Source organism: Streptomyces sp. NPDC107546 (genome assembly GCF_055639175.1).
This window is the reverse complement of sequence record NZ_JBVKBA010000011.1, coordinates 169,196-225,187: the sequence shown is the minus strand read 5'-3', so window position 1 is coordinate 225,187 and position 55,992 is coordinate 169,196. Positions and strand designations below refer to the sequence as shown.

The window sequence follows — 55,992 nt, the reverse complement described above, 5'->3', positions numbered from 1 at the left end:
GCCGGTGTGGCCCGCCGCGCCCCGGCCCGCCAGCTCCCCCATGAACCACGGCTGGTCCACCGCGAAGCCCAGCCCCGGCGGGGTCAGCATCAGCTCGACGAAGTCGGGACCCAGGATGCGCGCCGTCCCGTACGAGCCGCCGGCCAGCAGTGCGCGGCAGAAGACCGCCAGGTCCCGGCCCGTCGAGAAAAGACCCGCGTGCCCGGCCACCCCGCCGAGCGCCCACGCGTTCTCGTCGTGGACGCGGCCCCGCACCATCCCCCGGTCCGCCTTGGCCCACGGCCGCCGCTGGTCCTCCGTCGCCGCCGCGTGAGGGCACGGGCCGAAGCCCGTCGCGCTCATCCCCAGCGGCCGGGTGATCCCGTCGCAGACGAGCGCGTCGAGGCCGCGGCCGGTGACGCGCTCCAGGACGTACTGCAGAAGCAGCGGGTTCAGGTCCGAGTAGCAGTACGACGTGCCGGGCTCGCCCACCGGCGCCTCCGCCCGCAGCAGCGCGAGCCGCTCCTCGTGTGACGCGCAGTCGTACAGCGGGAGTTCGGGCCGCAGCCCGGAGGTGTGGGTGAGCAGCTGCCGTACGGTGATCCCCGCGTGCGCCACCGCCAGGAAATCCGGCAGATACGCCCCCACGCGCGCGTCGATGCCGAGCGTGCCCCGCTCCAGCTGCTGCACCGCGGCGACCGCCGTGAACAGTTTGGTCAGCGAGGCCAGGTCGAAGGGCGTGTGCACGGTCATCGGCACCCGCTCCCGCGGCGGCAGTTCCACACCCCGGCCGGCCCGCTCGTCGTAGGCGGTGTAGCGGACCGCCCAGCCCGCCGCCTCCTCCACGGCGATCACCGGTCCGCGCCCGGCGACCACCACGGCGCCGGCCGCCCAGGGGCGCTCCCCCTCGACGGCGGCGTGGACCTCGCGTACGAGAAGACGCAGTTGCTCCGCGTCGAGCCCGGCTCTCTCCGGGGTGTCGACGCGCAGTCTCGGTGCGCTCAGTTCTCCTCCCCCAGGCTCTCGGCTGCGCTCGAGCCGGGGGTACCCCCGCCCTCCGCGCCCGCGCGTGCGGTCCAGGGACGGCACAGTGCCACGAAGCAGGCGACCGCCACCAGTGCGGCCGCCAGTTGGACGACGGCCATCGGGACGGCGGTGTCCTCGCCGGCGATCCCGACGAGAGGCGAGGCGACCGCGCCGATGAGGAACGAGGTGGTGCCGAGGAGCGCGGACGCGGAACCGGCGTGGTGGCGGGTGCGCATCAGGGCGAGCGCCTGCGTGTTGGGCAGGGTGATGCCCATCGCGGACATCAGCACGAACAGGGCGGCGGCGACCGGTGCGAGGCCGACCTCGCCGAGGGCACCCGTCGCCATCAGCAGCAGCGCGGTCGCGGCGAGGGTGACGACCGCCAGGCCGACCGCCAGGACCCTGTCGAGGCTGACCCGGCCGACCAGGATCTTGCCGTTGACCTGCCCGGCGACGACCAGGCCGACGGAGTTGAGGCCGAACAGCAGGCTGAAGGTCTGCGGGGAGGCGCCGTAGATCTCCTGGATCACGAACGGGGAGGCGGAGACGTACGCGAACAGCGCCGCGAAGGCGAAACCGCCCGCGACGGTGTAGCCGGTGAAGACGCGGTCGGCCAGGAGCGTCCGCATGGAGCGCAGGGCGGCGCCCACTCCCCCGCCGTGCCGGTCGGCCGGTTCGAGCGTCTCGGGCAGCCGCACCCACACGAGCGCGGTGAGCGCGATCCCGACGAGCGTGAGGACCACGAACACGCCCCGCCAGTCCGTGACGCGCAGGATCTGGCCGCCGATCAGCGGCGCGACGATCGGAGCCACCCCGGAGATCAGCATGAGCGTGGAGAAGAACCGGGCCATGGCGACACCGTCGTACAGGTCCCGGACGACGGCCCGGGCGATCACGATCCCGGCCGCGCCGGCGAGCCCCTGCACCAGCCGGAAGGCGACCAGGGCCTCCACCGAGGGGGCCAGGGCGCACAGTGCGGTGGCGAGGACGTAGACGACGAGGCCCGTGAGCAGCGGGCGGCGGCGCCCCCACTTGTCGCTCATCGGGCCGACCAGCAGCTGGCCGAGCGCCATGCCGGCGAGGCAGCCGGTGAGAGTGAGCTGCACGGTCGCGGCGGGCGCGTGCAGGGACCTGGTGACCTCCGGCAGGGACGGGAGGTACATGTCCATGGCGAGCGGGGGCGTGGCGGTGAGGGCGCCGAGGAGGAAGGTGACCAGCAGACCGGTACGGCGCTGGACGGCGCCCCGGATGTGCGGTGGGGTGCCGGACGGTGCCGTCTCCGGCTCGGTTATGTGGCTTTCCGGCTGCTTCCTGTCGCGCGTGGTACGGCCACGCTCGAGCATGCGTTCCTCCTCGTCCTACGGTCCGCCCCTTATGTTCTCAGCTCCCACCGGTCGGACGGGATGGTGTACCGAGGGGCGGACACGCCTACGCTGCGGGCCCATGACCAACAGGGAGACGAGGATCGCCGTGGTGACCGGCGCCGGTTCGGGGATCGGGCGCGCGGTCGCCGTGGAGTTGCTGGGCGCGGGCTGGTCGGTGGTGCTCGCGGGGCGGCGTGTGGAGACGCTCGAGGAGACGGCCGCACTCGCGCCCGGGGGCGACACGCTCGCCGTACGGACCGACGTCTCGCAGCCGGCGGAGGTCGAGGCCCTGTTCGCTGCCGTGCGTGGCCGGTTCGGGCGGCTGGACCTGCTGTTCAACAACGCGGGCACGTTCGGCCCCGGTGGCGTCCCGGTCGAGGAGCTGTCGTACGACGCCTGGCGGCATGTGGTGGACACCAACCTCAACGGCGCGTTCCTGTGCGCGCAGGCGGCGTACCGGCAGATGAAGGAGCAGGATCCGCAGGGCGGCCGGATCATCAACAACGGCTCCATCTCCGCGCACACGCCCCGCCCGCACTCGGTGGCCTACACGGCGACCAAGCACGCCCTGACCGGACTGACCAAGTCGCTGTCCCTGGACGGACGTCCGTACCGAATCGCGGTGGGCCAGATCGACATCGGCAACGCGGCGACCGACATGACCGCCCGCATGAGGCGCGGAGTCCTCCAGGCGAACGGGGAGGTGGCGGTCGAGCCCGTGATGGACGTGGCCGATGTGGCGCGCACCGTGCGGCACATGGCGGAGCTGCCGCTGGAGGCGAACGTGCAGTTCGCGACGGTGCTGGCGACGACGATGCCGTACGTGGGCCGCGGCTGACGGGCCCGGTGCCCGGGACGGCGTTTTGTCGACAACTCAACTTCCACAAACGGAATGTAAAACTCCGCACCATCTGGGCCCGTGACGGGCTTACGCTGAGCACATCTACACGGGAGCTTCACACTTGGAGCACCTGGATCCGTAGGCCACACCAAGGGGGGTGGCAGCCGTTCCGTGGTCCGGCAGGGGGTGGACCTCGCGGGGAACCGCGGGGTACGCGCCGGACCACGGAACGGCTGCCCATGCTCCGTCCCGCTCAACGCCGTCGACGGCCGTCCTCCGCGGCTCTGCGCCGTCCGCGTCCACGCCCGCGCAGCGCGTAGACCCCGCCGGCCAGCAGCGCCGCCACTCCCCCGGCCCCGCCGATCAGCCCCCACGACGAGCCACCGTGCCCCTCGGCGGCCGCCCCGTGAGCCGACGCCTGCCGCCCCGGCGCGAGCGTCCCCCGCGCCCCGCCCTCGCTGAGCGGCTCCGCCAGTGCGCCCACGGGCTCGATCTTCCCGGCGTGCGCGAAGCCCCAGTCGAGCAGTGACGCCGTCTCCTCGTAGACGCCGTTGCCACCGGGCTCGGGGTGCATGACGGTCACGATGAGGGTGCGCCCGCCGCGCGTGGCGGCGCCGGTGAAGGTGTTGCCCGCGTTGCTGGTGTACCCGTTCTTGACGCCGATGAGGCCCTTGTAGGTGCCAAGACCCCAGGCGCCGGTGAGCAGGCGGTCGGTGTTCTGGATCTGGAAGGTCCTCTTCCCGCCTGCCGGGAAGTTCGCGACGCGGGTCGAGCAGTAGCCGCGGAAGTCGCCGCTCCTGAGGCCGTGGCGGGCGAACAGCGTCAGGTCGTACGCGGAGGACAGCTGCCCGGGGTGGTCGAAGCCGTCGGGGCTCACCACATGGGTGTCCAGGGCCTGCATGTCCTCGGCCTTGGCCTGCATCTCGGCGACGGTCTTCGCGATCCCGCCGTTCATATGACTGAGGACGTGGACCGCGTCGTTGCCGGAGCGCAGGAAGACACCGAGCCACAACTGCTCGACGGTGTACGTGATTCCGGGCTTGACACCGACGAGGCTGGACCCGTCGGGGATGTCCGCGAGGTCGGCGTCGGTCACCGTGTGGGTCTTGTTCCGTTCGAACTTCCCCAGCACGGTGTCCGCGAACAGCATCTTCAGCGTGGAGGCGGGGGCGAGCCGCAGGTGCGCGTCGCACGCGGCGAGCACCTGACCGCTGTCGTGGTCGGCGACGAGCCAGGCGCGGGCGGTGAGCTTCTTCGGCAGCGGGGTGCCCCCCTGTACCTGGACGCCGGCCAGTCCCAGCCGTTCGCCACCGATGGCCGGGGCCTCGGACGCGGACGCGGGCGCGGCCAGGGCCAGCGGTGCGGCGGCGACGAGCCCGAGCACGGCGCGCCGGGACAGCCGCGCGTCACCCGGGGAAAGCGAAGAGGAAAAACGCACCCCGGGACCGTACAAAGCGAATCCCCGGCGACACGCACCGGGGGGTTAAAGGCACGGCAAAGCCCGGGTCATGTCCGGGAAACATCCATGGCTCAGAACACACCACTCACCAGGAGTTTCCCGGCAGCACACCGTCAACGGCCGAAGAACGCGCTCTCTTGCAAAAACCTGGTCCCGGGCGTCTTTCTCAGCCCTCACGCATTTCTTACTCGGGACCGCTCCACCGCTTCTCCCCGTCCTGTGCCGCGCCCACGACGGGCGACCGTCAGAGTGCGCTCATCGCCCCAGGATCCGGTCCACCTCGGCCAGTTGCCCGGCGGTGAGCGGCCCCTTCGCGAGCGCGCCGGCGTTTTCCTCGGCCTGGACGACCGAGCGGAAGCCCGGGATGGGGACGGTGAGCGGGCTGCGGGCCCAGATCCAGGCGAGGGCGCCCTGGGCGAGCGTACGGCCGCCGCTGGTGAGGATGTCCCGGAGCGCTTCGACGCGCCGCAGCCACTCGGCGTCGGCGCCCCCGCCCTCGGTGAAGCCCGGCAGCCATGCGGGCGGCGCGTTGCGGATGTCGCCGGCCTCCAGGGCGCGTCCGGGGGTGTGCTTGCCGGTGAGCAACCCCATGGCGAGGGGGCTGCGGTTGATGCTCGCGAGGGTCGACCCCTCGCACAGGGCGAGGAGTTCGGGCGCGTCCTGGAGGATGTTCAGGCGATGCTGGACGGCCGTGCAGTGCTCCCCCTCGGCGAACACGGCGGCGCGGGCCGGGTCGTCGGTGCTCCACGCGTACGCACGGATGAGCCCCTCCCGCACGAACTCCTCACAGGTGTCGCGGAGTTCGGCCGCGCGCTCCGGGTCCGCGTCGGACAGGTGCAGCTGGTAGAGGTCGATGTAATCGGTGTCGAGGCGGCGCAGGGAGGCGGTCAGCGCGCGGCGGGCGTACGCCGGTGAGTCGTCGCTGCCGGTGAGCAGCCGGCGTTCCTCGTCGATGAGGTTGCCCCACTTGGTGGCGAGGACCACGTCGGCGCGCCGTTTGCCGAGGGCGCGCGCGAGGACGCGCTCGCTGTGGCCGGTGCCGTAGGCGTCGGCCGTGTCGAAGAAGGTGACACCGAGGTCGAGGGCGCGCCGTACCGCCCGGACGGACTCCTCGTCGTCGACCTTCCCCCAGCCCAGGGGCTGTCCGTCGAGGGACGCCCACTCGCCCCCGATGGCCCAGCAGCCGAAGCCGAGGGCGCTGACCCGGATACCGCTTCTCCCCAGTGTCCTGACGTGCTCGATGCTCTCCATGCCGGTGACCGTAGGAGTTGGAGTGCACGCGAGGGCAAGCCCTTTCACGGATGCGGTCGCGGCTCGCGCCGAGACGCCGCCCCTGCGCCACCCGAACGGCGTCGTGAACAGGTCGGCCGGTGTGACGGGTGGGACGGTGGGAACGCGAAGGGGACTGTTCCTGTTGCCTGCCAGGGAGTGACCGTGACCTGTTTCGACCGACGTGACGTGGGGTTGCTGCTGCTCAGGCTGGGCACCGGCGCGGTACTGGCGGCGCACGGTGCGCAGAAGCTGTTCGGCTGGTTCGGCGGGGGTGGGCTGGAGGGCACCGGGCAGTGGATGGAGTCCGTGGGTTATCGACCCGGGAAGCAGAACGCGCTGGTCTCCGGCCTGGTGGAGGCGGGCGGCGGCACCCTGCTGGCGCTGGGCCTGGCTACACCGGCGGCGGGCGCCGCGGTGGCCGGCGGGATGGCGGGGGCGGCTGCCGTGCACGCCCCTCAGGGCTTCTTCGCCCAGAGCGGCGGCCTCGAATACCCGGTGTCCCTCGGTCTGACGGCGGCGAGCCTGGCGGTCACGGGACCGGGCCGGCTCTCCCTGGACGCTCTGTCCGGTCACGCCTTCAACCGCGGCTGGATGGTCCCGGCGGCGTTCGCGGCGACGGCGGCGGGGACGGCGCTGGTGGTCGGGGCACGGGCCAAGCGGCTGCGGCAGAAGACGGAGGGCGAGCAGGAGGCGCTGTTCGAGGAGTGACCGTTTCCATGGCAGTCTGCGGGGATGACCGAACAGGTGACGTCCGCGGACCTCTGGGAGTCGATCGACCGGCTGCACGCGTGGCTGGACGCCAACCGTGCGCACGACGGCGCCGACGAGCTGCTGCTGCGCGTGCTGAAGCTGTCGGAGGAGGTCGGCGAGGTCGCGCAGGCGGTGATCGGCGCGACGGGCCACAACCCGCGCAAGGGCACGTCACACAGCTGGGAGGACGTGCGGGCGGAGCTGTGCGACGTGGTGATCACCGCGCTGGTGGCGCTGCGCACCCTGACGCCCGAGGCGCGCGAGGTGTTCACGGCGCATCTGGCGGGGGTCAGGGCACGCTCGCTCGGCCCCTCGTCCTGAGTTGCTCCGCGAACACCCGAAGGACTGAAAGTGTGTCACGAATGACACGGCCTCGTACTGTATCCGCGTGACCACCCCGGCCCTGCGCCCCCAGTCCCTCCTGCTCAGCTTCCTCGGTGACGAGGTGCTGGGCCGGGGGGTGTGCGTGTACACCGGGAGCGTCATCGAGGTGTTCCGGCGCGCCGGGGTCGGCGAGCAGGCCACCCGGTCCACGCTCACCCGCATGGTCGCCCGCGGCCTGCTGTCCCGCCGCCGCGAGGGCCGCCGCACGTACGTCGGCCTCACCGACCGCTCGGAGGCGATCCTGCGCGACGGGGAGCGGCGCATCTGGAAGACGGGCGCGGTCAACCGGGACTGGGACGGCACCTGGACCCTCCTCGGCTTCTCACTCCCGGAGTCCTGGCAGCGCCAGCGGCACGACCTGCGGTCGCAGCTGGCCTGGGCGGGGTTCGGAGCGCTGTTCAGCGGGCTGTGGATCGCGCCGGGTGAGGTCGATGTCTCCGGAATCGTGGCCGAGCTGGGACTCGCGGCCCATGTGAAGGTCTTCCGGGCCCGGGCGGACACCGGCACGGACATCGCCGGAATGATCGACGAGACCTGGGACCTGGCGGAACTGGCCGCCCGCTACCGGGAGTTCGAGGCGGCCTGGCGGCCGTTCGCGACGGGTGGCGCGGACATCACCGCGGAGGACGCCCTCGCGCTGCGGCTGCGGCTGACCTCCGAGTGGCTGCAGGTGATCCGCAGCGATCCCCGGCTGCCCGTACGACATCTGCCGGCCGACTGGCCTGCGGTCGGCGCGGAGGAGACGTTCCGGGCGGTCCACGGCCTGCTGGACGCGCCGGCCAGGGACGCGGCGCGGCGGCTGATCGAGACGGTTGCGGCCCAGTAGCGGACCTTCGGGCAGGTGACCCGCGCCGCGGCGCCGCGAAGTGATGTTGTGCACTCCATTGACGCCCGCAAGAAATCAGCCCTACATTCCCTGACGTTCAGTGCACTGAGCAATCGAGCAATCGAGCAATCGCACGGTCCCCGGTCCCGAGCCGCCAGACAGGAGCCGACGCATGCGCGCCGCCCGCACTCGTCCCCGTACCCGACTCCGCATCGCCCTCGCCGCCCTGGCCACGGTGGCGTCCGCGGCCCTGACCACGCTCCCCGCACCGGCCGCGCAGGCTGACTCGGGAGCCACCCGCCTCACCGGCACCCTCGCCGACGGCGCCACCTGGATCGCGGACGTCCCCGCCCGCTGGAACGGCACCCTGCTCCTGTTCAGCCACGGCTTCGGCCCCACCGTCGCCCAGGACGCCCCCTCCGACGCCGTACGCACCGAGCTGCTCGCCGAGGGCTATGCGATGGCCGGGTCGTCGTACGACCCCCATGGCTCGATGTGGGCCCTGACCAGCGCCGAACGCGACCAGGTCGCCACGCTCGACGCGGTCACCGCGAAGATCGGCACACCGCGGCGCACGCTGTCCGTCGGCCAGTCCATGGGCGGGCTCGTCAACGCGCAGATCGCCCGTGACGGCGCCGGCCGCGTCGACGGCGCACTCGGCCTGTGCGGCCTGGTCGCGGGCGGCACCGACCTGGACAACTACCAGCTCGACGCCGAGTACACGATCGCCCGGCTGCTCCTGTCCGGGCAGGACGTCGGTCTGGTCCGCTTCGGGTCGGCCGCGGACGCGGCCGCCACCGCGAAGAAGCTCACCGACGCCGTCACGGCCGCACAGGCCACCCCACAGGGCCGCGCCCGGATCGCGCTGGCGGCCGCCTTCCTGAACCTGCCCGCGTGGGCACCCGGCGAGACGGCCCCCGCGCCGACCGACTGGGCGGAGCAGGAGAAGCAGCAGTACGCGTGGTTCGCGCAAGGCATCCTCTCCTTCGTCGAGGGCGGCCGGTACGCGATCGAACAGTCCGCCGGCGGCAACAACTCCTGGAACAAGGGTGTCAACTACGCCCGCCTGCTCGCCGGTTCCGTGCACTCCCCGCAGGTCCGGGCGCTGTACCAGGCAGCCGGCCTGGACCTGCGCGCCGACCTGGGGGCCCTGACGGCGGGCGCCGCGATCACCGCAGACCCGGCCGCCGTACGCTCCGCCCAGCGCACGTCCTCCGCGGGCCAGGGCCTCGGCGTGCCGCTGCTGGACGTGCACACCGTGGCCGACAACCTGGTCCCGGTCGAACAGGAGCGGCAATTCGGCGACCGGGTGCGGGCCTCCGGCGACGGGGCGCTGTTGCGGCAGGCCTACGTCCAGCGGCAGGGCCACTGCACGTTCACCACCGCCGAGACGGTGGCCGCCCTGCACGCCCTGGAACACCGCGTCACCACCGGCCACTGGGACGACGCTGCGACGCCGGGGGCGCTCCAGCAGTCGGCGACCGGGCTGGGGCTGGACGGGGCGGCATACGTCACGTACCGGCCGGCACGGCTGACGGTCGGCCGGGACCGACCGGCGTACCCCAGCCACCAGTGAGGTACGGCGCCCGCCACTGACGTACGGCACCGCCGCCCGACCCCCACGCCCCGCACCCCGCACCCCGGCACCACACCCACCACTGACGTTGGGACCCGCTCATGTCCGACACATCCGCTCCTGCGACCTCTTCACCCGCTCCCCCGCGTGCGTCGCTCCCGATCGGCACGCTCGTCGCCGGCTGTCTGGCCGTCTGCCTCGCCCAGATCGGCCTCGCGATGCCGGCCACGCTCAACGGCCTGTTCCAGGAGCACCTGCACCCCGTCGGCTCCCAGCTCACCTGGATCTCCGACGCGTTCCTCCTCCCCGTAGCCGTCCTCGAACTCTCCTTCGGCGTCCTCGGTGACCTCTTCGGCCGCAAACGGCTGCTGGTCGGTGGCGCGGCGCTCCTGTGCGCGGGTGAGGTCGTCGCCGCGAGCGCCTCCGGCATCCACCAACTGTGGGTGGGCCAGGCGCTGGCCGGTCTGGGCGCCGCCGCGCTCTTCCCGACCTCGCTCGCCATGATCGCGGCCGGCACGCACACCGGCCCCCAGCGGGCCCGAGCCATCGCCGTCTGGGCGTCCAGCCTGTCCGCGGGCGGCTTCCTCGCCCCGCTGCTCGGCGGTATCACCGGCACGTACGGCTCCTGGCGCTCGGCGTTCGTGGTGGTCGCGGTACTGGCCGCGATCAGCGCGCTGGTGAGCCTGTGGCTGGCCACCGACTCCCGCGCCCCGGAGGGCCGTTCACTCGACGTCGGCGGCCAGATCACCATCGGCGTCGGCCTGTTCGCGCTGCTGTACGCGGTCATCCAAGGACCGACGGACGGCTGGGGGTCGACCCCGGTGGTCGTGGCGTTCGTGATCGCGGCGGTGTTCATCGGCCTGTTCGTCTACGCCGAGAGCCGCGCCCGCTCCCCGCTCCTGCGCCTGGACCTGTTCCGCAACCGCTCCTTCGCGATCGCGTCGATCGTGGCGGTCGTGGGCATGTTCAGCTTCCTGGGCACGGCGTACGCGGCGAGCATCCGGCTGGGCCCGATCCAGCACCAGAGCCCGATGCGCACGGCCTTCGCGTTCCTGCTGCTCAATGCCATCACTCCGGTCCTCACCCCGCTGACCTCGCGGCTGCTGCACCGGCTGCCGGCCCGGGCGCTGCTCACCGCCGGTCTGGCGCTGATCGCGGCGGGCGACTTCCTGGCGGCTGGGCTGGACGTCGGCGACGAGAACCTGACCTCCCTGATCCTGCCGCTGGGGCTGGTCGGCATCGGCTTCGCCTTCACGGTGTCGTCGATCACTGCGACCGCCGTGAACACGGTCCCGGTGCCGCTCGCGGGCATGGCGAGCGCGGCCACCAACCTGCTGCGCGACTTCGGCTTCACGCTGGGCCCCGCGGTGATCGGCGCCGTGGCGCTGAGCCAGGCCGCGGCCCAGGTGACCTCCTCGCTGGCGGGCGCGTCCTCGCTGAGCGCGGAGTCGAAGGCGGCGGCGCACGAGGTACTGAAGGAGGGCGGCCCGCTCGCCCTCAACTCGGTACCGCCCGCTTCCCCGCCCGGCGCGGCCCGCTCCTACGCCCTGGACGCCCTCGGCCACGGCTACTCGATCGGCTTCGTGGTGTGCGGCTCGGCGGCCCTGTTCTCGGCACTGCTGGTGGTGACGGCACTGCGGGGACGCACGGCGCAGGAGAGCGCGGTGGACGCGGAGGGCGAGGACAAGGAGCGGACCGTGCTCGCCACGGGGTGAGGCGGGCGACGCACCTCGTCGCGGCCCTGGGGATGCTCGGCGCCCCGGGGCCGCGCGCTTTGAACGTCGCGGCCCGTGTGGAAGCGGTTGAGCGGGGCACACGATGGGCATGGTCGGCGATACGGACGACGACAGGTCGATGCGTCGGCAGGGCTCGAGCGGCCACCGGACGGTGCCGCACACCGCCGATGTGCGGATCGAGGCATGGGGTGTGAGCCGGGAGAGCTGCCTGGCGGAGGCGGCGACCGGCCTCGTGGACTGCTTCGCGGACCTGTCCACGGCGCGTCCCACCGCCGTGGAGCGCGTACGACTGGCCGAGAACGACGACGACGATCTGCTGGCCGCGCTCCTGGAGGAGGTCGTCTACCGGCTGGAGGTCCACGGCCAGGTGCCCGTGGACGTGGAGGCCGAGGCCGACGACGAGGGGCTCGAGGTGCGGCTGACGGTCACCGGGCTGTCGAACGTGGAGATCACCGGTGCGGTACCGAAGGGCGTGTCGTGGCACGGCCTGCACATGGGCCCGGACCCGTACGGCTGGTCGTGCACGGCGATCGTGGACGTTTGAGCAGCCGTCGACGGTTCACGGGTCGTGGATCAGCCCTTGACCACACCGAGCGGCACCAGGCGGGCGACGATACGGCACAGCCCGGCACTCTCGCTCGCCGCCACGACCTCGCCGACGTCCTTGTACGCCTCCGGGGCTTCCTCGGTCAGGCCGCGCCAGGAGAGCGGACGCGCGGCGATGCCGTCCCGCTCCAGCCTTGCCCGCAGCTCCCTGCCTGTGATCGAGCGGGCGGCCTGGTGACGGCTCATCCGGCGCCCCGCACCGTGGCAGGTGGAGAAGAAGGCACCTCCCCCGGCCACCCCCGCCAGGACGTACGAGGCCGTGCCCATGGTCCCGGGAATCAACACGGGCTGCCCCTGCTCCCGCAGGTCTTCGGGAAGCTCGGGGTGCCCGGGCGGAAACGCCCGAGTGGCGCCCTTGCGGTGCACGCACAGCCGACGCCGCCGCCCGGCCACGTCATGGGTCTCGAGCTTGGCGAGGTTGTGCGACACGTCGTACACCAGGGACAGCCGGACGCTCGCGGCGCGACGGAAGACCCGACGGGCGGCTTCGGTGAGCAGCTGACGGTTGGCGCGTCCGTAGTTTGCAGCGGCGGCCATCGCCCCGAGGTACGCCTGCCCCTCCGGTGAGGTGACCGGGGTGCAGGCCAGCTGCCGATCGGGCACGGCGATGCCGTACCGGGCCATGGCCCGACCCATTGCCCGCACATGATCGGTACAGATCTGGTGACCGAGCCCGCGCGACCCGCAGTGGATCATCACGGTCACCTGACCACGCGCGATCCCGAAGGCGTCGGCGGCCGCCTGGTCGTACACCTCGGCGACCTGCTGCACCTCAAGGAAGTGGTTGGCCGACCCCAGGCTGCCCACCTGCCCGAGCCCACGCTCACGGGCCCGCCCGCCCACCTGCCGGACATCGGCGTCACCCACCGCTCCACGGTCCTCACACCGGGCAAGATCCCGTTCCTCACCATGCCCCTGCTCCACGGCATAACCGGCTCCACCCTCCAGGACGCGCTCCAGCTCCCCGGGCCCACTCGGCCGCCACACGCCACCGGGCCCCGCGCCACGGGGGATGGCCCGGTCAAGCCCGTCCATGACCGCGTCCAGGGCGGGTCGGAGCGCGTCACGATCACAGTCCGCGGCCAGCAACCGCACCCCGCAGGAGATGTCGAACCCCACCCCTCCCGGCGACACCACCCCGCCGTCCTCGACGTCGGTCGCGGCGACGCCCCCGATGGGAAAGCCATAGCCCCAGTGGATGTCGGGCATGGCGTACGAGGCGCCGACGATGCCGGGCAGCGTGGCCACGTTGACGACCTGCCCCAGCGCCTGCTGCGCGTCGCTCAGCAGGGCTCGGGAGGCGAAGACGACGCCCGGGACGCGCATGTCGCCGTGTCGTTCGATGCGGAAGCGGTGGGGGGCTTCTTCGAGGAGTTCCATGGTGGTCTCCTGCGGTGCGTGCGGCGCGGGTCGCCTCGGGGAGACCACCCGCTGCCTTCCGAGTTCCGCGCGGTGGCGGGGTGACTTCCCCGGTCGGCAGTGTCGGTCATCCCTTCGCCCAGGCCCTCGGGGCTCGCCTCAGCCGACTCTAGTCAGCGTAGTGATAGCGAGCCTTGAGGATCTTGACTTCTTTGTCATCGACTCGGTAGACGAGGCGGTGTTCGTCGTCGATGCGTCGCGACCAGTAGCCGGAGAGGTCTCCTTTGAGCGGCTCGGGCTTGCCGATGCCGTTGAAGGGATCGCGTTGGATCTCGCCGATGAGACGAACGATGCGACGCACCATTTTTCGGTCGGTCTCCAGCCAGTACTGGAAGTCGTCCCAGGCACCTGGGTCGAAGTTGACGTCCCTCACTCCTCACCAGCCAGCTCTTGGAGGTCGTCAAGGCTCTTGGTGATTCCCGTCTGGCCCGCACGGTCGCGGGCGACAGCCTCCATGAGACGGCGTGCGTTGGCCGGCGATCGCAGGAGGTAGATGGTCTCCTGCCAGGCGTCGTAGTCCTCGGCAGACATGAGTATGGCGTCGCCGTGCTTGGAGTGGATGCGTACGGGCGCGTGGTCGTCGTTGACCTTCTTGATCAGGGGAAAGAGCTCCTTGCGCGCCTCGCTGGCAGTGAAGGCCATGGCAACCTCCCTCTCTTAGACCGGTACGGAAAATCGTACCTGACTGGTACGGAAGTACGTACCACTTTCACATGGTGAGGGGAGGCCGCGAAGCGCGAACCGCCTCCGCATCCGGACAACACACGCCTGCGCTGCGGCAACGCCCCGCACCCGCCCTCCGGGAAGACCGTCCGGACATGTCTCCACTTTCCTGACGGCAATGCGCTCTTCGAATATCTGCAGGTGCAGACACCGCTCAGCGGCCTTCGGAGGAGTCTGGACTATTTGTGGCCAGGATCGTGAGGTGTCTGCCCTGGCGACCAGGAAGGCCCCTGGACTTGTCCAGGGGCCTTCGACCGATAGCGTCTGCCGCATAACGGTGTGTTGGGCAAGGTGATCTCTGCACCTCAGCCCGTCGCCGTTCGTTCCTTTGACGAGGCCGGGCTGGCTGAAGGACCTGGCCGACGCGGCCCGGGACATGGCCAAGGCACTGGACTCCTACGCGGATGCGGTGCACGGCGCGAAGAAGTCCTAAAGGAGCTGGCCTGGGCCGAGGACGCCACCTCGGCACACGGATGGTGGTGGAACCGCCGTCCGGATCCCCTGCCCTGGTGACAGGTCGGTCACCACAGCGAGTTCTGCCATCTCACGCGCGCGCCCCCGCGAGCGGGCCACTCCAGCACCCCTGGAACAGCTCGGCGCCTCCAGCCGCTTCCGAGGCGGGTTTCAAGGCCGCTCAGCGTGGCTGGATCTGATACACGTCGAATGTGGTGGGGCCGTGGCGCGCCCACTGTGGGGAAGGCCGGCTCTTCTCGATGTTCACCCCGTCAGCCGCGCACCGGTGAATCCTGACGCCCTGCCGCAGGAAGGCGTCCAGCGCCTGCTCCGCCGCGCCCGGGACCGGACGGGGGGGCGGGCGCTGGATCGCCGCACCTCAGAGCAGGGATCAGCACAGCCCGTACTGCTCGGCACCGCTTCGGGAAGCGACTCTTCCCGGGGACGCATGCTTCTTTTTCATGCTCCGGTCGGGTGGGGATTCAGGGTGGGTTTGTGATCATGTGGTGCCGACCGGCTCCTGCCCCCGGCGAATGATTATGGAACGATAGGGTTCCTGCCGCATGAACGCAAGCACAACCTGCACAGCGGATCGCGTGTCTCGCACTGAGACGCACGCCCGGCCTTTCCCCTGGTCGCGCCCAGGAACAGGCTGAGATCCCGAAAGCCGTACGAGAGGTGGCCGTGTCGATAGTTACCCCGCAGTCAGGCGTCGAATCGGATGACGCGCCCGACATCAGTGTCGTGGTGATCGTCTACAACGATGCCCAGCGCCTGCCTACCGCCGTGCGGTCGGCTCTCGACCAGACGCTGGGGAACGTGGAGGTTGTCATTGCCGACGACTGCTCCACCGACGACTCCTACGAGGTCGCGTGCTCGCTTGCCGCCGCTCATCCCGGCCGTGTCCGGGCCATCCGGCTGGAGGAGAACAGCGGCGGCTGCGGTGAGCCCCGCAACCGAGGCATCGCCGTCGCCCGCGGGCGCTACGTGATGTTCCTCGACAGCGACGACACTCTGGATCCCAACGCCTGCCGCAACATGCTGGAGGCCGCCGACCGCACCGACGCCGACCTGGTCTCCGGCCTGTGCGTCCGCGTCCACACCGACAGCCGGCACGACAAGCGCGTCCCCTGGTACCCGTGGCTGTACCGGGAGACCCGCACCCTTGAGTCGGTGGCGGAGCTGCCGGATCTGATGGTCTTCGACACCCTTTCGACCAACAAGTGCTACCGGCGCTCCTTCCTTCTCGAGGGCGGCCTGGCCTTCCCCCGCGGCATCCACTACGAGGACCTGCTGTTCTCCGCGCAGGCCTACCTGGCGGCGCGGCGCATCACGCTGATCCCGCAGACCATCTACTACTGGAACGTCGTAGAGAAGACGCAGGCGAAGTCGATCAGCAACCGGCGCCACGAGATCAACAACTTCGCCGACCGGGTCGAGATCCACCGCCGGATCGACGCGATCCTGGACCGGCTCGGACACGACGAGCTGAAGCTGCGCAAGGACATCAAGTTCCTCAAGCACGACCTGGTGCTGTACCTGCGCGACCTGCCGTTCCTCGACGACGACTACCGTCACCGCTTCGCCGAGCTGGCGCGCGGCTACGTCCAGGACTTCCCGCAGGCCGCCTACGACGAGTTGGACCGGGTCCACGCCATCTGCGCCTACCTGCTGCTGCGGGAGGACTGGCCCAACCTCATGCCGGCGATCGACACCCTGATCAACCGGAACAAGATCTCCACCCCGCTCGTCGTGCGCGACGGCCGGGTCTACTGGTGCGACGAGCACCTCGACGATCCGCAGGGCCGGGCCGTGATGGATGTCACCTCGCTGGGTCTGCACGCCAAGCCGCTGGACGCCATGGTCCTGCGCAATCTGCTGACCGGTTACGAAGTACACGGCGGCGACGTCACACTGTCGGGCGGCATCGTCAACCCGTTGCACACCATCGCCCCCGAGGCACGGCTCACCGCCCAGCTGGAGTTCCGGGCCCGTCGCCGCAGCCTCCAGACCTTCCACTTCCCCGTGCAGGACGTACGGCACGAGGGCGACGTCATCACCTGGCGCGCGGACGTCCCGCTGGAGCGCCGGCTGCGCCCGCTGGGCATCGTGGACGAGGTCTGGGACGTCCGGCTGCACCTCACCGCGGACGGCACGCGCACGACCAGCCGACTCACCGTCGGCACCGTCGACCTGGAGAACGCCGGCCTGGTACCGGTCCGTCCGCGGCTGACCCGCTTCACGGCCGACCGCATGCAGGCGCATGCCTCCGCCAAGGGCCACCTCGCCCTGAAGCTCACCCAGGAGAGCAAGGCCGCCCGCGACGGACGTGCCCTGGTCGACCGCCACATGCACGGCCGACCCGCCCGCGCCGCGAAGGGCGCCTACCGCTCCCTGCGGGCCGTGCACCGCGATCTCAACTCCGGCGAGCGCAAGATTCAGGTCTACCGCCGGATGCTGCGCCTCCTGCCGGTCCGCAAGGGCACGGTCGTCTTCGAGAGCCACCTGGGCCGGCAGTACAGCGACAGCCCGCGCGCGATCTACGAGGAGCTGCGCCGGCGCGGCGCACCCATCACGCCGATCTGGTCGCACGCCGGTGAGAAGCCCAAGGGCTTCCCCGACGACGTCCATCTGGTGCGCCGGTGGTCGTGGCCGTATCTCAGGGCGCTCGCCCAGGCGGAGTTCTGGATCGACAACCAGGGCTTCCCGCTGCGGCTGCCCAAGCGGCCGGAGACGACGTACATCCAGACCTGGCACGGCTCGGCACTGAAGCGGATGGGCTTCGACGAGCCCTCCCTGCGCGTGACGTCCGAGCAGGAACAGCGCGTCTACCAGGAGGCGCTGAACCGCTTCGACCACTTCGTGGTGCGCGGCGAGCATGACGTGCGCACCCTGGCCCGCGCCTATCGCATCCCGGACGAGAAGCTGCTGCGCACCGGCTACCCGCGCAACGACGCCCTGGTGCGGGCGGCTCAGACCCCGGAGACCCGGGATCCCGCCGTACGAGAGCTGGCCCAGCGGCTCGGTATCGCACCGGGCAAGCGGGTGGTCCTGTACGCGCCCACGTTCCGCGCCAACCGGGAAGGCCGCCTACGGGAGTTCGAGTTCCCGTTCGACGTGGAGCGCTTCGCCGACCGCTTCGGCGAGGACTGCGTCCTGCTGGTGCGGGCCCACTACCTGAACCGGATCGCCCTGCCGCCATCCGTGGCCGGACGGGTGATCGACGTCACCGACGAGCCGGACGTCACCCCGCTGATGCTGCTCGCCGACGCACTGATCACCGACTACTCGTCCGTCATGTTCGACTACGCGCTGCTGCAACGCCCGATCCTCTTCTATGCCTACGACTGGGACGAGTACGCGGGCGACGTCCGCGGCACGTACTTCAACCTGCTCGACGAGGCACCGGGTCCGGTGGCCCGAAACGAGGAGGACCTGTTCACGGCCGTGGCAGAGCTGGACGAGGCCCCGTCCCGGTACGGTGCGCAGCTGAAGGAATTCGTGGACAAGTACGGTGAGTACGACCGAGGCGACGCGGCGGCACAGATCGTGGACCGCTTCTTCGGTGACGCGAGGGAGGCCCGATGACCCGGCGTGACATCTTCTTCGTCGGCAACGAGGTCAACGAGCTCGGCGGTGTGGGCCGGTGGCAGATCCAGATGGCCCGCCTGCTGGCCGAGCGCGGCCACCGGGTGACGGTCGTCGGCATCGCGCCGCCGCACGCGCCCATGGAGTTGAACGACCCGCCGTTCGAGACGGCGACCCTGTACGCCCGTCGACCGCCGGGCCGCCCCAGGCCCCGGCTCAAGCTCGGCCGGCTGGATCCGGCCGTCCGCCGCGCCGAGGGACACATGCAGGCGGCCGCCGACAAGCTCACCCGGATGTTCCGGGCCGCCGGGCCGGGCGCGGTGATCATCGTCACCCAGGTGTGGGCGATGGAGTGGGTGGCCCTCGCCGACACCGCCGGGCACACCGTCATCGGCATGAGCCACGAGGCCTTCGAGACGTCCAAGAAGTCCTCCCGGTTCGAGCGGGTCAAGACGTATTACAAGGACGTCGACCGGCTGCTGGTACTCACCCAGGAAGACGCCGACCGCTGGGCCGTCGAGGGCATGAACAACGTGGGCTTCATGCCGAACCCGCTGCCGCTGGCCCCGACGGAGGAGACGTCCGAACGCACCGAGAAGGTGGTCCTGAGCGTCGGCCGGCTCTCCCACGAGAAGGGCGTCGACATGCTGCTCGACGCCTGGGCCGAGGCCTCGCGACAACAGCCGGGGTGGGTGCTGCGCCTGTACGGCAGCGGCGACCAGGAGGCCGCCCTGAAGCAGCGGTGCGCCGAACTCGGCCTGGACGACTCGGTGGACTTCGCCGGGCAGACCGACGACGTGCCCGCGGCGCTCAGGCAGGCCTCGGTGTTCGCGCTCTCCTCCCGCGGTGAGGGCTTCCCGCTCGCCCTGCTCGAGGCGATGGCCTTCGGCCTGCCGTGTGCCGCGTTCGACTGCGCGCCCGGCGTCCACGAGATCATCACCGACGGCGAGGACGGACTGCTGGCCCGACCCGGCAACACCACCGAACTCGCCGAGCGGTTGGTGCGGTTGATGTCCGACGAGGAGCTGCGGGAGACGATGGGCGAAAAGGCCCGCCGATCGGTGCAGCGCTACTCCCCCGAGCACATCACCGACCGCTGGGAAGAGCTCTTCGCCTTCCTGGAGAGGTAGGCCCTGCCGGGCCGTCTCAGGCAGCGCCGTCGCGCAGCAAGCCCCTGAAAAACACGGAAAAGGGCCTCCGACAAGGTCGGAGGCCCTTTTCCCGATCAAAGCCGCAGACAGCGGCAGACGAGTCGGGCTGTACGCCGGGTTCTGTCCCGAAAGGCCCTCGCGAGCCTCCCGGTGACGGCCATCCATCTAGGACCGGCGTTGCCGCCGGCCTCGTGCGGTCTACCCGCGGACTCGGGCGGGCCGCCCTCGATCGTCCGCGCAGGAGCACCTTCCCTAGTCGAAGGCGCTCCCTTTTGACCTTGCTCCGGGTGGGGTTTACCTAGCTGCCCAGGTCACCCTGGGCACTGGTGGTCTCTTACACCGCCGTTTCACCCTTACCCAACGCCTGAGCGCCGGGCGGTCTGCTTTCTGTGGCACTGTCCCGCGGGTCACCCCGGGTGGCCGTTAGCCACCACCCTGCCCTGTGGAGCCCGGACGTTCCTCGGGGAGCTCCCCGTCAGGGGGACTCCACGCGGCCGTCCGCCCGGCTCGTCTGCCGTGTGGACCATGGTACCGGGCGCGACGCCCGCTTCGGTGCCGTGGCCACGGCCGGGCCCGCCGTCGCGAGCACCGAGCCTGCCAGGATCAACGCGAAGGCGATCATGATGCCTGCAGTCAGGGGCTCGTCCAGCAGGGCCGCGCCCGCCGCGACCGCGACGGCCGGGTTGACGTACGTGATCACCGTCGCACGGGTCGGACCCGCCTCCTTGATCAGTTCCAGGAAGGCGACGAAGGCCACGGCCGTGCAGATGACTCCCAGCCCGGCCAGGGCGGCCAGGACCTGGGCGGAGGGGACGGTGGTCGGCCAGGTGGCCGCGGCCGCGGGGGCGTAGACCAGGGCCGCCAGCGTCAGGCAGGGTGCGATGAGCTGGAGCGTGGGGACGTCCTTGAGGTGGCGGGCGGCTATCAGCGGTGCGGTTGCGTAGCCGACGACCGTCAGTAGTACCTCCACCAGGGAACGCGCGTCGCCGCCGGTCAGGTGCGGGGCCGTGAGAACGCCGACGCCGGCCAGGCCCAGCGCCAGCCCCGTCAGCCGTCGCACGCCCAGGCGCTCCGCGTCACCGACGAGCCGGGCCGCGACCACGCCCACGATCGGGACGCCCGCGATCAGCAGACCCGCCGTGGAACTGGACAGGTGCCGCTCGGCGTCGGTGAGCGTGAGCCAGGGGCCGATGATCTCGATGCACGCGAAGGCCAGCATGGGGCGCCAGTGGTTTCGTACGACACGGGTGAGGTTCCCTTGCCGTACCGCGAACGGGAGCAGGAGCGCGGCGCCCAGTGCGCAGCGCGTGAACACGACCATGGTGGGGGACACTGCGTCCACCGCCACTTTGATCATCAGATAGGGGATGCCCCAGATCACTCCCATGAGGGAGAAGAGGAACCAGCCGCGTGCAGTCATGCGGTGAGTGTGAGGCCCGGCCTCAGGCCGCGTCTTGAACGCTGTTGCGGTACGCCGCCGGGGTCACCCCGAGCACGCGACGGAACCAGCGCGTGAGGTGCGCCTGGTCGGCGAAGCCGACCAGCGGGGCGACCTCCGCCGGGCGCAGGCCCGTCTCCAGCAGACCGCGGGCCCTCGTCACGCGGTACTGGGCCAGCCAGGCGTACGGCGGCAGACCCATCTCCGTGCGGAAGGCGCGCAGCAACTGGTAGCGGGACATGCCCAGGTCCGCGGCCAGGCCGGCGAGAGGGGGCGGGGTGAGGAGTTCGTCGGCGAGGCGGTCTCGGACGGCGCGGGCGACCGATGCGGCGCCGGGGATCGTGTCGGATGTCGGGCGGGCCGTGGAGTGGCGGCGGGCCAGCGCCGTCAGCAACCACGGCAGGCGGGACTCGGCCTCCAGGGGGTCGGGGCACGCGCTGAGTTCGGTGTGGGTGGCGCACAGAGCGGCGACCAGTTCGGGGTCGTCGAGGAGCGGTTCGCGAAAATGGGGCAGGCCGCCGAGGATGCCGTCGGCCAGCAGCGCGGGGTCTGCGTACAGGGCGCGGTAGGCGTAGCCGTCGGTGGTGGTGGCGGGGGCGCCGGTGTGGGTCTCGCCGGGGTCGAGGACGACGATGGTGCCGGGGCCGGTGCGGATGTGGCCGCCGCGGTAGTCGATGACCTCGGAGCCGCCGACGCAGACGCCGATGGTGAACTCCTCGTGGGCGTGCGGGGCGTAGCGGTGCTGGTCGAAGCGGGCGGTGAGGAGGTCGAGGGGCGGGCCGCCGGTGCCGAGCCGTGCCCTGGTCCACGTGGCCTGTTCCCGTACGCCCATCTCGCACCCCCTGGAGTCCCAAGGGGTGCAACGCCGAGTTGTTCAGAGAAAGTCCTTGGTCTCCAGGCTGAAGGCGAAAGGCTCGGGGAGAGGCAAAGAATCGCCGAAGGCGCGCTTGAGCAGCCGTCGGTAGTCATCCTTGTCCGGGTCGCTGAACAACGTCACCATGGAGGCTTCACGATCCACGAGCAGGTAGAGGGGGACACCTCCGCGGGCGTAGCAGCGCCGCTTGGCCACACGGTCGGTCTGGGGCTTGGTGGACGTCACTTCGATCACCATGGCGACTTCGTCACAGGGCATCCATGAGTCGGCTGTCCTGAAGAGTCCCAGTTCCAGGGGAGCGAACGTGACGTCCGGGATGACGTGGTCCTTCGGGCAGGCCTCCCCGCTTTTCAGCTTCAGGCCCTTGTTCCCGGAGAAATCCATGTCGGTCTCGGACCGCCTGAGCACCTGCCGCACGATACGGCTGATGTAGTGCTCGTGCTCCCCGTCCGGCGGCGGTGTCACAACGATCTCCCCCTCGATCAGCTCCGCCCGGAAACCCTCGGGCGTGTCCAGGGCGAGGAAGCCCTCCAGCAGGACCTCTTCCTGCGTGAGCGGCTCGTGGGCCATGGCAGTCATGTCACGCCCCTCCTTCGGTCGGTCGCCAGAATGGGACATCGGCTGATCACCTGGCCGTGAGATCGGGAACCGTTCCCTCGATCGTGGCACACGATCCTTGTTCAGGGGTGCAACGCCTGGAGTCCACGCTTCCACGCCGCATCCAGGTCCGCGTCCTCGGGAAACCGGCCGTGGATCTCCAGGATCACCATGCCGTGGGCGAAGGCCCAGGCGGACCGGGCCAGATCGAGGTCGCCGGCGCAGACTCGCAGCAGCGGCAGCGCTGCACGGTCCTCGAGTCCGGCGGGAAGGGATGCGCGTGGCAGGGGGCGCTCGGTGGCCAGGCAGTACAGGTGCGGGTGAGAGAGGGCGTACGTGCGGTACGCCTCCGCCAGCGCCTGGAGGGAGCCGGGGGCGCGGGTCTCGGCGGCCTCGAGGGCCGCGACCGACTCGTCGAGCATCTGCGCGATCAACTCGACCTCGACGGCGTGTTTGTCGGGGAAGTGCTTGTAGAGAGAGGGGGCCTTGATGCCGAGGTGGTCGGCGAGGGTGCGCATGGTGAGCGCGGCGGGCCCGGACTCCTCCAGGAGGGTCCGGGCCGCCGCGACGATCTCGCGGGCGCGGGGCGACAGGTGCGCCCCGGCTGTGGGGGCCGGTTGGTCAGCCACGCTGGAAGCCCTCCCTGGTGCGCAGTCCGTAGCCGAAGGCCCGTAACCCGGTGACCTTGTAACCCCGTAACCTGGCGCAGGCCCCTCCACCCGGTTCAAGGAGAAGACCCGTGCTCGTCCTGCTGCCGCCCTCCGAAGGCAAGGCGCCCTCCGGACGCGGTGCCCCGCTGAAGCTGGAATCGCTGTCCCTGACGGGGCTGACCGCCGCACGGGAGGCCGTGCTCGGGGAGCTCGTCGAGCTGTGTGCGGGGGACATGGAGAAGGCGAGCCAGGTATTGGGACTCAGCGAGGGGCTGCGCGGGGAGGTCACGAAGAACGCCGGGCTGCGGAGCGCGGGGGCGCGGCCCGCCGGGGAGATCTACACCGGCGTGCTGTACGACGCCTTGGACCTGGCCTCTCTGGACGCTGCCGCCAAGCGGCGCGCGGCCAGGTCGCTGATCGTCTTCTCCGGGCTGTGGGGCGCCGTCCGCGTCACGGACCGCATCCCCTCCTACCGCTGCTCGATGGGCGTGAAGCTGCCCGGGCTCGGGGCGCTCGGCGCGTACTGGCGTACGCCGATGGCCTCCGTCCTGCCCGAGGCGGCCGGCGGCGGCCTGGTGCTCGACCTGCGGTCCTCCGCGTACGCGGCCGCGTGGAAGCCGAAGGGCGAGGTCGCCGGGCGTACGGCGACCGTGCGGGTGCTGCACTCCCAGATCGTGGACGGGGTGGAGAAGCGGTCGGTCGTCAGCCACTTCAACAAGGCGACCAAGGGGCGGATCGTCCGCGCCCTGCTGACTGCCGGGGTCGCGCCCGAGGATCCGGCGGAGCTGGTCGAGGTGCTGCGGGACCTGGGGTACGTGGTGGAGGCCGAGGCGCCGGGCCGGGCGGGGAGGCCGTGGTCGTTGGACGTGGTGGTGACCGAGATCCACTGATCGGCCACCCCACGGCAGCGAGTGGCGTTGCAGCATGTGCAATGGGCTTTGCGCATGGTGTCATTCGTGGGCAGGATGACGGCCATGACCTCGCCCCTGCCCTCGTCCTCCGCGCCCTGCGCCCACCCGGTGCTCGATCTCGCGCCCGTCATCCCCGTGGTCGTCGTCAAGGACGTCGCTGACGCCGTGCCCCTCGCTCGGGCGCTCGTGGCCGGTGGGCTGCCCGCGATCGAGGTGACGCTGCGCACGCCGGCCGGTCTGGAGGCGATCCGGGCGGTGTCGGCCGAGGTCGCGGGCGCGGTCGTGGGGGCCGGGACCGTCATCACGCCGGAGCAGGTGGTCGAGTGCGTGGCGGCGGGTGCGCGTTTCCTGGTCAGCCCTGGGTGGACGGATGGGCTGCTGGCGGCGATGCAGGGCTCCGGGGTGCCGTTCCTGCCTGGGGTGTCGACGGCTTCGGAGGTCGTGGCGCTCCTCGAGCGCGGCGTGCGGGAGATGAAGTTCTTTCCGGCGCAGGCGGCGGGTGGCACGGCCTTCCTGAAGTCGCTCGCCGGACCGCTCCCCCAGGCCCGCTTCTGCCCCACGGGCGGCATCGGACCGGCGAACGCCCCGGAGTACCTGGCCCTGCCCAACGTCGGCTGTGTCGGCGGTACGTGGATGGTCCCCGAGGACGCGATCGCCCGGCGGGACTGGGCGCGGATCGAGAGTCTTGCCCGGGAGGCGGCGGGGCTGCGGCGCCCGGTCAGCGCAGGTGCGACGTGTCGTTGAGGAGGCGCAGGCTCGCGTTGCCGTCGGTGTAGTACGCCACCGCGGACAGGGACGCGGCGGACAACTCCATGCGGAACAGAGCCTCGGGCGGTGCGCCCAGGGCAAGGCGCACCAGGGTCTTGATGGGCGTCACGTGGGAGACGACCAGGACGGTGCGGCCCGCGTGGGAGGCGAGCAGCTTGTCCCGCGCCACGGCGACCCGGCGGGCGACGGCCGCGAAGCTCTCGCCGCCGCCGGTGGGTTGGGCCTCGGGGTCGGTCAGCCAGGCGTTCATGTCGTCCGGGTACCGCTCGCGGACCTCGCCGAAGGTGAGGCCCTCCCAGGCACCGAAGTCCGTCTCGCACAGTCCCTCCTCGATGCCGACCTCCAGCCCGAGGCGGGCTGCGACGACACCGGCCGTCTCGCGACAGCGGGCGAGGGGTGAGGAGACTACGGTCTGCACGGTCCTGCGCGCGGCCAGCACGCCGGCGACCAGCCCGGCCTGCCGTCGGCCGACCTCGGAGAGACCCGGGTCGCTGCCCCCACTGCCGGAGAACCGCTTCTGCGGGGTCAGCGGGGTCTCGCCGTGCCGCAGCAGTACGAAGGTGGTGGGGGCGCCGAGGTCGGGCGGCGCGGAGGCGACGTTGCGAGCGGCCCGGATGTCGGCCGCCTCCCGCTCCACCACGGCCGCGCGGGCCGTCGCTACGGGCGCCTTCGCCGACCCTTCGGAGTCCTTCGCCGTCGCTGTGGGGGCCTTCGCCGGCCCTGCGGAGGCCAGGGCCGCCCCCGCCCGCGCCGCGCCCGTGCTCGCGTCCCCCGGCGGACCCGCCGGTTCAGGGACCGTGGTGCCGGCAGCCGACTGAGCCGTCGACCGGGCCGGTTCCCACCGCTCCCCTCGCGCCCCCGCGTCCATCGCCTCGTTGGCGAGACGGTCCGCGTGCTTGTTCTGCTCGCGCGGGATCCACTCGTAGGTGACCTGACCGGGCAGGAAGACCGCGGCCGCCTCCATCGCCAGGGGTCTCATCGCCGGGTGCTTGATCTTCCAGCGGCCCGACATCTGCTCGACGACCAGCTTGGAGTCCATCCGCACCCGTACCCGCGCACCCGGGTCCAGGTCGTGGGCCGCGCGCAGCCCGGCGAGCAGCCCCCGGTACTCGGCGACGTTGTTCGTGGCCGTGCCGATGAACTCGGCCCGCTCCACGAGCGTCTCGCCGCTCGCAGCGTCGCGCACCACGGAGCCGTAGCCCGCGGGCCCCGGGTTGCCCCGGGAGCCGCCGTCCGCCTCGACGATGAACTCCCGCACGCCATACGCCTCTTGTCGCCTCTTGTCGCTTTCAGGGCCTGTGAAAGTCGCCTCTTACAGGCCGGACTCCGCCGTGCGCACCAGGATCCGGCGGCAGTTCTCGCAGCGCACCACCGTGTCGGGCGCCGCCTTGCGGATCTCGTTCAGCTCAGTGATCGCCAGTTCCTGCCGGCAGCCCTGGCAGGTGCGCTGGTAGAGCTTGGCCGCGCCGACGCCGCCCTGCTGCTCGCGCAGCTTGTCGTAGAGCTTGAGCAGGTCCGCCGGCACCGACGCCACGATGACCTCTCGCTCCTTGGTCACCGACGCGACCTCGCCGTCGATCTCCTCGAAGGCGGCGTCGCGGCGGGCCGTGGCTTCGTCGATCTTCGACTGGACGGAGGCGACCCGCTCGGTCAGTTCGCTCACCCGCTCCTGCGCGGACTCGCGGCGCTCCATGACCTCCAGGACGACGTCCTCCAGGTCGCCCTGCCGCTTGGCGAGCGAGGCGATCTCGTGCTGGAGGTTCTCCAGGTCCTTCGGCGAGGTGATCGCGCCGGAGTCGAGGCGCTGCTGGTCGCGGGCGGCGCGCTGGCGCACCTGGTCCACGTCCTGCTCGGCCTTGGTCTGCTCGCGGGCGCAGTCGCTCTCCTCGGTCTGCGCGGCCACGAGCAGGTCACGCAGCTGCGTGTGGTCCTTGGTCAGGGAGTCGATCTCGGCGTGCTCGGGCAGGGACCTGCGCCTGTGCGCGAGCTGCTGCAGGCGTACGTCGAGGTCCTGGACGTCGAGGAGGCGGATCTGGTCGGCGGGCGCGGCGTTCAGTTTGGGGCTCCCGTTGAGCTAGAGGTGGTGGTGGACGCCGCGTGGGCGGTCCAGGGGTCGGTGACCGTCTTGGAGACGTGGACGCGAAGGTCCCATCCGTGCCGGTCGGAGATCTCGTCGAGCTGGGCTGCGGCCAGCTCGCACCAGGGCCACTCGGTGGCCCAGTGCGCCGCGTCGAGCAGCGCGAGAGGACTGTGGGCGCGAGCCTCTGAGGCCGGGTGGTGGCGCAGGTCCGCGGTGAGGAAGGCGTCGACACCGGCCGCGCGGACCGCGTCGAAGAGGCTGTCGCCGGAGCCGCCGCTGACGGCGACCGTGTGGACCACCGCCTCGGGGTCCCCTGCGACGCGGATGCCCTGCGCGGTGGCGGGCAGCCGCTCGGCGGCGCGGGCGGCCAGCTCACGGACGGTGAGCGGGTGGTCCAGCTCGCAGACGCGGCCGAGGCCCCGGCGGCCCTCCGGGTCGGTGGCGTCCGGCACCAGGGGGCGTACGACCCTGAGGTCCAGCGCGCCGGCCAGCGCGTCGCTGACCCCGGGGTCGGCGGTGTCGGCGTTGGTGTGGGCGACGTGCAGCGCGATGTCGTTCTTGATCAGGGTGTGCACGACACGGCCCTTGAAGGTGGAGGCCGCCACCGTCGTCGTACCGCGCAGATAGAGCGGGTGGTGGGTGACCAGCAGGTCGGCGCCCAGCTGCACCGCCTCGTCGACGATCTCCTGGACGGGGTCGACTGCGAAGAGGACCCGGGAGACGTCCTGGTCGGGGTCTCCGACGACCGTGCCGACCGCGTCCCAGGACTCGGCCCGCTCGGCGGGCCACAGGTTCTCCAGCGCGGCGATGACTTCAGACAGACGGGGCACGGGGAAAAGGCTACCTGGCCCGGGGCGGTGACCCATCGGTCACGGGTCGTTCCGGCGGGCGGCGGGAGCGGCTCGTACCGGCCGGCTCGCCCGACCGTGGGAGCCGGTTCCCGGATCGGACGTCGTCCGGACGTCGTCCGGACGTGCCGAGGTGGTGAGTTGGCCGCACGCGCGCCCCCTCGTGCAGCACAGCCGCCCCCGTTTATTCACAGGAATCCCGACACCGACACCCTTACGTGTGAAGCGACGGCCCGGGGATGTCACGCCCGTGCGTACGAAAACTAGCTTCGTCGCCGGAGGTGACCGAATGATGACGGCCTGTGCCTTCTCATCCGCCACGGCGAACGGCCCCGAAGGGGCGCCCGCCCCCGGATGCGTGATCACCGCGGACGGTTCCTACGCGGCGCGTCTCGCTCTGGACGGCGCGTCCTGGTACCCGGAGCGCTGGACCCTGGACGGCCCGGAACCGTACGCCGTGCCCCTGCCCGTCAACCAGCCCGAGGAGCCCGGCACCGAGGTGCAGCCGTTGGCCGACGGACGGGTGCTCATCCACCGCGTCGCGGCCGGGCGGCGGCACACGTTCTCGCTGCTGTACCCGACCGGGCCGGGCACCGGGGAGCGGCTGCTGGGCACGGTGGAGTGCGCCACCAAGGAGACCCGGCTGCGGCTGCTGCCGCCCGCGCCGACGGGGGACCGCGCGTTCGCGCTGGAGGTGGGTGAGGGCGCGAGCGCGGTGTGGCTGGTGGCGGGCGGCGCCAGGGGGCCCGAGCGGGTGGCTCAGGTGCCGGGCCGGTGCTCGGGCGGGGTGTGGCTGGACCGCACGGGCCGGCTGCTGGCCGTGGACCGCACGCCGCCGGACGGGGGGCCCACCAAGACGGTGGTGGTCGATCTGGAGCGGGACGGCGAGGTGTCGCCGCTGCTGCAGATCGCGGACGGCAGCAACGACCGGCTGCTGCTCGCCGACCCGGACAGCGGCCTGCTGCTGATCCGCTCGGACGCACCCTCACCGGGCCGGGAGCGGCTCGGCTGGGGTGTGCTGGGGAGCACGCTGCCGGTGCGTTTTCCCGAGTGCCTGCGGCTGGACCGCCCGGCGACGCCGTTCGCCATTCAGCCGGGGCAGGCGCTGACACCGGAGAGCTGCGCGGTGGCGCTGCGCCTCGACGGACCGGTCGGCAGTTGGGTCGGGGTGTGGCGCCCGGCGGACCGCAGGGTGCACCAACTCGCCGCGCCGACGGGCTGGTTGGCCGGGGCGGGGCTGTGGACGCGGGACGGGGTGCTGCGGCTGCCGTACGCGGCGGGTGCCGTGCGGTGCGGGGTGGCGCGGCTGGAGGTGCCGGGGCCGGCGGCCGGCGCGCCGGCCCCCGAGACGGATGAACGGCCGGTTCCGCAGCCCCCGGAACCGTCGGCGACGCGACCGGTGACGTTGCAGCAGGCGCTGTCCCCACGGCGCGCCGAGGCGGCAGCGACCCCCCTCGTGTGGATCCGCAGGAGACAGGCACCGGCGGGGAGTAAGGACGGGTTTCCTGGGCACGCGCAGGGCCAGGGCGGCAGCCGCAGCACGACACCCCCGGCCCCCGGCACGGCTGTCGTTGTCGCCCGTTAGACTCGCCCGGCTGTACGAAGGATCATGTTTTGACGGGGTGGACACTTCCGATGAGCGACACCAGCACCACACAGCCTCTGTCTGCCGGGGCCCAGGAGATCCCGGGGCACGGCAAGCACCGCGGTCCGGTTTCCGCCGAGGACCACGAGGCGGCGCCGCACGGCCGACACCGCAAGCCGTCCGGCCAGCAGCAACAGACCGGCACGGCGGCCTGATCCGCGCCCGCTGCGCCATATGACGGTTCGTCAGCCGCCGTACCCCCGTCGGCTGTCGCGTCTCTTCGGCCCCGCCCGTCCCCGCGACGGGCGGGGCCGCCGCACAGGAGCCCGCATCGAGCCCTTCAGCGATCCCCTGACGCCTCCTCGTGCCGCAGCCCCAGCACCTCCACCGCCGCGAACGTCTCTCCCCGCGGCCGTTCGGCGTAGTGCGGGGTGAGCAGCGCGTCGAGTTCGTCGTACGTGAAGGCGTCCTGCTCGGTGTCGAACTTCGCCCCGACCCACGGCCGTTCGACGATCGCCACCATGCCGCCGTGGACGACGAGGAGCTGCCCGTTGACCTGTGCGGCGGCGGGCGAGGCCAGATAGCCGACGAGGGCGGCGACATGCTCGGGCGCGAGCGGGTCCAGGCCGTCGTCGGGTGGTTCGAGGCCGGCGAACACGTCCTCGGTCATACGGGTCCGGGCGCGCGGACAGATCACGTTCGTGGTGACGCCGTACTTGGCGAGGGCGAGCGCCGTCGACGTGGTGAGGCCGACGATTCCGCCCTTGGCCGCCGCGTAGTTGGGCTGCCCGGCCGAGCCCGCCAGGAACGCCTCCGAGGACGTGTTCACGATCCGCCCGTACACCGGGCCGCCCTCCGCCTTCGAGCGGGCCCGCCAGTGCGCGGCAGCGAAGCGGGTGGTGATGAAGTGGCCTTTGAGGTGGACCCGGATCACCGCGTCCCACTCCTCCTCGGACATCGAGAAGACCATGCGGTCGCGCAGGATGCCCGCGTTGTTGACGAGGATGTCGAGCTTGCCGAACTCCTCGACGGCCGACTCGACCAGCGCACGGCCCTGTTCGAAGTCGGACACGTCCCCGGTGTGGGCGAAGGCCCGGCCGCCGGCCGCCCGGATCTCGGCGGCGACCGCCGCGGCGGGGGCCGTGGAGGCCTCCCCCGGGTCTGCCCCGAGCTCTCGGTTGCGCTCGAGCCGGGAGGACCCCGATCGCCTCGGCTGCCCGTAGTCGTTGACGACGACGGCCGCGCCGAGCCGGGCGAGTTCCAGTGCCTCGGCCCGACCGAGTCCGCGTCCGGCGCCGGTGACGATCGCGGACAGCCCCTCCAGTGGCAGTGACATGCCTGCGTCCTCAGATCTCGATGCACGTACGCAGGGCGGTGCCGGTACGCATCTGGTCCAGCGCTTCGTTGATCTCGGTCAGCGGCACCCGGTGGGTGATCAGCCCCTCCAGGTCGATGCGGCCCGCCCGCCACAGGGCGATGGCGCGCTCGTAGGAGCGCACCACGTCGCCGCCGCCGTACAGGGACGGCAGGATCCGCTTCTCGTCGAAGAACAGCTCGAACATGTTGAGTCGCAGGAAGTCGTCCATGGCGCCCGCGCCGACGATCACGAGCGTGCCGCCGCGCCGGGTGTTCTCGTACGCCGTCCGGGCCGTGGCCGACTTCCCGACGACCTCGAAGACGTAGTCGAAGCCCTCGCCGCCGGTGACCTGCTGTTTGACGTCGGGCAGTTCGTCGGGGGACACGGCCCTGGTGGCGCCGAACCTCAGCGCCGCCTCCCGGCGCGAGGCGACCGGGTCGACGGCGACGATCTCGGCGGCGCCCTTCAGCCGCGCCCCCTGGATCGCGGAGATGCCGACACCCCCGCAGCCGATGACCGCCACCGACGAACCGGCCTGAAGGTCGGCGGTGTTGAGCGCCGCACCCAGCCCGGTCGTCACCCCGCAGCCGATGAGCGCGGCGACGTCGAACGGCACGTCGTCGGGGATCGGGACCGCGCAGCCCGCGTCGACGACGACCTCCTCGGCGAAGGTGCCGGTGCCCGCGAAGCCGAAGACGTCACCGCCGGGGCGCCTGAAGTTGGGGGTGCCCACGTTCATGAACCCGGCCAGGCACAGCTCGGTCTGACCGCGCCGGCAGGCGGGACAGGCCCCGCAGGCCGGTAGCCAGCACACGACCACCCTGTCTCCCGGCTGCACACGGCTCACTCCCTCGCCGACCTCGAGGATCTCCCCCGCGCCCTCGTGCCCGGGCACGAACGGCCCCGGCTGCGGCAGCACCCCGCTCATCGCGGACAGGTCCGAGTGGCACAGCCCGGTGGCGCGCACCCGGATCCTGACCCTGCCGGGGCCGAAGCCCGTCGCCTCGACGTCGTCGAGCACCTCCAGCTTGTCCTGGCCGATCTCGTGCAGTACGGCTGCGCGCATGGTGCGGCTCCCTCGAAGGCTCGGTGACTCAGGAGTGTTCGGCGGCTCGGCGGCTCAGGGTGCTTGGACGGCTCGGTCGCTCAGGAGTGCTCGGCGGCTCGGCGGCTCGGCGGCTCGGCGGCTCAGGAATGCTCGACGATCGTGTCGGCGAGGACCGGCGCATCGCCCCGCTCGACCGCGCCCACGGTCACCCGCACCACGCCCTGCGCCTCATGCGCCCCCTCGCGCCACATGCGGATGCGCAGGGTCTCGCCCGGGTACACCACCCCGGCGAACCGCGTGGCGTACGCGCACACACGGGTCACGTCGCCGCCGAGCAGCGTGTCGACGACGGCCTTGAGCGTCATCCCGTAGGTGCACAGACCGTGCAGGATGGGCCGCTCGAATCCGGCGAGCTTGGCGAACTCCGGGTCGGCGTGCAGGGGGTTCCAGTCGCCGGAGAGGCGGTAGAGGAGTGCCTGGTCCTCACGGATCGGCCGTTCGAGGACCCTCGCGGGCTCGCCGGTGGGCGCAGCCGGCCGGGCGGAGGGGCCGCGGTCGCCGCCCCAGCCGCCCTCTCCCCGTACGAAGATCTGCGCATCGTTGGTCCACAGCGGACCGCCCGAGTCGGCCACCTCGGTGCGCATGACGAGGACAGCCGCCTTGCCCTTGTCGTACACGGCGGCGATGCGGGAGGTCGCCGTGGCCCTGCCCTCGGCCGGGATCGGGCGGTGGATCGTCAGTGACTGGCCGCCGTGCAGGACGCGGGCGAGGTCGACGTCCACGCCGGGCATGGACAGACCGTTGATCACGCCCGGGGAGCCCGCGCCGGCGACGGTGGCGAAGCTGGGCAGGACGTGCAGCCGGGACTCGAGGGTGTAGCGCAGTTCGTCGGGGTCGGTCGCGGGGATGCCGGCGCCGATGCCGAGGTGGTACAGCTGCACGTCCTTGGGGGTCCAGCCGATCTCGCCGGTCCGGGGTTCGGCCGCGAGGGCCAGGGCTTCGTCGATGGGCATGGGGCTCCTGACGGTCGAGACCTCGGTGCGGCCGTCCGCACCGTCGGCCGCACCGAGGTCGTCACGGGCAGAACAGGAACGCGTTCCAGTCCGGCGGACCCTGTATAGCCCAGCGGTCCCGCGTTGTGAAGGCTCCTGACGTCGCGCCCTGACGTTGTGTCAGTTCGGTGTGCCTGCGACAGGAGCGGGACATTTGTCCTGCCGGATCGCTGACAAACACCTCTGCCGGGCAGCACCGCGCCTCGCATAGCGTCGTACGCATGACGAAGACGACTGGGACACCACCGGCGGTGTCCTTCACGGGGGCGGTCAGGACCTACGGCGCCGTGCGCGCCGTGGACGGCATCGACCTGCGGCTGGAGCACGGCGAGACGGTCGCGCTGCTCGGCCGCAACGGCGCCGGGAAGTCGACGACGATCTCGCTGCTGCTCGGCCTGAACGCGCCGGACGAGGGGCTGGTCGAGCTCTTCGGCGCAGCCCCGGAGCACGCCGTGCGCGCGGGCCGGGTGGGTGCCATGCTCCAGGAGGCGCGGGCGGTCCCCCGGGTGACCGTCCGCGAGCTGGTCTCCTTCGTGGCCGGTCGTTACCCCGATCCGCTGCCCGTCGCCCGGGCCCTGGAGCTGGCCGGGATCGCGGACCTGGCCGGGCGGCGCGTGGACCGGCTCTCCGGCGGCCAGACCCAGCGGGTGCGGTTCGCGGTGGCGCTCGCCGGGAATCCCTCACTGCTCGTGCTGGACGAGCCGACCGCCGCGCTGGACGTGGAGGCGCGGCACGCCTTCTGGGACTCGATGCGGGCCTACGCCCGGCGCGGCCACACCGTCCTGTTCTCCACGCACTACCTCCAGGAGGCGGACGCGCACGCCGACCGGATCGTCGTGATCGACCGGGGCCGGGTCGTCGCGGACGGCACGGGTGAGCAGCTGAGGCGGGCCGCGGGCGGCAACCTGGTCTCCTTCGACCTGGCGGGGCGCTCCACGGCGGGCCTGGAGCTGCTGCCCGGCGTGCGGTCGGTGGAGGTGCGCGGGGACCGGGCACTGCTGCGCACGGACGACTCCGACGCGACCGTGATCGCCCTGGCCGGGCTGGACGCGATACGGAGCCTGGAGGTCGCCCCGGCGTCGCTCGACGACGCGTTCCTCGCCCTGACGTCACGTGACAAGGAGACGGTGTGATGTGGGACTACCTGCGGCTCGAGGTGCGCCGGACCCTGCGCGACGTGGGCTTTGTGATCGGCGGGGTCGCGATGCCGGTGATGATGTACCTGCTGTTCACCAACATCGGCGAGAACGACGGGCGTTGGAAGACGGCGTCCATGGTGGGCATGGCCGCCTACGGCGCGGTCGGCTCGGCGCTGAACACCGGTGGCGGGGTGGCCGAGGACCGGGCGATCGGCTGGCTGCGGCAGCTGAGGGTGACCCCGATGACCCCGCGCCAGGTCGTCACCGGACGGGCGCTGACCGGATCGGTGACGGTGCTGCCCGCGATCGTCGCGGTGCTCGCGGCGGGCGGACTGGTCAACGGCGTACGCCTGGCGGCCTGGCAGTGGGCGGCGATCGCGCTGCTGCTGTGGCTCGGCTCGATCCCCTTCACCCTGCTCGGCCTCGGCAACGGCTACCGGCTGACCGCCCAGACCACGGGCGTGACGAACATGATCTGCAACCTGGGTCTGGCGGTGCTCGGCGGCCTGTGGTTCCCGCTGTCCCTGTTCCCGGGCTGGCTGCGCTCGGTGGCCGCGTACACCCCGACCCACCGCTTCGCCGAACTCGGCACATCGGTCGCGGACGGTCATGCCCCGGCACCGGGCGCGATCGTCGTCCTCGCGGCCTGGCTGCTGGCGTTCGGTTCCTACGCTGTGCTGTCCTACCGCAGGACCGCGGGGAACATCTGATCGGGGGGAACGGGGGAAACAGGGACATGTCCTGGGTGCGCAACGTCTCGTGCCGTGTCAGTGCCTGCCAGCAGGCGCGGCGGACGTGGAAAGAGGACAAGGAGCGGTTCAGGGCCGAGCAGAAGGCCGCCCGGAAGGCCGGGAGAGTGCCCGAGAACCCGGGGCCGCCGCCCACCGCATTCTCCCTGCTGCCCTGGCTGCTGATGGGAATGGGCGCCTTCTCCAACCTCTTCCAGGGCAAGACCCCCAACGCGTGGATCGGCGGTCTGGGCCTGCTCGTCTTCAACTCCTGCTACATCTACGTGGTGTTCCGGGCCTTCCACCAGCAGACGCGGGAGGCCGGGTCCACGCGGGCGGCGCTGGTCGTGATGGGCGTGGTGACCGTCGGGCTGGCCATCGGGTACGGCGGCAGTTGGCTGCTGTTCTTCCCGCTGCTGGGCCTCGCGACGGGAGCGGTCGTGCGAGGCTGTTGGCTCGGCAGGACGGGCCTCGCCCTCACCGCGGTCGCGGGTGCCGTCTCCTGCCTTCGCGACGGCTGGGACGGGCTGAACGTCGCCTACGGCACGTTCCTGTCGACGATGGTGACCGCGGCCATCCTGTCCCTCTCCGAGGCCGTACGGGAACTGCGCGCCGCCCGCGAGGAACTGGCCCACCGCGCCGTGGAGCAGGAACGCCTGCGCTTCTCCCGCGACCTGCACGACCTGCTCGGCCACACGCTCTCGGTGATCGTGGTGAAGTCGGAGGCGGCCCGCAGGCTGGCGCCGCGTGACATGGAGGCGGCACTGGCCCAGGTGACGGACATCGAGTCGGTCGGCCGGCAGGCGCTCACCGAGATACGCGAGGCGGTGACCGGCTACCGCGAGGGCAGTCTCGCCACGGAACTGGACCGGGCCCGCTCGGCCCTGACCGCCGCCGGCATCGAGCCGGGGGTACGCCGCTCCGGTCCTCCCCTGGTCCCGCAGACCGAGGCCCTGCTCGGCTGGGTGGTGCGCGAGGCGGTCACCAACGCCGTACGGCACAGCGGCGCGACCCGGTGTGAGATCACCGTCGACGGGACCTCGGAGCGCGTCCGGCTGGCGGTCGCCGACAACGGGAGCGGCGCGCCCGCCGTGCCGGCTCCGGCGGGCATCGGCGGGACCGGTCTGAAGGGCCTGACCGAACGGCTCGCGGCGGCGGGCGGCTCCCTGCGGGCCGGCCCGTCGCCGCGGGGCGGCTTCACGGTCACCGCCGAACTCCCGGTGGAGGCCGCGTCGCCCGCTCAGCCGCTGTCGCCGACGGCTACGGCGCCCAGGGCTGACTGACCACCCAGCTCACGTCGTTCGTCCATGACGTGGAGCTGTCCCAGGTGTTCGAGCCGCCGTTGCTCGCGATGTAGACGTTGTAGTCGTAGTGGCGGAGGTATTTGCTCGGGTAGTTGTACGAGGCGAAGGACGTCCCGGTGCCGCTCTTGCCGGTCTGCGGGCAGAACGTGGCGTCGGCCCTGAACTGCGCGGTGCCGTCCATGGGCTGCCGCAGGAGCTGGTAGTTGTAGTGCCGCAGGAAGTCGCCCGGGTAGTTCCTGGACTCGAAGGAGACGCAGGAGCTGCTCGCGAGTCCCCGGCGGACGATCCAGGTGGCGTCGTTCTTGTCGAGGGTCGAACTGCTCGATGTGATCGAGGAGATGACCGCCGTGTTGTTCTGGTGGCGGATGTAGTCACCGGTGCAGCAGGAGGTGGTCGCGCGCAGCGAGATCTCCGAACCTGGCGTGAGGGAGCCGGTGGAGCCGGTCGCGCCGCCGTAGCCGACGGAGACGATGTTCGCCTGCACGGAGTCGTCGGCGGCGTCGGTCGGGATGCCGGAGGTCATCACTCCTTCGAAGAAGGACCCGATGGAACCGTTGCTGTTGTCGCCGCCGGTGCCGAGGACGATCGCGCCCTCCTGGTGCATCGGCGAGTAGCCCGCACGGGTGGGTTCGCCGCCGGAATAGGTGGTGGTGAGACCGCCGGTCTGGGCATTGCCGTATTTCAGCGCGAAATGGTTCTGGCCGTTGTTCTTCAGCAGCGCGGTCACGAAGGGAAGCGGTCCCGTGCCGGTGTTGGACGTGTTCTTGCTGTAGCCGGAATCCGACTGGAACAGGCCGTTCTCCAGGTCGGCCTGGACCCAGGGACCCTGCCCGTAGCACGGTGAGAACCAGCACTCGGTGCCGAAGTTGATCGCGTCCATGTGACCGTTGCCGGTGTCCATGTTGTTGGTCTCGGCGTTGCCGTAGTCGAAGCAGCAGCGGCCGTTCACATGGGTGCCGGAGGTGACCATGTACATTCCCTCGGCCTGTCCGTTGACCGCGACACCCGAGGTCGAGTTGTCCCGGTAGCCCATGCCGGCCGAGATCTCCAGGCCGTAGACCTGGTGTCCGCCGACGGTCACCGGCAGCGCGTCCGCGGGCGCGCCGACATCGGCCGCTCCGGCCCCGCCGGCGCCCTCGACGGTGAGGTCGTTGTGGCGGGGGGACTGATCGTAGATCTCGGTGATGATGCAGGTGGTGCCGGAGCAGAAGGAGTCCTGGGCGGCCGCGTCGGCGTATCCGCCGGCCGCCAGCAGGCCGATGTTCGTCGTCGCGCCGTCCGAGGCGCGTTTCACCTGGTAGAGGGGGCCGTTGTACGAGGAGTACAGCGCCCTGACGAGGCTGTGCGCAGCGACGCAGGGGGTGCCGGCGGAGGCGTAGATGTCGCACGGGAGCGACCCCGCGGCGGCGGCCTGGGGCGCGCCGGCGCCTACCGTGAGGCCGAGGGCGAGCGCGACCACGGTCACGAACGCTGCCAGCGCGGACAGGACCGTGCTTCTGAGGCGCTGCGGTCGTGGGGGCGGGGGCGTGGGGGACACGGTGTACCTCTTCCGATTCTGCTAGGGCCGTGCGGGCGTCTTCCGAAATACCGAACGTCGTTCGGTCGAAATGCCGAACCTGTTCCCTGTCGAAATTCCGAACAGCTGAGGGAGTTGGCACGGCAGAGGAATTGCCGAAGAGTTCTGCGAATGCCGAGCCGATTGTTTGACCACGGTCAGAATCCGTCAAGACTCGCGGTACGGAACAATGGAGAGTTTTTGATTGCCGGATGGCGTCGGCGAGTTGTCGGCGCGGTCGGCCCTACGCCCCCGGACCACGGTCCGCCGCCCGTACTCTTGGCTCGTGGACGAGATGCCCCGAAGTCACCGGCCGACGCGATGCATCCGGGTACTGCTTGCCGAGGACCAGGGCATGATGCGCGGCGCCCTCGCCCTGCTGCTCGGCATGGAGGAGGACATCGAGGTCGTCGCGCAGGTCGCGGCGGGTGACGCGATCCTGGACGCCGCGCTCACCCATCGCCCGGACGTGGCACTGCTGGACATCGAGCTGCCTGGGAAGAGCGGCCTGGACGCGGCGGCCGAGCTGCGGGAGGAGGCTCCCGGCTGCCGGGTGCTGATCCTCACCACCTTCGGGCGCCCCGGCTATCTGCGCCGCGCCCTGGAGGCGGGCGCCGCCGGCTTCCTGGTCAAGGACGGGCCGGTGGAGGAGCTGGCCGCGGCGATCCGGCGGGTGCTCACCGGCGAGACGGTCGTCGACCCGGCCCTGGCCGCGGCGGCCCTGAGCGCCGGCCCCAATCCGCTGACCGCCCGTGAGTGCGACGTGCTGAAGGCCTCCGTGGACGGGGTGACGGTCGCCGACATCGCCGCCAGGCTCCACCTCTCGGAGTCGACGGTCCGCAACTACCTCTCCTCCGCCATCGGCAAGACGGGCACCCGCAACCGTATGGAGGCGATGCGGGAGGCCCGGCAACAGGGGTGGCTGTAGGGCCTGTCGCGAAAGCGGGTCAGCCCTGGCCGGTGCGCGTCCGCGGCAGCCACGCCAGCATCAGCACGGCCCCCACCAGCAGCACGTACCCGCTCGTCCGGAATGCCTCGGCGTACCCCTCCGTCAGGGCGTCGGCCGACCCGCGTCCCCCGGTGCGCGTCGCCGCGACGGTGGACATCACCGCGAGGCCGAGCGAACCGCCCATGGTGCGCGAGGTGTTGACGAGCCCCGACACCAGTCCGGCGTCCTCCGGCGCGGCCCCCGATGTCGCGAGCGCGGCGAGCGGGGTCCCCGCCAGGCCGGCACCCAGCATCATCAGGATGCCCGGGAACATGATCGCCGTCGTGTAGGAGCCGTCCGCCGTCATCGTCGACTGCCAGCCGAACCCGGCCGCCGCGATCAGCGTCCCGAGCACCGCCAGGTTCCGCGCCCCCACGCTCCGCATCACCTGCGGCGCGACCTTCGAGCCGAACACCACGGCCAGTGAGCTGGGCACCAGGGCGAGCCCGGCGTCCAGGGGCGAGTAGCCGAGCACGTTCTGCGCGTACAACGTCATGAAGAACCACATGCAGAACATCGCGGAGCCCGAGACGAACATGGCCGCGTTCGCCGAGGACACCGAGCGCACCCGCAGCAGCTTCAGCGGCATCAGGGGCGCCTTCGCCCGCGCCTCGACGGCCAGGAACAGCCCGATGAGCGCGAGTCCGGCGGCGAGCGGCACCACTGTCGCCGCCGCCGTCCAGCCCTCCGCCTCCGTCTGCACGATGCCGTAGGCGAGCGTGCCGAGGCCCGCCGTCCCCAGCAGGGCGCCCGGCAGGTCCAGACGCCGCCCGTCCTCCGCCCGGCTCTCCACGAGCCTCCCCCAGGCTGTCGACTTCGCTCGAGCAGGGGGGACCCTCATCGCCGCCCCGGCCAGGACGACCGCTCCGACGGGCACGTTGATCAGCAGTACCCAGCGCCACGACAGCCCGTCCACCAGCACTCCCCCGACGAGCCCGCCCGCCGCGCCGCCGCCGGCACCCACCGCTGTCCAGGTCGCGATGGCCCGGGCCCGTGCGGCGCCCTCCGGGACCGCCGCCGTGAGCAGCGTCAGCGTCGAGGGTGCGAGCACCGCCGCCCCGAGCCCCTGTACGGCGCGGCCGACCAGCAGTTCCCAGTCCTGCTGGGCGAGCCCGCCGACGAGGGAGGCCAACGTGAACAGGGCGAGCCCTATGAGGAACATCCGTTTGCGCCCGTAGAGGTCCCCGGCCCGCCCGCCGAGCAGCATGAACCCGGCGAAGGCGATCGCGTACGCGTTCACCACCCACTGCAGGCCCGTGGCGCTCAGCCCCAGGTCGGCCCGCATCGACGGCAACGCCACATTGACCACGGACACGTCGAGCACGACGAGGAACTGCCCGGCACACGCGAGCGCGACCACCACCCAGGTGGGCGGTGCGGTACGACGGGTGGGCACGGTGTCCTCGGCGGCTCGCAACATGCGCGCCATGCTCCCAACCCGGCCCCGCCGTCCGCATCGGGATTTCGCCCCACGCCGCCTCCGCCCCTGGACGTACGACATCCCTCTGACGCGCCGTCAAAAGACCGTCTCCTGACGCCAGATCAGAAACCCATGAATCGGTCAAGGATTCGTTAGTACGCCAAAGCATCGGAATAGTTGCCTGTGCATACGTGGTTCACCCAGCACGTGTCCGCTCGGCTCCCTTGTCCCGAGCGGCCCGTTCCGCACGACAGTCGACCAGGCCCGGAGGCCCCGATCCATGACGCACGCAACGACCGACCAGCCCGCACCAAGGCCGTCCGGCTCGATCGTGCCGGTGCTCGCCTTCGCGGGCATCGTGGTCGCGGTGATGCAGACGCTGCTCGTCCCGGTCATCAAGGATCTGCCCCAGCTGCTGCACACCACGCCCAGCAACGCCACCTGGGTCCTGACCTCCACCCTCCTCTCGGGCGCCGTCGCCACCCCGATCATGGGCCGTCTCGGCGACCTGTACGGCAAGCGGCGCATGCTGCTCACCAGCCTGGCCGTGATGGTGGTCGGCGCCCTGATCAGCGCCGTCACCAGCACCCTGATGCCCATGATCGTCGGCCGTACGCTCCAGGGCTTCGCGATGGGCGCGATCCCGCTCGGCATCGGCCTGATGCGTGACATGCTGCCCCGCGAGCGGCTCGGCTCGGCGATGGCCCTGATGAGCTCCTCGATCGGCGTCGGCGGCGGCCTGGCGCTGCCCGCCGCCGCCCTGGTCGCCCAGCACACGAACTGGCACGCCCTGTTCTACGGCTCCGCCGGACTCGGCGCCCTCTCCATCGTCCTCACCCTTCTCGCCGTACCGGAATCCCCGATGCGCGCGAAGGGCTCCTTCGACCTGCTGGGCGCGCTCGGCCTGTCCGCGGGTCTGGTGCTGCTCCTGCTGCCCATCACCAAGGGCAGCGACTGGGGCTGGTCCTCCGGCACGACGCTCGGCCTGTTCGGCGCGTCCGTCGCGGTCCTGCTCCTGTGGGGGGTGCTCGAGCTGCGAGTCAGCGCCCCGCTGGTGGACCTGCGCACCACCGCCCGCCGCGAGGTGCTGCTCACGAACCTCGCCTCGATCATGGTCGGCGTCAGCTTCTACGTCGTCTCGCTCGTCCTGCCGCAGCTGCTCCAGCTGCCCGCCGCGACCGGCTACGGCCTCGGCCAGTCGATGGTCGTCGCGGGCCTGTGCGTGGCACCGCTGGGCCTGACGATGATGTTCACCGCCCCGGTCTACGCCCGTCTGTCCGCCCGCTACGGCCCCAAGTTCACCCTGATCATCGGCCTGCTGGTCATCGCCCTCGGCTACGGCGGCGGCCTCGGCCTGATGGACGCCGCTTGGCAGACCGTGATCACCTCGGTGGTCCTGGGCGCGGGCATCGGCCTCGCCTACTCCTCGCTGCCCGCCCTGATCGTCGGCGCGGTCCCCGCCTCGGAGACGGGCGCGGCCAACGGCCTGAACACCCTGATGCGGTCCATCGGCACGTCGGTGTCGAGTGCCGTGATCGGCATGGTGCTGGCGAACACGGCGAACCACGTGAACGGTCTGGCCGTCCCGACCATGCACGGCTTCCGGGTCTCCTTCCTGATCGCGACGGCCGCGGTCGCCCTCGGTCTGCTGCTCGCCCTCTTCCTGCCCGGCCGCCGCCCCGCGGCCCGGCCCCAGCTGCGCGCGAGCAGCGAGGAGGACGCGAACCTGGAGCGCGCCGAGGAGGTGCTGCGGGGCTTCCGCGGCCGGGTCCTGGACGCCGAGGGCGCCCCGGTCGCCCGCGCCAAGGTCACGCTGATCGACCGCCGGGGCCGCCAGGCGGGCGCCACGCTGTCCGCTCAGGACGGCAGCTACCTGCTGACGGTGCCGGCCGAGGGCCCGTACGTCCTGGCCGCCAGGGCCGCGGGCCACGCCCCGGTCGCCTCGTCGGCCACCCACTCGGGCGACGACCGCCCGGTGGACCTGGACCTGTCCCTTCCGGGCGAGCCGGTCCCGGTGGCAGAGGCCTGAGCAGCCCGCCGTCCACGCCGCCCGCACCCCCCGTCGCCGCGCCGCCGGGGGGTGCGGCAGCATGGGGCGTCCATACGCTCGTACGACCGAAAGGACGCCCCATGCCCGCGGCGCCCAAGCCCGAGATCCTGGCCGCGTTCGAGGCCGCGAAGGGGTTCATGCCACGGCACGAGGGGCTCGCGCTGTACGAGGCCGCCGTCGAGGCGGGGCGGCTCGGACTGCCGCTGCTGGAGGTCGGCACGTACTGCGGCCGGTCCACGATCCTGCTCGCCGACGCGGCCCGCGCCGCCGGAGTCCCCGCGCTCACCGTCGACCACCACCGCGGCAGCGAGGAGCAGCAGCCGGGCTGGGACTACCACGACCCGGAGACGGTCGACCCCGAGGTCGGCCTGATGGACACGCTGCCCACCTTCCGGCGGACCCTGCACAGGGCGGGCCTGGAGGACCACGTGATCGCACTCGTGGGCCGTTCGCCGCAGGTGGCCAGGGTGTGGAGCACCCCGCTCGGCCTGGTGTTCATCGACGGCGGCCACACCGACGAACACGCGAACGCCGACTACGAGGGCTGGGCCCCCCATGTGGCCCAGGACGGCCTCCTGGTCATCCACGACGTGTTCCCCGAGCCGGAGGACGAGTTCACTGGCCAGGCCCCGTACCGCGTCTACCTGAGGGCGCTTCGGTCCGGAGAGTTCACGGAGGTCTCGGCGGCCGACTCGCTGCGCGTCCTGCGGCGAACGCGGGCGAGGAGCGAATCGTCCCGTTAGGGTCGCAGGCATGTCGTACGTTGGACCGGACTTCGATGCCCCCGAACCCCGCCGCCGTCGGCGCGGGCCGCTGACGGTGGCGGTGGCCGCCCTGGTGCCGGCGGCGCTCCTCGGCTGGCTGGTCTACGAGGCGGTGGCCGACAGCGGCGGTGGACCGGCGGGCGGGGCGCCCACGACCAGGTCCGCGGGGACCGCGCCGTCCGCCGCCGTCCCGGGCTCTGCGGCCGCCCCGGCCGGTGGCGCGGACAACGGCGAGCAGCCGGACGCGTCGTCCACCACGCGGTCCGTTTCCAAGCCGCTCGCGGGCAAGGTCGTCGTCGTCGACCCCGGACACAACCCGGGCAACGTCCGCCACACGGCCGAGATCAACCGCAAGGTCGACATCGGTACCAACTCCAAGGAGTGCGACACCACCGGCACGTCCACCAACGCGGGTTACACGGAGGCCCAGTTCACGCTGGACGTGGCGGGCCGGCTGCGCACGCTCCTGGAGCAGCAGGGTGCCACGGTGAAGTTCACGCAGGACGGCGACCGGTCGTGGGGGCCGTGCGTGGACGAGCGGGCGCGGATCGGCAACGAGGCGCACGCGGACGCGGCGATCTCCATCCACGCGGACGGCGCGGCCCAGGGCGACCGCGGCTTCCACGTCATCCTGCCGGCCTCGGTGCACAAGGGTGCCGCGGACACCCGTCGCATCGTCGGCCCCTCGCGCGACCTGGGCGAGCGCGTCGCGGGCGACTTCGTCCGGGTCACCGGCAGCACGCCCGCCAACTACGTGGGCGACGGCACCGGTCTCGTCGTACGGAGCGATCTCGGCGGTCTCAATCTGTCAACGGTTCCCAAGGTCTTCATCGAGTGCGGCAACATGCGCGACACCAAGGACGCGGCACTGCTGACCAGCGGCTCGTGGCGGCAGAAGGCGGCGCAGGGAATCTCTGAGGGAATCGTGAGTTTCCTGCGCGGGTAGCGATCATCGTCTCCGACCCGGCGGACACCCCGGCCGGGCTGACGATAGTGTCTCCCTACGATGAGGGGTCACCCCCGCGCTTCACACCGCGCGGCCCGAGGTCGACATGGTGACAGCGACGCCTCCACCGACGACGAGACGACAGACGAAGGACCCGAAGTGAATATCCGCTCCCTCACGAGAGGCGACGGCGTGGTGATCGGAGCAGCGGTATTGCTGTTCATCGCGTCGTTCCTCGACATCTACTCGATCGACGGGGCGCCCAGCAGCGCGGACATCCCCAGCGCCTGGGCCAGCGGACCGCTCCTGCTGAGCGTCTTCCTGGCCGGCATCATCGGCGCCGCGCTGGTCGTCGTCGCCCACGGCCTGCCGCAGGTGCCCAAGGTCGCCGGTCTCGACCTCGGGCAGTTCGGCGCCGCCTTCACGGTCTTCGCCGCCTGGAGCGCGCTCGGCAACGTCTTCGACCCGATCGGCGGTGTCGACAACCTCGGTGGCGGCGGCAGCGTCAGCGCCGGCACCGGCCTGATCCTCGGCCTCGTCGCCACTGTTGTCATGGCCGCCGCCGCGATCGCCACGCCGCTGGTCCCGGCCCTGCAGGCCGCCCTCGTGCCGGCCCCCAAGCCCGCCGCCCCGCAGCCCTACGGCGCGCAGCCGCAGGGCGGGTACGGCTACCCGGGCGCGCAGCAGTCGCCGTACGGTCAGCCGCAGCAGGGGCAGCCGTTCGGCGGGCAGCAGCCGCAGCAGACGATTCCCGCCGCGGACTTCTCGCCGTTCTGGTTCGCGGTGCCGGTGCCGCGCCCGCTGTTCCCGGAGGACGGCTCGCCCACCCCGATCGCCGAACTGGCGCCCGGCACCTGGTACCTGGCCGTCGAGCAGCGCGGCCCCGCCCTGGTGGCGCAGACGCAGGACGGCCGCCGCGGTGTGCTGCAGGACACGAGCGGCATCCAGCGCGGCTGAGCCCACCCCTCGCCCGCACGGCCCCTCGCCCTTCCGGGCGGGGGGCCGTTGCCGTACAGTCGCTGCCACTCCTTGGATCTGATGCCTCGTCAGGGAAGTGGGGGCGGCATGCGGCTCGGACTCGCGCTCGGTTACTGGGGGCGGGGCCCCGCGACGGACCATGTCACGTCGGCGCGAGAGGCGGAACGGCTCGGCTACGACTCGGTGTGGACCGCCGAGTCCTGGGGGTCGGACGCGTTCACGCCGCTCACCTGGATCGCCGCGCGGACGTCACGGATCAAGCTCGGCACGGCGGTTGCCCAGATGGCGGCCCGCTCCCCCACCACCACCGCGATGCACGCGCTCACCCTGGACCACCTCTCGGGCGGGCGCGTGATGCTGGGCCTCGGCCTGTCGGGGCCGCAGGTGGTGGAGGGCTGGTACGGGCGCCCGTTCCCGAGTTCACCGCTCACCGCGACCCGGGAGTACGTCGAGGTCGTTCGGCAGGTGCTGCGCCGCGAGGCGCCGGTGGAGCTGGACGGCCGCTTCCATGCCCTGCCCTACCCGGGCCCGGACGGCACCGGCCTCGGCAAGCCCCTGAAGCCGATCACGCACCCCCTGCGCGCCGATCTGCCCGTCCTGCTGGGCGCGGAGGGCCCGAAGAACGTGGCGCAGACGGTCCGGATCGCGGACGGCTGGCTGCCGCTGTACTGGTCGCCGACCCGCCCGGAGGTGTACGGGGCGGCGCTGACCGACCTGCGTGAGGGGTTCGTCGTGGCCCCGATGGCGCGGGTGAAGGTCTGCGACGACGTCGCCGAAGGGCTGCTGCCGGTGAAGGCGATGCTCGGCTTCTACATCGGCGGAATGGGGCCGTTGAAGGGGCGCGCGGAGCGCTCCGACAGGAGTGGTGGTCGGGTGGCGGGCGGAAGCAACTTCCATGCCGACCTGATGGCGCGCATGGGGTACGAGGAGGAGGCGCGCCGTATCCAGCGGCTGTTCCTTCAGGGGCGGCGCGAGGAGGCGGTGCTGGCCGTGCCGGACGCCTTCGCGGACGAGATCTCGCTCGTCGGGCCGCGTGAACGCATCGCGGAGCGGCTGGAGTTGTGGCGCAAGGGCCCTGTGACGGACCTGCTGGCGCTGGCGCCGGACCCGCACACGCTGCGGGTGTTGGCCGAGCTGAACTGAACCACAGGTGGGTAGGGCACCGCCGCGGAGCGCTGCACGGCGGTGCCCCGTTGGCCCCGTCAGCCGCGTGCGAGCTGCGCGGCGGACGGGAGCTGGTTGCGGACGGGGACGCCCGCGTTCTTGGCCGCGGCCTTCACCTTGTCGACGAGACCGGCGTAGGACGCCGCGGCCGACTCGTCGCCCTTGCTCAGGCGGGACGGCAGGTCCTTGAGCCCCTCGATTCCCGGCGCGAGCGGGGCCAGGCCCCTGGCCAGCGCGGGGTCGCCCTGGGCGTTGCGCGCGGCGGCTCCGAGCCGGTTGTAGGCGAAGGTGCCGGCGAGCGCGGCCTTGGTCAGGGCGGTCCTGCGTCCCCTGGCCCCCTTCTTGAACGTACCGGCCTTCCACGGCTTCACGATCCACTCGTGGACCGCCCCGGCCGCGAGCCCCGCGTTCGCCACGAACCGCGCCCTGGCGAACTTCTGCCGTTCCACCGGGGTGGTCGGGGTGGGCGTGGGGACCGCGATGTACGCGGCGGCCCGCTGCGCGGCGCTCCCGTCACCGCAGGCGGCGGCACCGGCGAACAGCGCGGCGAGGACGAGCGCCACGGCGAGTGGGGGTACCCCCTGCTCGAAGAGCTTGGGGGAGCGTATCGGTGCGGGCACGGGAGCCTCCGGGGCCGGGAAGCCGACTGATCCACCGACAGCTTCACCCACACCGCCCGGTCTTGCCGCCCGGGCGGGGCGATCGGGTGACCCCGGCTGCGCACGGTCGTCCCCGGACCTCCACGCGTTTGACCGGGAATCGTCGGGCAACCCGGAGGACATGTCCCCTCGATATCGCAACGGTGCGAATCAGGCCGGTACGGTCATCGCCGTGATCGCGGACATCATGGCCGTCATCCTGGGCCTGTGGATCCTGATGTACCTGCTGAACGCGAACCCCGGCAACGATCTGGTGCAGTTCATCCACAACGCGGCGGCGTGGCTGGCCGGCTGGTCCCATGACCTGTTCACATTCCACGAGGCGTGGGCACGGGTGGTCGCGGGCTACGGCCTCGCCGCGGTGGTCTACCTCTTCGTGGGCCACGCCATCGCCAACCGCATCCACCGCCACTGAAGGGCTGCCGCTGTACGCGACAGCCCCGGGGGCACCCCCCCCACCGGCACCGAGCAGTCCGCGGAACTAAGCGCAGCAGTCGGTGTCCAGGCCCCGGGGCAGCTGCTCGCCGCCGAAGACCGTGCAGGTCGGTTCGTCGCCGCCCAGGGCGGCCACGGCGAGCAGCAGTGAGCCGGCCGTCCAGGTGGTGAGTTCCTCGGGCCAGACCACGCCGTCCTCGAAGACGTAGCCCGTCCAGTACAGGCCCGTCTTCGGATCCCGCAGGTGCTGGATCGACTGGAGGATCTCCAGGGCGCGGTCGGACTCGCCCATGGCCCACAGGGTCAGGGCGAGTTCGGCCGACTCGCCGCCGGTCACCCACGGGTTGGGGACGACGCAGCGCACACCGAGGCCGGGGACGACGAAACGGTCCCAGTCCGCCTCGATGCGCTCCTTGGCCTCGGCGCCCGTCAGCGCGCCGCCGAGCACCGGGTAGTACCAGTCCATCGAGTAGCGGTCCTTGTCCAGGAACCGCTCCGGGTGCCGACGTATGGCGTGCCTGAGCGCGCCCACCGCCAACTCCCAGTCCGGCTGCGGTTCCTCGCGCTGCTCGGCGATCGCCAGGGCGCAGCGCAGCGCGTGGTGGATGGACGAGCACCCGGTCAGCAGCGCGTCGGTGACGTCTGTGCCGTCGTCCTCCCGCTTCCAGCCGATCTGCCCGCCCGGCTGCTGCAACCGCAGCACGAACTCGACCGCCGCGTACACCGTCGGCCACATGCGGTCCAGGAACGTGTCGTCGCCGGTGGCGAGGTAGTGGTGCCAGACGCCGACGGCCACGTATGCCACGAAGTTCGTCTCGCGGCCGCGGTCGGTGATCTGCTCCGGCTCGCCGTCGGTGTAGGCCGCGTACCAGGACCCGTCCTCGTTCTGGTGGCGTGCCAGCCAGTCGTAGGCCCGCTCGGCCGCCGTGTGCTCGCCCGCCGCGTCCAGCGCCATCGCCGCCTCGACGTGGTCCCACGGGTCCAGGTGGTGCCCGCGGAACCACGGTATGGCGCCGTCCTCCCGCTGCACGGCGAGGATCCCGGCGACGGTCGCGGCGGCCTGCTCGGCGGTGAGGACCCCGGGCAGGACGAGGTGTTCTGTCCGGGGGGTGGTCACTTGGCGGCCGCCTCGGGGGTCTCGGCGGTCCTGGCGCCCTCCGCGAGAGGCGGCAGGTGCGGCTTGGTCGCGTATGCCACGAAGCTCTTGCCGATCAGCGGGTTCAGCGCCTGTTCGGCGACCCGGGTGGCGAGCGGCTTCTTCATGATGTCCCAGACGAGCAGCTTGTGGTACGCGCGCACCGGCAGCGCCCTGTCGTTGTCGACGCCGAACGCGCACTTCAGCCACCAGTACGGCGAGTGGAGCGCGTGCGCGTGGTGGGTGCCGTACGGCTTCAGGCCCGCCTCCCGTATCTTCGCCAGCAGTTCGTCGGCCTTGTAGATGCGGATGTGGCCGCCCTCGACCTCGTGGTAGGCGTCGGACAGCGCCCAGCAGACCTTCTCGGGGCCGTAGCGCGGCACGGTGATGGCGATACGGCCGCCCGGCTTGAGCACCCGGACCATCTCGGCGAGGACGCCCTTGTCGTCCGGGATGTGCTCCATGACCTCGGAGATGATCACGACGTCGAAGGACTCGTCGGGGAAGGGCAGGGCGAGCGCGTCGCCCTCCATCGCCGTCGCGGTGGCGCCGGCCGGTGCCTCGCCCGCCTCCTTCATCGCCGCGAACCACTTGGCGACCTCGCGGATCTCCTCGCCACTGCGGTCCAGCGCCACGACCTGCGCGCCGCGCCGGTAGCACTCGAACGCGTGCCGACCGGCACCGCAGCCGAGGTCCAGGACGCGGTCGCCCGGGGCGAGCGGGAACCGGGAGAAGTCGACGGTCAGCACGTGGCCCTGCTTTCGCGGTTGGGTACGACGATGTCTTCGGCGGCGGCCGCGGAGGCGGCGGCTGTTTCGGCGGGGGCGTCCCCGAGCGAACCGTGCCGGGCCCGGGAAAGGGCGATGGCCTCGCGGTACCGCGCCACCGTCCCCTCCGCCGCCTTCGCCCAGGTGAAGTGCCGCAGCACCCGTTCGCGGCCCGCCGCGCCGAGCCGTGCCCGCAGCTCCGGATCCGCCAGCAGCCGGTTCAGCCCGGCGGCCAGCGCCCCGGCGTCACCGGGCGGGACCGCCAGGCACGTCTCCCCGTGGCGGCCCGTGACCTCCGGTATGGCACCGCCCGTGGTGGCCACCAGCGGCGTACCGGTCGCCATCGCCTCGGCCGCCGGCAGCGAGAACCCCTCGTACAGCGACGGCACGCACGCCACCTCGGCCGACCGCACCAGGTCGACCAGCTCGGCGTCGGAGATGCCCTTCACGAACTCGACGGCACCCTCGAGCCCGTACCGCTCGATGGCCTGCGCGACGGGCCCGTCCTCGGCGCGCCTGCCGACCACCACGAGATGCGCCCCGGGGTGCTCGGTCCGCACCTTGGCGAGCGCCTCGACGAGGAAGACGAGGCCCTTGAGCGGCACGTCCGCGCTGGAGGTGGTGACGATCCGGCCCGGCACCTGCGGCACCGACGCATCCGGCGAGAACAGGTCGGTGTCGGCGCCGATGTGCACGACGTGGACGCGGTCCCGGTCGACGCCCAGGTGGTCCACGATCTCCTGGCGGGAGGTCCCGGAGACGGTGAGCACCGACGGCAGTCGGCGCGCGACCCGCTTCTGCATGCGCGTGAACGCGTACCAGCGCCGCACCGACAGCCGCCGCTTCCAGCCCTCGGCCGCGTCCAGCTCCAACTGCCGGTCCACGGTGATGGGGTGGTGGATGGTGGTCACCAGCGGCGCGCCCACATCGCCGAGCAGGCCGTAGCCGAGCGTCTGGTTGTCGTGCACGACGTCGAAGTCGCCGCGTCGGGCGCGCAGATGGCGGCGGGCGCGCAGGGAGAACGTCAGCGGCTCGGGGAAGCCGCCGGTCCACATCGTGGCGACCTCGAGGGCGTCGATCCAGTCCCGGTACTCGTCGCGCTTCGGGGTACGGAAGGGGTCGGGCTGGCGGTACAGGTCGAGGCTGGGCAGTTCGGTGAGGGACAGGCCCTGAAGGCCCTCGCCCTCGTCGAGCACCGGGTAGGGCTGCGCGCCGATGACCTCGACCCGGTGACCGAGCCGGACCAGCTCACGGGAGAGGTGCCGTACGTACACGCCCTGACCGCCGCAGAACGGGTTCCCCTTGTACGTCAGGAGCGCGATGCGCAGCGGGCGCTCTCCCCCAAGTTCTCGGCTTCGCTCGAACAGGGAGGTACCCCCACCGGCGGCCGAGCCCTCCTCGGGACCCGCCTCCCTGGCCTCAGCGGTCACTCTCGGCCCCTTCTTCCCTGCAGTTTCCCGCGAGACTACGCCGGGACGGTAATCTAGAACAAGTTACAGACTTGATCGTTCAAGAGCCTCTGAATCTACCGGCAGGTAGCGCCACTGTGAGCGATGGATCGGGTGATTCGCGCCACGGCCGACGCCCTGCCATGCTGTCCGACCGCCACCCCTCACCGACCTGATCATCACCCTCACCGACTGTCACGGAACGGGACCCATGCCTGCGCAAGCCAAGGTGCCAGCCAGTACCGCGCGACCGGCGGCGCAGCCGGCCTCACCTGCGCTCACCGAGCGGCAGGAGGCGCGTCGCCGCAGGATCCTGCACACGAGCGCGCAGCTGGCGAGCCGGGGCGGTTTCGACGCGGTGCAGATGCGGGAGGTTGCGGAGTCCTCGCAGGTGGCGCTGGGCACGCTGTACCGCTACTTCCCCTCCAAGGTGCACCTGCTGGTCGCGACCATGCAGGACCAGCTGGAACGCATGCACGGCACGCTGCGGAAGAAGCCGCCGGCCGGTCGGACCGCGGCCGAGCGGGTGGCCGAGACCCTGATGCGCGCCTTCCGCGCCCTGCAGCGCGAGCCGCACCTGGCCGACGCCATGGTCCGCGCGCTCACCTTCGCGGACCGCAGCGTCTCCCCCGAGGTGGACCAGGTCTCCCGGCAGACGACGGCGATCATCCTGGACGCGATGGGCCTGGACGGCGACCCGACCCCGGACCAGCTCTCGGCGGTGCGGGTCATCGAGCACACCTGGCACTCGGCACTGATCACCTGGCTCTCCGGCCGCGCCTCCATCGCCCAGGTGAGGATCGACATCGAGACGGTGTGCCGACTGATCGACCTCACGGACACCCGCGCGCGGGACTAGGGCAAAAAAAGACCACTGGACCAGGGCACGAGAAGAGCACTGGACCAGGGCACGAAAAGACCTACGAGACGGGTTCCGATCGACCCTCCGGTCTTTCGACCTTCCGGCCTGTCGACCGTCGATGTCGGCCACAGCGGAAGCCGTAACTTCACGCCCCAGTCGGCATCTCCGGTCGAGTTCCTTCACTCGCCTCGTAGGCAATTTCTAGATTAGGCCTTCTGCGGCCAGATGGAAGACCCCAAACCATGATTTTTTTATTTTTTCGGGCATATCACCCAGGCCCGTGGCCTCGCCTACTCCTCCGGCGGGAACACCGGCTCCCCACTCCCCGCCAGCGTGATCGCGATGGCCTCCACCGGGCAGTTCTCCGCCGCCTGAAGGATCTGCTCCCCCGCGTCGGCGTCCGGTGCGACGGGATGGGACTGGCGGGCGGAGTCGAGGCGGAAGATGCCGGACGCCTGGTGCACACACTGCGCCGAGCCGATGCAGACCGAGCGGTCGACCTCGATGTGCCAGCGGTCACCCATGGGCTACGCCTCCCCGTACCCGGCCGGCAGATGGATCATCTTGTGCTCCAGGTACTCGCCGTACCCCTCGGGGCCGAACTCCCGCCCGAGCCCCGAGTTCTTGTAGCCACCGAAGGGGCCGAGCATGTCGAGGCTGAAGGTGTTCACCGAGTACGTCCCGGTACGGACCTGCCGGGCGACCTCGACGCCGTGCTCCGCGTCCGCCGTCCACACGCTGCCGCTCAGCCCGTACTCGGAGTCGTTCGCGATCTTCACGGCCTCGCTCTCGTCGCCGTAGGGCAGCAGGCAGACGACGGGCCCGAAGATCTCCTCGCGGGCGATCCGCATGGAGTTGTCGACGCCACCGAAGAGCGTCGGCTCCACGTACCAGCCCCGCTCCATACCCGCGGGCCGTCCGCCCCCGGTGAGGATCTTGGCGCCCTCCTCCTGGCCGATGCGGATGTAGTCGAGGTTGCGCTGCTGCTGCCGCGGCGCCACCAGCGGGCCGACCTGTGTCGCGGGGTCCAGCGGGTCACCGACCACGAGGGCGCTCGCCGCGGCGGCGAAGGCGTCGGCGAACTCGTCGTAGCGCGAGCGCGGCACCAGGATGCGGGTCTGGGCGACGCAGGCCTGGCCGTTGTTCATCCAGGCCGCCGGGACGATCCCCGCCACGGTCGTCTCGACATCCGCGTCCGGCAGCACCACGGCCGCCGACTTGCCGCCCAGCTCCAGGGTCACGCGCGCGAGGTTCCGCGCGGCGACCTCCATGACCCGCTTGCCGGCCGCGACCGAGCCGGTGAAGGAGACCTTGTCGATCTCCGGATGCCCCACCAGATACTCACTGACCTCGCGGTCGGCGGGCAGGATCGACAGCACCCCCTCCGGCAGCCCGGCCTCACGGGCGATCTCACCGAGGAGGTACGCGTCGAGCGGAGACTCGGGCGACGGCTTCAGCACCACCGTGCAGCCGGTGAGCAGCGCGGGCGCGAGCTTGGCGGCGGCCACGAACTGCGGCACGTTCCACGGCACGACGGCCGCCACCACCCCCACCGGCTCGCGCCGCACCAGGATCTTCCCGAGAACGCCGTCCCGCCGTTCCTCATACGTGAAGTCCCGCGCGACCGTGATCGCCGCGTCCCACACCATCATCGCGCCGAGCGCCTGCGCGAGGACGCTCCAGGAGTACGGGGAGCCGTTCTCGCAGGAGATCACACGGGCGATCTCCTCGTGCCGTACGGCGATCGCGTCCTTGATCCTCGTCACGGTCCCGATCCGCTCGTCCAGCGTCATGCGCGGCCAGGGCCCCTCGTCGAAGGCACGGCGCGCCACGGCGACGGCCCGGTCGACGTCGTCCCGCGAGGCGTGCGGCACCCGCCCGATGACCTCTTCCGTGTGCGGGGAGACCACCTCGATGACGTCCTTGCCCAGGGGGTCGGTCAACTCCCCGCCGATGAACAGCTGTCCGTGTTCCACGAGCTCGGTCATGGCGACTGCCTCCTGCGGAGCCGGCGGTACCGTTTCCTGACGGCATTTCAGAACTGATACCAGTTCTGGTCGAACTAAGCCAGGTTCGGGGCCGAATGGGCTCCCACCAGCGGATTTCCCGCTGGTGGGGGTGCCGTCGTGCCGCTCTCGCCATGTCCGGCGAGACAGGCGGTGCGATCTCGGATTCTGTGTCTTGGGGCGCGCTCCGGCGCGGTCCGGGCGGGCCGAGCGCGCGGCCGGACGGGCCGAGCGCGCGGCCGGACGGGCCGAGCGCGCGGCCGGACGGGCCGAGCGCGCGGCCGGACGGGCCGAGCGCGCGGCCGGACGGGCCATTAGGCTTGGGCGCTCCGACGGGCGGTCGCCCGCCGCCCGGCGCGGGGTACGACACTCGTGCGGCTGCCCCGCACCACCAGACCAAGGACGGCAAGCGAGTGTCTTTCTTCACCATCGGCCACCGCGGTGTCATGGCCGCCGAGCCGGAGAACACCCTGCGCTCCTTCCTGCGGGCCGAACGCGAGGGCCTGGACGGCATCGAGCTGGACCTGCACCTGAGCAAGGACGGCGAGCTGGTCGTCATGCACGACGAGACCCTGGACCGCACGACGGACGGCTCCGGTCCGATCGCCGACCAGAAGTTGCGGCAGCTCAAGCAGCTCGACGCCGGTCTCGGCGAGCGCATCCCCACGTTCGGGGAGGTGCTGGACGCCGTCGGACCCACGCTGCCGATCCAGGCGGAGATCAAGGACGTGGCCGCCGCCCGGTCGCTGGCCAAGGTGCTCACCGACCGCGACCTGCTGGACCGGGTCTCGGTGCTGTCGTTCCACGACGTGGCGCTGAGCGAGATCCACAACGTGCTGCCGCAGGCCCGCACCGTACTGGTGGCAGGCCCCAGCGCGCACCGCGACACCTTCGTCGGCCGCGCCCAGAGGGTCGGTTCCACCTTGGTCAGCGTGGAGCTGCGCCAGCTGAACCGGGCCATCGTGGAGAAGTGCGGCGCCGCCGGCATCGACGTGATGGCCTGGACCGTCAACGACGAGCGCGACCTGGCGCTGGCCCGGGCGCTCGGCCTGGTGGGCTGCGTGACCGACCAGCCCGGCATGAAGCGGCTGGTCGAGGCCACGGCCTGACCTTAGGGGTACGGGCCTGGCGCGAAGAGACCCGGACGGACTGCCCGGGTGTCCGGTCTCGCATTCCGAGGTGAGCCGCCGGGCCGTCCGTGAGCCGCCGGGCCGTCCGTGAGCCGCCGCACGGTGGCCGACGACGACCGAGAACGGCGGAGAACGACGGTTCCCAGCTGGTCGGCGCAGGCCGAGACGGAGCTTCGTCCGGCCACTCTGACGTGAAACCAGTTCTAGTTATAGTGGGCCATGGCCAAGGGCGGGCGGGGCGGAGGCGCGATGACGACGAGCCAGGGCGGGGAGCCGGTGGCACAGGCGCACGACCACGGCGGGGGCGTACGGTCCTTCAGGGTCCCCATCCCGGACAACCCCCTCGGCCACACCCTCGTCCATCTCGTCGACACCGACCGCGGCCCGGTCCTGATCGACACCGGCTGGGACGACCCGGACTCCTGGGACGCGCTCGCGCAGGGCCTGGCGGCGTGCGGCACCTCGCCCGCGGAGGTCCACGGCGTCGTCATCACGCACCACCACCCCGACCACCACGGCCTCTCCGGCAGGGTCCGGGAGGCGTCCGGCGCGTGGGTCGCGATGCACGCGGCGGACACCGCGGTCGTACGGCGCACCCGCGAGACCCGCCCCGAGCACTGGTACGCGTACATGGCCGACAAGCTGGCCGCGGCCGGCGCTCCCGAGGAGCACCTGGCCCCGCTGCGCGCCGCGCGCGGCCCCCGGGACCTGCCGGGCCTCACCCCCGCGCTGCCCGACCGCGAGATCGTCCACGGGGAACTTCTCGACCTGCCCGGGCGCCGCCTGCGCGCTATCTGGACACCGGGTCACACACCCGGCCACGTCTGCCTCCACCTGGAGGAGGACCACCCCGCCGGACTGCCCGGCCAGGGCCGCCTGTTCTCGGGCGACCACCTGCTCCCCGAGATCACCCCGCACATCGGCCTGTACGAGGACCCGGAGGACACCACCGCGACCGACCCCCTCGGCGACTACCTCGACTCCCTCGAGCGCGTCGGCCGTCTGGGGCCCGCCGAGGTGCTGCCGGCCCATCAGCACCCGTTCACCGACGCGCCGGGCCGCGTACGGGAGTTGCTGGCGCACCACGGGGAGCGGCTGACCGGGCTGCTGACCCTGCTGTCCGCCCCGCTCACACTCTGGCAGCTCGCCGAGCGCATGGAGTGGAACCGCCCCTGGGAGCAGATCCCGTACGGCTCACGGCACATCGCGGTCGCGGAGGCCGAGGCCCATCTGCGCCGGCTGGTGAAGCTGGGTCGGGCGGAGGCGGTGGCGGGGAGCGATCCGGTGGCGTACGCGGCGACGTGAAGGAGCCCCGACCCGGCGCGTTGCGCAGTCGGCGCCTGGTGCCAAGACACATGGAGCACGTGGACCCCCGGGAACGCTTTTTGGCCGAATGCACCTGCGACGCCGGTCACATCTCCACCCCCGTTCGTGCGGCACAGGTCACAACGTCCGGTTCCATACCGTATGACCGCTATAGGCGATGCGTAACCCAAACCGTGACGAGCCCCACGTGACCACCGTCACCTACGATGCGCGACCGTAGATCGATCACCATGGCATGCCTGCGCCAATTGCCCGCGCGACCTGCGGTTTGAGAGCCAGATCACACGCTGGACGTTTCCGGCGGATGCGACCGCAACTAGTAAAAGGGGTCATTGCGGACACCGCGTCGGCCTGCTTCTCTGGATGACGTCGCCAAGGCGCCGACGAGCCCACCCGGGTCGCGGCGCCGACGCATGCCCCCACCGCGTCCCGCGCCGTCCGGCATGTTCGCGGCCCCATGTCCCCGACGAAAAGGTTTCCTGTGACCGTCTCTTTCATCCGCCGCATCGCTTCCCCGAAGAAGGCCATCGCCGCCACCGCCGTCGCCGCGGCCGCCACCGGCGCGCTGCTCACCTCAGCGCCCGCCCAGGCCGCCACCCCGACCTCGGCGCCCTCTTCCGCCCAGGCGATCGCGCACCAGATGATCCCGGACTCGGCGCAGTACGAAGCGTTCAACAAGATCGTCTCGCATGAGAGCGGCTGGAACCCCCAGGCCACCAACGCGTCCTCCGGCGCCTACGGCCTGGTCCAGGCGCTGCCCGCCTCGAAGATGGCGTCCGCCGGTGCCGACTGGAAGACCAACCCGGCGACCCAGATCAAGTGGGGCC

Annotated in this window: 51 protein-coding genes, 1 other RNA gene and 1 pseudogene (2 of these 53 only partly in view); 27 read left to right on the top strand and 26 right to left on the bottom strand. The window is 71.6% G+C overall.

Annotated elements, in window-relative coordinates:
• Positions 1-969, bottom strand: partial view of a serine hydrolase domain-containing protein gene (locus ACZ7L1_RS18905; protein WP_471438542.1) — the 5' portion only. It extends 186 nt beyond the left edge of the window; only the first 969 of its 1,155 coding nucleotides appear in the window; the start codon lies at positions 967-969; the stop codon falls past the left edge of the window.
• An 11-nt stretch (positions 970-980) separates the two neighbouring features.
• Positions 981-2,348 (bottom strand): multidrug effflux MFS transporter, encoded by a 1,368-nt coding sequence (locus ACZ7L1_RS18900; protein ID WP_471438475.1) that lies wholly within the window; start codon positions 2,346-2,348, stop codon positions 981-983.
• A 100-nt stretch (positions 2,349-2,448) separates the two neighbouring features.
• On the opposite strand from ACZ7L1_RS18900, the gene ACZ7L1_RS18895 reads away from it, so the two are divergent.
• Positions 2,449-3,207, top strand: coding sequence for an SDR family oxidoreductase (locus ACZ7L1_RS18895; protein WP_471438473.1), 759 nt, complete (start codon positions 2,449-2,451; stop codon positions 3,205-3,207).
• A gap of 256 nt (positions 3,208-3,463) precedes the next feature.
• On the opposite strand, the gene ACZ7L1_RS18890 is transcribed toward ACZ7L1_RS18895, so the two are convergent.
• Both ACZ7L1_RS18890 and ACZ7L1_RS18885 read right to left on the bottom strand, forming a co-directional pair.
• Positions 3,464-4,648 carry a D-alanyl-D-alanine carboxypeptidase family protein gene (locus tag ACZ7L1_RS18890; RefSeq protein ID WP_471438472.1) on the bottom strand — a complete coding sequence of 395 codons (1,185 nt, stop codon included), beginning with the start codon at positions 4,646-4,648 and terminating at the stop codon, positions 3,464-3,466.
• 276 nt (positions 4,649-4,924) lie between these two features.
• Positions 4,925-5,920 carry an aldo/keto reductase gene (locus tag ACZ7L1_RS18885; protein WP_471438470.1) on the bottom strand — a complete coding sequence of 332 codons (996 nt, stop codon included), beginning with the start codon at positions 5,918-5,920 and terminating at the stop codon, positions 4,925-4,927.
• Between the two features lie 183 nt (positions 5,921-6,103).
• On the opposite strand from ACZ7L1_RS18885, the gene ACZ7L1_RS18880 reads away from it, so the two are divergent.
• The 6 genes from ACZ7L1_RS18880 to ACZ7L1_RS18855 all read left to right on the top strand — a co-directional run bounded on the left by ACZ7L1_RS18880 (position 6,104) and on the right by ACZ7L1_RS18855 (position 11,757).
• Positions 6,104-6,649 carry a DoxX family protein gene (locus ACZ7L1_RS18880; protein WP_471438468.1) on the top strand — a complete coding sequence of 182 codons (546 nt, stop codon included), beginning with the start codon at positions 6,104-6,106 and terminating at the stop codon, positions 6,647-6,649.
• A gap of 24 nt (positions 6,650-6,673) precedes the next feature.
• The gene (locus ACZ7L1_RS18875) at positions 6,674-7,012 is read left to right on the top strand and encodes a MazG-like family protein (RefSeq protein WP_471438465.1); all 339 of its coding nucleotides are present in this window, start codon (positions 6,674-6,676) and stop codon (positions 7,010-7,012) included.
• Positions 7,013-7,073: 61 nt separating this feature from the next.
• On the top strand, positions 7,074-7,901 hold the full coding sequence (locus ACZ7L1_RS18870; protein WP_471438541.1) for a PaaX family transcriptional regulator: 828 nt from the start codon (positions 7,074-7,076) through the stop codon (positions 7,899-7,901).
• A gap of 172 nt (positions 7,902-8,073) precedes the next feature.
• Positions 8,074-9,477: an alpha/beta hydrolase gene (locus tag ACZ7L1_RS18865; RefSeq protein ID WP_471438464.1), complete on the top strand. Its 1,404-nt coding sequence runs from the start codon at positions 8,074-8,076 to the stop codon at positions 9,475-9,477.
• A 101-nt stretch (positions 9,478-9,578) separates the two neighbouring features.
• The gene (locus ACZ7L1_RS18860; RefSeq protein WP_471438462.1) at positions 9,579-11,192 is read left to right on the top strand and encodes an MFS transporter; all 1,614 of its coding nucleotides are present in this window, start codon (positions 9,579-9,581) and stop codon (positions 11,190-11,192) included.
• Positions 11,193-11,301: 109 nt separating this feature from the next.
• The gene (locus tag ACZ7L1_RS18855) at positions 11,302-11,757 is read left to right on the top strand and encodes an archease (RefSeq protein WP_471438460.1); all 456 of its coding nucleotides are present in this window, start codon (positions 11,302-11,304) and stop codon (positions 11,755-11,757) included.
• 29 nt (positions 11,758-11,786) lie between these two features.
• On the opposite strand, the gene ACZ7L1_RS18850 is transcribed toward ACZ7L1_RS18855, so the two are convergent.
• From ACZ7L1_RS18850 to ACZ7L1_RS18840, 3 genes are all read right to left on the bottom strand, one after another.
• Positions 11,787-13,199, bottom strand: a complete 1,413-nt coding sequence (locus tag ACZ7L1_RS18850; protein ID WP_471438459.1) for an RtcB family protein — start codon at positions 13,197-13,199, stop codon at positions 11,787-11,789.
• A 148-nt stretch (positions 13,200-13,347) separates the two neighbouring features.
• Entirely contained in the window at positions 13,348-13,611 is a 264-nt protein-coding gene (locus ACZ7L1_RS18845) for a Txe/YoeB family addiction module toxin (protein WP_471438457.1), read from the bottom strand.
• A complete protein-coding gene (locus ACZ7L1_RS18840) occupies positions 13,608-13,880 on the bottom strand; it encodes a type II toxin-antitoxin system Phd/YefM family antitoxin (protein WP_263229610.1) in 273 nt (90 codons plus the stop codon). The genes ACZ7L1_RS18845 and ACZ7L1_RS18840 overlap by 4 nt, the downstream gene beginning before the upstream one ends.
• A 1,212-nt stretch (positions 13,881-15,092) precedes the next feature.
• On the opposite strand from ACZ7L1_RS18840, the gene ACZ7L1_RS18835 reads away from it, so the two are divergent.
• On the top strand, positions 15,093-18,002 hold the full coding sequence (locus ACZ7L1_RS18835) for a bifunctional glycosyltransferase/CDP-glycerol:glycerophosphate glycerophosphotransferase (RefSeq protein WP_471438455.1): 2,910 nt from the start codon (positions 15,093-15,095) through the stop codon (positions 18,000-18,002).
• Complete coding sequence (locus tag ACZ7L1_RS18830; RefSeq protein WP_471438453.1) at positions 17,999-19,132, top strand: glycosyltransferase family 4 protein; 1,134 nt, start codon at positions 17,999-18,001, stop codon at positions 19,130-19,132. Before ACZ7L1_RS18835 ends, ACZ7L1_RS18830 begins: the two co-directional genes overlap by 4 nt.
• A 114-nt stretch (positions 19,133-19,246) precedes the next feature.
• Here the strand turns inward: ACZ7L1_RS18830 and rnpB are convergent.
• The 5 genes and pseudogenes from rnpB to ACZ7L1_RS18805 form a co-directional block, all read right to left on the bottom strand.
• Positions 19,247-19,663: RNase P RNA component class A (gene rnpB, locus ACZ7L1_RS18825), an RNA gene on the bottom strand.
• Between the two features lie 130 nt (positions 19,664-19,793).
• Positions 19,794-20,510 (bottom strand): annotated as a pseudogene (locus ACZ7L1_RS18820) (DMT family transporter); the annotation flags it as partial.
• An 85-nt stretch (positions 20,511-20,595) separates the two neighbouring features.
• Positions 20,596-21,423: an AraC family transcriptional regulator gene (locus ACZ7L1_RS18815; protein WP_471438451.1), complete on the bottom strand. Its 828-nt coding sequence runs from the start codon at positions 21,421-21,423 to the stop codon at positions 20,596-20,598.
• Between the two features lie 42 nt (positions 21,424-21,465).
• Positions 21,466-22,044 (bottom strand): Uma2 family endonuclease, encoded by a 579-nt coding sequence (locus ACZ7L1_RS18810; protein ID WP_471438449.1) that lies wholly within the window; start codon positions 22,042-22,044, stop codon positions 21,466-21,468.
• Between the two features lie 101 nt (positions 22,045-22,145).
• On the bottom strand, positions 22,146-22,655 hold the full coding sequence (locus ACZ7L1_RS18805; protein WP_471438540.1) for a TetR/AcrR family transcriptional regulator: 510 nt from the start codon (positions 22,653-22,655) through the stop codon (positions 22,146-22,148).
• Positions 22,656-22,801: 146 nt separating this feature from the next.
• On the opposite strand from ACZ7L1_RS18805, the gene yaaA reads away from it, so the two are divergent.
• Together yaaA and eda are read left to right on the top strand one after the other, a co-directional pair.
• Entirely contained in the window at positions 22,802-23,602 is an 801-nt protein-coding gene (yaaA, locus tag ACZ7L1_RS18800; protein ID WP_471438447.1) for a peroxide stress protein YaaA, read from the top strand.
• Between the two features lie 84 nt (positions 23,603-23,686).
• A complete protein-coding gene (gene eda / locus ACZ7L1_RS18795; RefSeq protein WP_471438446.1) occupies positions 23,687-24,367 on the top strand; it encodes a bifunctional 4-hydroxy-2-oxoglutarate aldolase/2-dehydro-3-deoxy-phosphogluconate aldolase in 681 nt (226 codons plus the stop codon).
• Here eda and ACZ7L1_RS18790 read toward each other — a convergent pair.
• From ACZ7L1_RS18790 to ACZ7L1_RS18780, 3 genes are read right to left on the bottom strand one after another with little or no spacing between them, the layout of a single operon-like run.
• Positions 24,342-25,649, bottom strand: a complete 1,308-nt coding sequence (locus ACZ7L1_RS18790; RefSeq protein WP_471438445.1) for a bifunctional RNase H/acid phosphatase — start codon at positions 25,647-25,649, stop codon at positions 24,342-24,344. The two genes, eda and ACZ7L1_RS18790, sit on opposite strands and share 26 nt — an antisense overlap.
• 54 nt (positions 25,650-25,703) lie before the next feature.
• Complete coding sequence (locus ACZ7L1_RS18785) at positions 25,704-26,447, bottom strand: zinc ribbon domain-containing protein (protein ID WP_471438539.1); 744 nt, start codon at positions 26,445-26,447, stop codon at positions 25,704-25,706.
• Positions 26,444-27,301, bottom strand: a complete 858-nt coding sequence (locus ACZ7L1_RS18780) for a Nif3-like dinuclear metal center hexameric protein (RefSeq protein WP_471438443.1) — start codon at positions 27,299-27,301, stop codon at positions 26,444-26,446. The genes ACZ7L1_RS18785 and ACZ7L1_RS18780 overlap by 4 nt, the downstream gene beginning before the upstream one ends.
• Before the next feature lie 310 nt (positions 27,302-27,611).
• Between ACZ7L1_RS18780 and ACZ7L1_RS18775 the strand changes: the two genes are divergently transcribed.
• Together ACZ7L1_RS18775 and ACZ7L1_RS18770 are read left to right on the top strand one after the other, a co-directional pair.
• On the top strand, positions 27,612-28,904 hold the full coding sequence (locus tag ACZ7L1_RS18775; RefSeq protein WP_471438537.1) for a hypothetical protein: 1,293 nt from the start codon (positions 27,612-27,614) through the stop codon (positions 28,902-28,904).
• 50 nt (positions 28,905-28,954) lie between these two features.
• Positions 28,955-29,119, top strand: coding sequence for a hypothetical protein (locus ACZ7L1_RS18770; protein ID WP_471438441.1), 165 nt, complete (start codon positions 28,955-28,957; stop codon positions 29,117-29,119).
• 125 nt (positions 29,120-29,244) lie between these two features.
• On the opposite strand, the gene ACZ7L1_RS18765 is transcribed toward ACZ7L1_RS18770, so the two are convergent.
• The 3 genes from ACZ7L1_RS18765 to ACZ7L1_RS18755 form a co-directional block, all read right to left on the bottom strand.
• Positions 29,245-30,240 (bottom strand): 3-oxoacyl-ACP reductase, encoded by a 996-nt coding sequence (locus tag ACZ7L1_RS18765; RefSeq protein WP_471438440.1) that lies wholly within the window; start codon positions 30,238-30,240, stop codon positions 29,245-29,247.
• Between the two features lie 10 nt (positions 30,241-30,250).
• The gene (locus ACZ7L1_RS18760; protein WP_471438439.1) at positions 30,251-31,327 is read right to left on the bottom strand and encodes a Zn-dependent alcohol dehydrogenase; all 1,077 of its coding nucleotides are present in this window, start codon (positions 31,325-31,327) and stop codon (positions 30,251-30,253) included.
• Between the two features lie 122 nt (positions 31,328-31,449).
• Complete coding sequence (locus tag ACZ7L1_RS18755; RefSeq protein WP_471438437.1) at positions 31,450-32,322, bottom strand: MaoC/PaaZ C-terminal domain-containing protein; 873 nt, start codon at positions 32,320-32,322, stop codon at positions 31,450-31,452.
• A gap of 260 nt (positions 32,323-32,582) precedes the next feature.
• Between ACZ7L1_RS18755 and ACZ7L1_RS18750 the strand changes: the two genes are divergently transcribed.
• Genes ACZ7L1_RS18750 through ACZ7L1_RS18740 form a run of 3 tightly spaced genes read left to right on the top strand, consistent with a single transcriptional unit; the run spans position 32,583 to position 35,511 of the window.
• Positions 32,583-33,494 (top strand): ABC transporter ATP-binding protein, encoded by a 912-nt coding sequence (locus ACZ7L1_RS18750; protein WP_471438436.1) that lies wholly within the window; start codon positions 32,583-32,585, stop codon positions 33,492-33,494.
• Entirely contained in the window at positions 33,494-34,210 is a 717-nt protein-coding gene (locus tag ACZ7L1_RS18745) for an ABC transporter permease (protein ID WP_471438536.1), read from the top strand. Before ACZ7L1_RS18750 ends, ACZ7L1_RS18745 begins: the two co-directional genes overlap by 1 nt.
• 26 nt (positions 34,211-34,236) lie before the next feature.
• The gene (locus ACZ7L1_RS18740) at positions 34,237-35,511 is read left to right on the top strand and encodes a sensor histidine kinase (protein WP_471438434.1); all 1,275 of its coding nucleotides are present in this window, start codon (positions 34,237-34,239) and stop codon (positions 35,509-35,511) included.
• Here the strand turns inward: ACZ7L1_RS18740 and ACZ7L1_RS18735 are convergent.
• Positions 35,489-37,069 carry an alpha-L-arabinofuranosidase B gene (locus tag ACZ7L1_RS18735; protein WP_471438432.1) on the bottom strand — a complete coding sequence of 527 codons (1,581 nt, stop codon included), beginning with the start codon at positions 37,067-37,069 and terminating at the stop codon, positions 35,489-35,491. The genes ACZ7L1_RS18740 and ACZ7L1_RS18735 overlap by 23 nt on opposite strands.
• Positions 37,070-37,382: 313 nt before the next feature.
• Here ACZ7L1_RS18735 and ACZ7L1_RS18730 point away from each other — a divergent pair, with 313 nt between their 5' ends.
• Positions 37,383-38,015, top strand: coding sequence for a response regulator (locus ACZ7L1_RS18730; protein ID WP_471438534.1), 633 nt, complete (start codon positions 37,383-37,385; stop codon positions 38,013-38,015).
• Positions 38,016-38,034: 19 nt separating this feature from the next.
• Here the strand turns inward: ACZ7L1_RS18730 and ACZ7L1_RS18725 are convergent, their stop codons facing one another.
• Positions 38,035-39,495: an MFS transporter gene (locus tag ACZ7L1_RS18725; protein WP_471438430.1), complete on the bottom strand. Its 1,461-nt coding sequence runs from the start codon at positions 39,493-39,495 to the stop codon at positions 38,035-38,037.
• A 280-nt stretch (positions 39,496-39,775) separates the two neighbouring features.
• Here ACZ7L1_RS18725 and ACZ7L1_RS18720 point away from each other — a divergent pair, with 280 nt between their 5' ends.
• The 5 genes from ACZ7L1_RS18720 (at position 39,776) to ACZ7L1_RS18700 (ending at position 45,376) form a co-directional block, all read left to right on the top strand.
• Complete coding sequence (locus tag ACZ7L1_RS18720) at positions 39,776-41,524, top strand: MFS transporter (RefSeq protein ID WP_471438429.1); 1,749 nt, start codon at positions 39,776-39,778, stop codon at positions 41,522-41,524.
• 101 nt (positions 41,525-41,625) lie between these two features.
• The gene (locus tag ACZ7L1_RS18715) at positions 41,626-42,288 is read left to right on the top strand and encodes a class I SAM-dependent methyltransferase (protein WP_471438427.1); all 663 of its coding nucleotides are present in this window, start codon (positions 41,626-41,628) and stop codon (positions 42,286-42,288) included.
• A gap of 10 nt (positions 42,289-42,298) precedes the next feature.
• Positions 42,299-43,255 carry an N-acetylmuramoyl-L-alanine amidase gene (locus tag ACZ7L1_RS18710; RefSeq protein WP_471438425.1) on the top strand — a complete coding sequence of 319 codons (957 nt, stop codon included), beginning with the start codon at positions 42,299-42,301 and terminating at the stop codon, positions 43,253-43,255.
• Between the two features lie 159 nt (positions 43,256-43,414).
• Positions 43,415-44,212: a hypothetical protein gene (locus tag ACZ7L1_RS18705; protein WP_471438423.1), complete on the top strand. Its 798-nt coding sequence runs from the start codon at positions 43,415-43,417 to the stop codon at positions 44,210-44,212.
• Between the two features lie 108 nt (positions 44,213-44,320).
• Positions 44,321-45,376, top strand: a complete 1,056-nt coding sequence (locus ACZ7L1_RS18700) for an LLM class F420-dependent oxidoreductase (RefSeq protein WP_471438422.1) — start codon at positions 44,321-44,323, stop codon at positions 45,374-45,376.
• Between the two features lie 59 nt (positions 45,377-45,435).
• On the opposite strand, the gene ACZ7L1_RS18695 is transcribed toward ACZ7L1_RS18700, so the two are convergent.
• A complete protein-coding gene (locus ACZ7L1_RS18695) occupies positions 45,436-46,017 on the bottom strand; it encodes a hypothetical protein (protein ID WP_471438420.1) in 582 nt (193 codons plus the stop codon).
• A gap of 160 nt (positions 46,018-46,177) precedes the next feature.
• Between ACZ7L1_RS18695 and ACZ7L1_RS18690 the strand changes: the two genes are divergently transcribed.
• A complete protein-coding gene (locus ACZ7L1_RS18690; RefSeq protein WP_388986942.1) occupies positions 46,178-46,471 on the top strand; it encodes a hypothetical protein in 294 nt (97 codons plus the stop codon).
• A gap of 66 nt (positions 46,472-46,537) precedes the next feature.
• On the opposite strand, the gene ACZ7L1_RS18685 is transcribed toward ACZ7L1_RS18690, so the two are convergent.
• The 3 genes from ACZ7L1_RS18685 to ACZ7L1_RS18675 are packed head-to-tail and all read right to left on the bottom strand — an operon-like array spanning position 46,538 to position 49,823.
• The gene (locus ACZ7L1_RS18685; RefSeq protein WP_471438418.1) at positions 46,538-47,608 is read right to left on the bottom strand and encodes a prenyltransferase/squalene oxidase repeat-containing protein; all 1,071 of its coding nucleotides are present in this window, start codon (positions 47,606-47,608) and stop codon (positions 46,538-46,540) included.
• Complete coding sequence (locus ACZ7L1_RS18680) at positions 47,605-48,375, bottom strand: class I SAM-dependent methyltransferase (RefSeq protein WP_471438416.1); 771 nt, start codon at positions 48,373-48,375, stop codon at positions 47,605-47,607. The genes ACZ7L1_RS18685 and ACZ7L1_RS18680 overlap by 4 nt, the downstream gene beginning before the upstream one ends.
• Positions 48,369-49,823: a glycosyltransferase family 4 protein gene (locus tag ACZ7L1_RS18675; RefSeq protein ID WP_471438414.1), complete on the bottom strand. Its 1,455-nt coding sequence runs from the start codon at positions 49,821-49,823 to the stop codon at positions 48,369-48,371. The genes ACZ7L1_RS18680 and ACZ7L1_RS18675 overlap by 7 nt, the downstream gene beginning before the upstream one ends.
• A 229-nt stretch (positions 49,824-50,052) precedes the next feature.
• On the opposite strand from ACZ7L1_RS18675, the gene ACZ7L1_RS18670 reads away from it, so the two are divergent.
• The gene (locus tag ACZ7L1_RS18670; protein ID WP_471438412.1) at positions 50,053-50,700 is read left to right on the top strand and encodes a TetR family transcriptional regulator; all 648 of its coding nucleotides are present in this window, start codon (positions 50,053-50,055) and stop codon (positions 50,698-50,700) included.
• Positions 50,701-50,993: 293 nt separating this feature from the next.
• Here ACZ7L1_RS18670 and ACZ7L1_RS18665 read toward each other — a convergent pair whose 3' ends face one another.
• Both ACZ7L1_RS18665 and ACZ7L1_RS18660 read right to left on the bottom strand, forming a co-directional pair.
• Entirely contained in the window at positions 50,994-51,227 is a 234-nt protein-coding gene (locus tag ACZ7L1_RS18665; protein WP_471438410.1) for a ferredoxin, read from the bottom strand.
• Positions 51,228-51,230: 3 nt separating this feature from the next.
• Positions 51,231-52,691: an aldehyde dehydrogenase gene (locus ACZ7L1_RS18660; protein WP_471438409.1), complete on the bottom strand. Its 1,461-nt coding sequence runs from the start codon at positions 52,689-52,691 to the stop codon at positions 51,231-51,233.
• A 431-nt stretch (positions 52,692-53,122) separates the two neighbouring features.
• Here ACZ7L1_RS18660 and ACZ7L1_RS18655 point away from each other — a divergent pair, with 431 nt between their 5' ends.
• The 3 genes from ACZ7L1_RS18655 to ACZ7L1_RS18645 form a co-directional block, all read left to right on the top strand.
• The gene (locus ACZ7L1_RS18655) at positions 53,123-53,818 is read left to right on the top strand and encodes a glycerophosphodiester phosphodiesterase (protein ID WP_471438408.1); all 696 of its coding nucleotides are present in this window, start codon (positions 53,123-53,125) and stop codon (positions 53,816-53,818) included.
• 270 nt (positions 53,819-54,088) lie between these two features.
• Positions 54,089-55,144, top strand: a complete 1,056-nt coding sequence (locus ACZ7L1_RS18650) for an MBL fold metallo-hydrolase (protein WP_471438407.1) — start codon at positions 54,089-54,091, stop codon at positions 55,142-55,144.
• A 502-nt stretch (positions 55,145-55,646) separates the two neighbouring features.
• Positions 55,647-55,992, top strand: partial view of an aggregation-promoting factor C-terminal-like domain-containing protein gene (locus ACZ7L1_RS18645; protein WP_471438405.1) — the 5' portion only. It continues 74 nt past the right edge of the window; the window shows 346 of its 420 coding nt (coding positions 1-346); the start codon lies at positions 55,647-55,649; its stop codon lies beyond the right edge, outside the window.

Bases quoted from the DNA above. Each gene is read 5' to 3' on its own strand.
- ACZ7L1_RS18900 (WP_471438475.1), bottom strand. From the start codon at position 2,348: ATGCTCGAGCGTGGCCGTACCACGCGCGACAGGAAGCAGCCGGAAAGC.
- ACZ7L1_RS18895 (WP_471438473.1), top strand. From the start codon at position 2,449: ATGACCAACAGGGAGACGAGGATCGCCGTGGTGACCGGCGCCGGTTCG.
- ACZ7L1_RS18885 (WP_471438470.1), bottom strand. From the start codon at position 5,920: ATGGAGAGCATCGAGCACGTCAGGACACTGGGGAGAAGCGGTATCCGG.
- ACZ7L1_RS18875 (WP_471438465.1), top strand. From the start codon at position 6,674: ATGACCGAACAGGTGACGTCCGCGGACCTCTGGGAGTCGATCGACCGG.
- ACZ7L1_RS18865 (WP_471438464.1), top strand. From the start codon at position 8,074: ATGCGCGCCGCCCGCACTCGTCCCCGTACCCGACTCCGCATCGCCCTC.
- ACZ7L1_RS18860 (WP_471438462.1), top strand. From the start codon at position 9,579: ATGTCCGACACATCCGCTCCTGCGACCTCTTCACCCGCTCCCCCGCGT.
- ACZ7L1_RS18855 (WP_471438460.1), top strand. From the start codon at position 11,302: ATGGTCGGCGATACGGACGACGACAGGTCGATGCGTCGGCAGGGCTCG.
- ACZ7L1_RS18850 (WP_471438459.1), bottom strand. From the start codon at position 13,199: ATGGAACTCCTCGAAGAAGCCCCCCACCGCTTCCGCATCGAACGACAC.
- ACZ7L1_RS18840 (WP_263229610.1), bottom strand. From the start codon at position 13,880: ATGGCCTTCACTGCCAGCGAGGCGCGCAAGGAGCTCTTTCCCCTGATC.
- ACZ7L1_RS18830 (WP_471438453.1), top strand. From the start codon at position 17,999: ATGACCCGGCGTGACATCTTCTTCGTCGGCAACGAGGTCAACGAGCTC.
- ACZ7L1_RS18815 (WP_471438451.1), bottom strand. From the start codon at position 21,423: ATGGGCGTACGGGAACAGGCCACGTGGACCAGGGCACGGCTCGGCACC.
- ACZ7L1_RS18810 (WP_471438449.1), bottom strand. From the start codon at position 22,044: ATGACTGCCATGGCCCACGAGCCGCTCACGCAGGAAGAGGTCCTGCTG.
- eda (WP_471438446.1), top strand. From the start codon at position 23,687: ATGACCTCGCCCCTGCCCTCGTCCTCCGCGCCCTGCGCCCACCCGGTG.
- ACZ7L1_RS18775 (WP_471438537.1), top strand. From the start codon at position 27,612: ATGACGGCCTGTGCCTTCTCATCCGCCACGGCGAACGGCCCCGAAGGG.
- ACZ7L1_RS18770 (WP_471438441.1), top strand. From the start codon at position 28,955: ATGAGCGACACCAGCACCACACAGCCTCTGTCTGCCGGGGCCCAGGAG.
- ACZ7L1_RS18765 (WP_471438440.1), bottom strand. From the start codon at position 30,240: ATGTCACTGCCACTGGAGGGGCTGTCCGCGATCGTCACCGGCGCCGGA.
- ACZ7L1_RS18760 (WP_471438439.1), bottom strand. From the start codon at position 31,327: ATGCGCGCAGCCGTACTGCACGAGATCGGCCAGGACAAGCTGGAGGTG.
- ACZ7L1_RS18755 (WP_471438437.1), bottom strand. From the start codon at position 32,322: ATGCCCATCGACGAAGCCCTGGCCCTCGCGGCCGAACCCCGGACCGGC.
- ACZ7L1_RS18750 (WP_471438436.1), top strand. From the start codon at position 32,583: ATGACGAAGACGACTGGGACACCACCGGCGGTGTCCTTCACGGGGGCG.
- ACZ7L1_RS18745 (WP_471438536.1), top strand. From the start codon at position 33,494: ATGTGGGACTACCTGCGGCTCGAGGTGCGCCGGACCCTGCGCGACGTG.
- ACZ7L1_RS18740 (WP_471438434.1), top strand. From the start codon at position 34,237: ATGTCCTGGGTGCGCAACGTCTCGTGCCGTGTCAGTGCCTGCCAGCAG.
- ACZ7L1_RS18730 (WP_471438534.1), top strand. From the start codon at position 37,383: ATGCCCCGAAGTCACCGGCCGACGCGATGCATCCGGGTACTGCTTGCC.
- ACZ7L1_RS18725 (WP_471438430.1), bottom strand. From the start codon at position 39,495: ATGTTGCGAGCCGCCGAGGACACCGTGCCCACCCGTCGTACCGCACCG.
- ACZ7L1_RS18720 (WP_471438429.1), top strand. From the start codon at position 39,776: ATGACGCACGCAACGACCGACCAGCCCGCACCAAGGCCGTCCGGCTCG.
- ACZ7L1_RS18715 (WP_471438427.1), top strand. From the start codon at position 41,626: ATGCCCGCGGCGCCCAAGCCCGAGATCCTGGCCGCGTTCGAGGCCGCG.
- ACZ7L1_RS18710 (WP_471438425.1), top strand. From the start codon at position 42,299: ATGTCGTACGTTGGACCGGACTTCGATGCCCCCGAACCCCGCCGCCGT.
- ACZ7L1_RS18700 (WP_471438422.1), top strand. From the start codon at position 44,321: ATGCGGCTCGGACTCGCGCTCGGTTACTGGGGGCGGGGCCCCGCGACG.
- ACZ7L1_RS18690 (WP_388986942.1), top strand. From the start codon at position 46,178: ATGTCCCCTCGATATCGCAACGGTGCGAATCAGGCCGGTACGGTCATC.
- ACZ7L1_RS18670 (WP_471438412.1), top strand. From the start codon at position 50,053: ATGCCTGCGCAAGCCAAGGTGCCAGCCAGTACCGCGCGACCGGCGGCG.
- ACZ7L1_RS18665 (WP_471438410.1), bottom strand. From the start codon at position 51,227: ATGGGTGACCGCTGGCACATCGAGGTCGACCGCTCGGTCTGCATCGGC.
- ACZ7L1_RS18660 (WP_471438409.1), bottom strand. From the start codon at position 52,691: ATGACCGAGCTCGTGGAACACGGACAGCTGTTCATCGGCGGGGAGTTG.
- ACZ7L1_RS18650 (WP_471438407.1), top strand. From the start codon at position 54,089: ATGACGACGAGCCAGGGCGGGGAGCCGGTGGCACAGGCGCACGACCAC.